This is a genomic window from Streptomyces sp. NPDC093544, assembly GCF_040683495.1.
Taxonomy (GTDB): domain Bacteria; phylum Actinomycetota; class Actinomycetes; order Streptomycetales; family Streptomycetaceae; genus Streptomyces.
Window position 1 is genome coordinate 95787 of the sequence record NZ_JBFBEA010000010.1, and the last position, 57398, is coordinate 153184.

The window sequence follows — 57398 nt, forward strand, 5'->3', positions numbered from 1 at the left end:
GAGATCCCGTACTCCGTCTCGATGCCCATTACTCGCCGTACGGTCATGCGGCCCTCCTTGCCCGGCAGTGCCCTCGGTCGGGGGCGCTGCTCAAGTACCGCTCGTTCTCCGGCGCGTGTGCGGTGCCCGTCCCCGCACTGCGCGACTCGGCGGTACGAAAGAGCCTAGAACGCCTTTGCACTGGTGGGGAGATCATTTGCGTCATTGCCTCGCTCCAGCCGTGACCCAAAAAACAGTCGGCTGCGGGTACCCACGGAGGGCACCCGCAGCCGCCCTGTCTTTTACAGGTACTGACCGGTGTTGGCCACCGTGTCGATGGAGCGTCCGGTGTCCGCGCCCTGCTTTCCGGTGACCAGCGTACGGATGTACACGATCCGTTCGCCCTTCTTGCCGGAGATTCGGGCCCAGTCGTCCGGGTTGGTGGTGTTCGGCAGGTCTTCGTTCTCCTTGAACTCGTCCACGCATGCCTGGAGGAGGTGGGAGACCCGAATACCCTTCTGGTTCTGATCGAGGAAGGCCTTGATGGCCGCCTTCTTGGCACGGCCGACGATGTTCTCGATCATGGCGCCGGAGTTGAAGTCCTTGAAGTACAGGACTTCCTTGTCACCGTTGGCGTAGGTGACCTCGAGGAAGCGGTTCTCCTCGGACTCGTCGTACATGTGCTCCACGGCGGTCTGGATCATGTTGTTCACCGTGGCCGCCCGGTCACCGCCGTGCTCACCGAGGTCGTCGGAGTGCAGCGGAAGGCGCTCTGTCAGGTATTTCGCGAAGATGTCCTTCGCGGCCTCGGCGTCCGGGCGCTCGATCTTGATCTTCACATCGAGTCGGCCGGGGCGGAGGATGGCGGGGTCGATCATGTCCTCGCGGTTCGAGGCGCCGATCACGACCACGTTCTCCAGGCCCTCCACGCCGTCGATCTCGGCGAGCAGCTGGGGGACGATGGTGTTCTCCACGTCCGAGCTGACGCCTGATCCACGGGTGCGGAAGAGGGACTCCATCTCGTCGAAGAAGACGATGACGGGGGTTCCCTCGCTGGCCTTCTCACGTGCACGCTGGAAGACGAGGCGGATCTGCCGCTCGGTCTCACCGACGTACTTGTTCAGGAGCTCGGGGCCCTTGATGTTGAGGAAGAAGCTCTTGCCCGTGGCTTGTCCGGTCACCTCGGCGACCTTCTTGGCCAGCGAATTGGCTACAGCCTTGGCGATGAGCGTCTTGCCGCATCCGGGGGGCCCGTACAGCAGGACGCCCTTGGGCGGCCGCAGTTCGTGCTCCTTGAAGAGGTCGGGGTGGAGGTACGGGAGCTCGACCGCGTCGCGGATCGCCTCGATCTGGTTGCCCAGGCCGCCGATCTGCTCGTAGCCGATGTCCGGGACCTCTTCGAGGACGAGTTCCTCGACCTCACTCTTCGGAACGACTTCATAGACATAGCCGGAACGGGGTTCGAGAAGCAGGGCGTCGCCAGAGCGGATGACGATGTCCAGGAGCGGCTCGGCGAGCCGTACCACCCGTTCCTCGTCGGTGTGCCCTTGCACGAGGGCGCGTTCACCGTCCTCAAGGATCTCCTTGAGGGTGACGATCTCGCCGACGCTCTCGTACTCCATGGCCTCCACCACGTTGAGAGCTTCGTTGAGCATCACTTCCTGGCCGCGCCTGAGCTCTTCGAGCTCCACGCTGGGGCTGACGTTCACCCGGAGCTTGCGGCCCCCGGTGAAGATGTCCGCCGTGCCGTCCTCGTTGGCCACGAGGAAGACACCGAAGCCTGCCGGCGGCTGTGCGAGCCGGTCGACCTCTTCCTTGAGGGCCACGATCTGGTCGCGGGCCTCACGGAGCGTGTTGGCGAGCCGCTCATTCTGCGCGGACACGCCGGCCAGGTTCGTCTGCAACTCGACGATCCGCTCTTCGAGAATCCTCGTGTGTCGCGGAGAGTCGGCGAGCTTGCGTCGCAGGACGGCGATCTCCTGCTCAAGGTAGGCAACCTGCCCGGCGGGGTCATCGGACCCTCTTCCCGGGCGGATGCCGCGGTTCATGTCGTCGTCGTGGGCTGCCACGGTCCTCACCTCCTCCAAGGGGAGCTGGACGCTTCCAGACCCTACCTGGGTGGGTGTCGATTGAAACCCCTAGATCATAAAGACTGTCGGGGTGTGTCCGATCTTCACCCTTGCGCTCTCCCTCACGCCAGTGGAATACCCACCCAACATGATTGGGAAGCGGACGGAGGTAGGGTCGAAGTGTTCAACACCCGTCAGAGCTGGCCCGACTTGCTGAGATATCGGGTGGTTCGGCGCAGGAAACGGCAGGAGAAAAGACCGTGCAGCAGGAGGCCGGAACCAGCGGCGAGGCGCTTGAGGTCTGGATCGACCAGGATCTCTGTACCGGAGACGGGATCTGCGCCCAGTACGCGCCCGAGGTCTTTGAGCTGGACATCGACGGCCTGGCGTACGTGAAGAGCTCCGGCGACGAGCTGCTACAGGCCCCGGGCGCCACAACGCCCGTACCACTTCCGCTTCTGCGCGATGTGACGGACTCCGCGAAGGAGTGCCCGGGCGACTGTATCCACGTACGTCGGGTTTCGGACAAGGTCGAGGTTTACGGACCTGACGCGGAGTGACGCGCGGAGCACCCCGCGTCACCGCTGTCTGCTTGCTCACACCCTCCGCGGCGCGGAGGGTGTTTCCGTATGCCCGGAGCCGTGCAGGACGTTCACACGCTCTGGGCTCCGGAGGGCGTCGAACGGACGAACGCACCGTTCTTCCACTGCCACTTGGCGAGATCCTTCACGTCCGGGCAGCAACTCGGCACGTCGGACGAGGAGTACCCGAGAAGGGTGGCGGTGACGGCGCCGTCACTCAGCGCGAAGTCGGTGACGCTCAGGCGGTCCTTGGGGTCGACCAGGGTGGCCACGACGCGGGGCTTGGACTCGTCCACGGCCTGAGTGAGGACGTAGACACCGTTGGGCGGGGTGCCCGAGCCCGCGTCGCAGCGGACCACGGCCACGGTCTCGGGGCGTCCGTCGCCGTCGAGGTCTCCGGAGGCCTTCTTCTGGACGAGGACTTTGATGGGCCCGCACTCGATCGGGAAGTCGACGCCGGCCGGATCGGGGGCCGCGGCGGCGGCTTGGGCCGGCTTCGCGTCGGAGCTGGGCTGGGCCGCTGTGGCCGGGTCGGGCTGCAGTACGGAGGAGAGCGCGACGACTCCGGCGATGGCGGTGGCCGTGGCGACCCACTGGATGGGGCTGGTGTGCGTGTGTGCCAGTTCCGGGACGGCGGATTGCTGCACTAGGAGTGTCTCCCGTGAGGGCTGTGCCGGTGGGGGTGTCCCGCATGGTGCCACACGTCACACTGCGGCGGAACGGCGGGTCCGGAGTTCTGACGTACTTCTGGCGGCGTGTCAACAGGAAAGCGCTGTGGCCGAGTTCCCGGGCTCTCCCGGGAACTCGGCCACAGTTGTGGTGCGTTGGTTACGTCAGCGACCCATGCCGCCGTCGGCGTTCGGACCGGTGTAGTCGTCGCCGTAGGCGCCCTTGGAGGGGCGGCGACGGCGCATGGGCGGTTCGACGCCGTCCGCGAGGCGGCGGGCGGTGAGCAGGAAGCCGGTGTGGCCGATCATCCGGTGGTCCGGGCGGACGGCCAGGCCCTCGACGTGCCAGTTGCGGACCATCGACTCCCAGGCGGTCGGCTCGTTGAAGGAGCCGATCTCGCGGATGGACTCGACGGTCCGCGCGAGCTGGGTGGTGGTGGCGACATAGCAGCAAAGGATGCCGCCGGGGACGAGCGCCTTGGAGACGGCCTCCAGGCACTCCCAGGGGGCCAGCATGTCGAGGATGACGCGGTCGACGTCGGTGTCCGACAGGTTGTCCTGGAGGTCGCCGATGGTCAGCTGCCATGCGGGGTGCTTGTCGCCGAAGTAGCGCTCCACGTTCTGCTGGGCGATCTCGGCGAAGTCCTCGCGGCGCTCGTAGGAGTGCAGCATTCCCTGGTCGCCGATGGCGCGCAGCAGGAAGGCACTGAGGGAGCCGGAGCCGACGCCCGCCTCCACGACGCGGGCGCCGGGGAAGATGTCGGCGAAGGCCAGGATCTGACCCGCGTCCTTGGGGTAGACCACGGCGGCGCCGCGGGGCATGGACAGGACGTAGTCGGGGAGCAGGGGGCGCAGCGCGAGATAGGCGACGTTCCCCGTGGTGCGGACAACGCTGCCCTCGGGAGCACCGATCAGCTCGTCGTGCGGGAAGGAACCTTTGTGGGTGTGAAAGTTCTTTCCGGCTTCGAGCGTGAACGTGTAGTGGCGGCCCTTGGGGTCGGTCAGCTGAACCTGGTCCCCGACCTTGAAGGGCCCGCGCCTGCGGGCGGCACCGGTCGGTTCGGACATGTGACCAGCCTACCGGTCCCGCAAGGGGCACCCGACCACCGCGCGGGCCACCGCTAGGCGGGCCGGGCCATGGCTTTCACGAAGGCGCGCTCCACGTCGGCGGCGGACAGGACGCCGTAGATCTCACCGGAGTCCTCGACGACCAGGTACTCGGTGGCGGGGTTCGCGCGCAGGGCGTCGAGGAGGTCCTCGCCGGCCAGCTCGGCGGAGACGCGCATGCCGTCGGTGAGGTCCTGGGCGAGGCCGCTGACCGCGACCCAGGGGCGGCGGTGCTCGGGTACGCCGACGATGGCGGCCTCGCGGACCAGGGAGAGCGGCTGACCGTCGGCGTCGACCACGACCAGGGCGCGGGCGCCCGCGTCGTTGGCGCGGCGCAGTGCTTCCGAGAGCGGGGTGCTGGTCTCGACCGGGACGGCGCGCCGGGTGAGCGCGCGGGCGCGCAGGTCCGGGAGGTGTTCGCGCAGGCGGGCCATCCGAAGGCTGTTGCCGGCGCCGGTCCAGATGATCGCGGCGAGAATGGCGGCGAGCAGGGCGTCAGTGACGGTGTCCATGCCGCCGATGTCGTCGGGGGCCTCGCCGAGCGCTCCGGTCTGGGTGAGCAGGGGCAGCCCGATGAGGACGGCGACGGCGAGGGCGCGGCCCACCCAGGCGGCGGCGATCGTGCCGCTCATCGGCCTGCCGGTGATCTTCCAGACGACCGCGCGGAGCATGCGGCCGCCGTCGAGTGGCAGCCCGGGCAGCAGGTTGAAGGCGGCCACGATGAGGTTGGAGATCATCAGGCCGCCCAGCAGGACGCCCGGCACGGTGCCCGGCTCGACGGCCCGCATGGCGAGGTAGAAGAGGCCCGAGAGGACCAGGGAGAGCAGCGGCCCGACGAAGGCCAGTACGAACTCCCGGCCCGGGGTCTCGGACTCCTTCTCGATCTCCGAGACCCCGCCGAAGAACTGCAGCTGGATCCGGCGTACCGGCAGCCCGAAGCGCAGGGCGGCGACCGTGTGGGCCAGCTCGTGGACCAGCACGGAGGCGTAGAAGGCGACCGCGAAGAAGAGGGAGACGAGGTAGCGCAGGCCGCCCAGTTCGGGCAGCACGCGGTCGAGCTGGCCGCCGAACACCCAGGTGATCAGGGCGGCGACGAGGAACCAGCTGGGGGCGACGTACACGGGTACGCCGAAGGGGCGGCCCATGAGCAGTCCGCCGCCGGGGCCCTTCTCGCGGCGCGGCGGGCGTCCCTTGCCGGTGCCGGACGTGGCGCGCGTCCTGGCGGCGTCCTCTGTACCGGGTTCACCCGGGGCACCTGTGTGCGGACGGGCGTGGTCAGTGGGGCCTTGGTGGGCTTGGGGCTCGTCGGAGGGACTGGGGGTGGCCGGGGGTTCGTCCGAGGTGTCGGTGCCGGGCTCGGTCCCCGCCACGGGCCGGGGGGACTCGGTGCTGCCGCCGGACTCGGTGCTGTCGCCGGGCTCCGTGGGTGTGGGCTCGGTGGGTGCGGGCTCCGTGGGTGTGGGCTCCGTGGGTGTGGGCTCGGTACGTGTGGGCTCGGTGGGGCGCTCGGGCCCCTCCCCTTCAGGGCGCGTGGCGTCCGCGGCCGGGCCCTCGGAGGCCTGCGGCCCCTCGTGGCGCTCGGTCGCTTCGTCGGTACCGGAGCGCGGCTTTCCGCTCCCGCCGCTCTCGTCCACGATGTCCCCTCGTTCGAAGCGTCCTCCGCTCCCGATCATGCGGAGCAGGGTCTGTGGTCGATGGTATGCGGCCGTCGCGGCGCGTTCCGCCCCGGCACCCCCTCTGTTTTCCGCGCCGTTCAGCGAGCCCGCGGCCGTATCACTGTCAGTGGCGAGCCGTAAGGTCTGTCGTCATGGAAACCAGCACCGAAGGCGCGGCTGAGACCGGCAACGCGGACGCGCCCGCCGAAGCCGTGGCGACGGTGGCGGCCCTGCCGCCCGCGTCCCTGTCGCCGTCGCGCGCGAGCGACTTCATGCAGTGTCCGCTGCTCTACCGGTTCCGGGTGATCGACAAGCTCCCCGAGAAGCCGAGCGAGGCGGCCACCCGCGGCACGCTGGTGCACGCGGTGCTCGAGCGGCTCTTCGACGCGCCGGCGACAGAGCGTACGGCGCCGCGCGCTAAGTCCTTGATCCCCGGCCAGTGGGACCGGCTGCGCGAGACCCGGCCGGAGGTCGTGGAGCTGTTCGCCGACGACCCCGAGGGCGAGCGGCTGGCGCGCTGGCTCACCGAGGCCGAGCAGCTGGTGGAGCGCTGGTTCACGCTGGAGGACCCGACTCGGCTCGAACCCGCCGAGCGGGAGCTGTTCGTCGAGGCCCAGCTCGACTCCGGGCTCAAGCTGCGCGGCATCATCGACCGCGTGGACGTGGCGCCGACGGGCGAGGTCCGGATCGTCGACTACAAGACAGGCAAGGCCCCGAGGCCCGAGTACGCCGAGGGTGCCCTGTTCCAGATGAAGTTCTACGCCCTGGTGGTGTGGCGGCTGAAGCAGGTGGTCCCGCGCCGACTCCAGCTCGTCTATCTCGGCAGCGGCGACGTACTGACGTATGACCCGGTGATCGAGGACCTGGAGCGCGTCGAACGCAAGCTGCACGCGCTGTGGGAGGCGATCCGGGAGGCCACCGAGTCGGGTGACTGGCGGCCCCGGCCCACCAAGCTCTGCGGCTGGTGCGATCACCAAGCGGTATGTCCGGAATTCGGCGGTACTCCCCCGCCGTATCCGCTGCCGGTCAGGGCGCCGGAGTCCGGTGCCGTCCAGCAGGGCAGAATGGGGCCGGACTAGCGAAGGAGACTCACGTGGCCATCCGCGTCCTACTGGTCGACGACCAGCCGCTGCTGCGCACCGGCTTCCGGATGATCCTGGAAGCGGAGCAGGACCTGGCGATCGTCGGCGAGGCCGGTGACGGTCTCCAGGCACTCGACCAAGTCCGTGCCCTGCAGCCCGATGTGGTTCTGATGGACATCCGTATGCCCCGGATGGACGGTGTCGAGGCGACCCGGCAGATCACCGGCCCCGGCCGGGACGGTCCGGCGAAGGTGCTGGTGCTGACGACCTTCGACCTCGACGAGTACGTGGTGGAGGCGCTGCGCGCGGGCGCCAGCGGCTTTCTGCTCAAGGACGCGCCGGCCAACGAGCTGGTCCAGGCGATCCGGGTGGTCGCCTCGGGCGAGGCGATGCTCGCGCCGAGTATCACCCGCCGCCTGCTCGACAAGTACGCGAGCCATCTGCCGTCCGGCGACGACCCGGTGCCGGACACCCTGCACACGCTGACCGACCGTGAGGTCGAGGTGCTGAAGCTGGTGGCGCGCGGGCTGTCCAACGCCGAGATCGCGGCCGACCTGTTCGTCAGCGAGACCACGGTCAAGACGCATGTGGGGCACGTGCTGACCAAGTTGGGGCTGCGCGACCGGGTGCAGGCCGCGGTGTACGCGTACGAGAGCGGGCTGGTGCGACCCGGCGCGCAGTAGACCGTACCCACAGCGCAGAGGGCGGCCCCTTCCTCCGGGAGGTAGGGGCCGCCCTCTGTGTACGCCGAGCCGGGGTCAGTCCTTGCTGATCTCCCAGAAGCGGAAGACGGTCGAGGCGTCGAGGCAGTACTCCAGGCCGTAGACGTTGTCGCGGATGACCGCGTACTGCTTGGCCTGCCAGAGCGGGATGATGGGCAGTTCGTCGGCCACGATGTCCTGGAGTTTGCCGTAGTCGGCTTCGGTCGAGCCGCGGTTGCTCTCGGCGGCGGTCTCCGGGATGAGCTGTCCGGTGATCGTGCTGTTGGTGTAGTTGTTGCTCAGCACGTTGCCCTTGCCGAAGAAGGGGGCCGTGAAGTTGTCCGGGTCCGGGTAGTCGGGCACCCAGCCCTTCACGTACACGCCGTACTTGCCCTTGGCGATGTCCTTCTCGTACTGGTCGAAGGCGACGGACTTGACGGTCGCGTCGAAGAGGCCGCTGGCGTTGAGCTGCTTGGCGATCGCCCTGAACTCCTGGTCGGTGGAGGGTCCGTAGCGCGACGGCGTCGACCAGAGGGTCAGCTTCACCTTGTCGGTGATGCCGTCGGCGCGCAGCTCGGCCTCGGCCTTGGACCGGGAGGGGTCGGCGCCGTAGGTGTCGAAGAAGGCCGTGTTGTGGCCTGCGATGCCGGCCGGGATGATCGAGTAGAGCGGCGTCGCCGTGTCCTGGTAGACCTCGTCGACCAGGGCCTGGCGGTCGAGGAGATAGGCGATGGCCTTGCGCACCGAGAGCTTGCCCGCCACCGGGTCGTTCATGTTGAAGACCAGGTGCTGCACCTCGGCGCTGGTGCCCTCGACGACGTTGACGCCCTTGCCGGTGGAGGTGTCGTTCTCGATGTCCGCGATGTCGTCGGCGGCGAGGCCTCGGTAGGCGATGTCGATCTCGTTGTTCTCCAACGCGTTCTTCAGCGCGGTCTGGTCCCCGTGGAAGAACTTCAGCGTCACACCGGAGTTCTTCACCTTGGCGGTGCCCCGGTAGCTCTTGTTGACGGAGAAGACGGCCTCGTCCTTGCGATACGAGTCCAGCTTGTACGGGCCCGAGCCGACGGCTTCGTTGTCCGTGCGCAGTCCGTTGTCGGCGTACTGCTGGTGGTCCACGATCGAGCCGGCGCCGGAGGCGATCTTGCTGGGGAAGGTGGCGTCGGCGTACTTGAGCTTGAAGACGACGGTCGTGGCGTCCGGTGTCTCCACCTTGCCGAGCATGGGGAACATGATCGCGGGACCGGCGTCGTCGTTGATCTTCAGCATGCGGTCGAAGGAGAACTTGACGTCCGTCGAGGTGAGCGCGTCACCGTTGCTGAACTTCAGCCCGCTCCGCAACGTACACGAGTAAACCGTCGTGGTCGCGTCCGTGAACGAGCACTCCTTGGCGGCCTCGGGTTCCGGCTCCGTACCGCCCTTGGGGAAGCTCAGCAACGATTGGAAGACGTTGTTGAACAGCAGCCAGGATCCTGGGTCGTAGCCGGACGCCGGGTCGGTGGCCAGGACGTCGTCGGACATCCCCATCACGATGGAGGAGCCATTGCCCGCCGAGCCGCCGGACTGCGAGCCGCAGCCGGTGAGCAGGCCGACGGCCAGCCCCGTCGTGACGGACAGGACTGGCCACTGGTTTCGCAAATTCACGTGCTGTGCCTTGTCGTTGATTCTCGGGAGCGGCCGGATCTCGCCGGTGCCGGGCCCGACGTCGGGCCCGGCGAGGCAAGTCCGTCAGCCGCTCACTCCGCGGCCGAGCTCCCACAGCTGCAGGGTCGAGGAGGAGTTGAGTGCCCATTCAGCGCCGGTGATGTCGTCCCGCGCGGCGATGTACTGCTTGCCCTGCCACAGCGGCAGCACCGGCACGTCGGTGGCCACGATGTCCTGGATCTCGGTGATGCTCTTCGAGGCGGTCAGCCGGTCGGCCTCTTGGCGGGACTCCGGGATCAGGGTGTCGATGATCGTGCTGTTCGAGTAGGGCGACTTGAGGAAGTTGTCCTTGTCGAGGAACGGCGCCAGGAAGCTGTCGGCGTCCGGGAAGTCGGGGAACCAACCCATGCCGAAGACCTCGTACTTGCCCGCACGCTCAGCGGGGACGAACGTGTCCCAGGCCGCGCCCTTGATGTCGACGTCGAACAGGCCGCTGGCGTTGAGCTGCTGCTTCAGCTGCTCGAACTCGTCCGCGGTGACCGAGCCGTAGTGGTCGGTCGTGTAGTTCAGGGTGAGCTTCACCGGCGTGACGATGTCGGCCTGCTCCAGAATCGTCTTGGCCTTGCTCACGCTCGGCTCGCCGTACTTGTTGAAGAACGAGTTGGAGTGGCCGGTGATGGTGGCCGGGACCAGCGAGTAGAGCGGGTCGGCCGAGGTGCCGTAGACCTTGGAGACGAGCTCGCCACGGTTGATGACCTGGGCCATCGCCTGGCGGACGGCCGCGGACTTCACCGACGGGTCGTTGGTGTTGAAGGCCAGGTAGCGGATCTCCAGGCCGGGCATCTCGATCAGGTCGATGTCGCTGCCCGTGGCGCTGCCGAGCTTCTTGATCTGCTCAGGCGTCATCGAGCGGGTCATCAGGTCGATGTCGCCCTTGTTGAGCGAGGTGCCCATCGTGTCGGCGTCCGCGAAGGAGCGCATCTCGACCTGGCTGTTCTTGGTCGTCAGAACACCCTTGTAGTTGGGGTTCTTGGTGAAGACGGCGTTGACGAGCTCGTCGTTCTTCACCTCGGCCTTGAATGTGTACGGGCCGGAGCCGTCGATGCTGAACCCGTTGCGCAGCTTGCCCTCGTCGTAGTCGTCGGGGTTGACGATGCCGGCGACCGGGGTCGAGAGCTTGAACGGGAAGGTGGCGTCCGCGGTCTTGAGGTGGAAGATCACCTCGCGGTCGCCCTGGGTCTCGACGGTGTCGATGGTGGACAGCAGGGCGAAGACACCACTGTCGGCCTGGATCGAGTTGGCACGGTCGATCGAGTACTTGACGTCCTTCGCGGTGACGGGGTCGCCGTTCGCGAACTTCAGGTCCTTGCGCAGGGTGCAGGCGTAGCGCTCGTTGCCCGTGTCGGTGAAACCGCACTCCTCGGCGGCCTCCGGCTGGGGTTCGCCGTCACCGCGCGGGATGATCATCAGCGTCTGCACGGTCTGGCGGAGAATGTTCCAGCTGCCGACGTCGTACGCGTACGCCGGGTCGAGGGGAGCCGGGGCATCTTTCGATGCGATGAACCGGTCGGTGGTGCCGACAACGATCGGGTCGCCACTGTCGCTCCCGCCGTCGGACCCCCCGCACGCGGCGAGCACCGGGGCGAGCAGGCCGATCACGGCCGGCAGCACCAAAGTCTTGCGGTTCATGCTCGAGTTTCTCCAGAGCTGTAGATTCCGCGAGCCCGGCATGCAGGGGTGGTGCTGCGGGTCACGGGGATACGGCGATGTTCTCGCGACGACATTAGTCCGCACCGCCAGCGCGGCTCCCAGGGACTGGAGTTGAGTTCCCATCACGCTGTGATACCGGGCGTGGACACACCGATAACCCGACAGTGGAAGGATTCGTGCAGCGATTCACCAATCGGGACACAAGGGCACGTCACCCACCCCCGAAAGGGCGTCGATGGCATATGCCAGACTCGATGTCGACCCCCAGTTGAGTGGTGAACGTCACACAGGCAACTCGGCCGGAGAGTACCGGAATTCGGCCATCCGGCCCGTGTTCAATTCCCTCGGGAGGATTCGTCGCAGATCCACCGAGGGGTGCGCGGGCCACATCGCGCATTCAGTTCCGCACGCTGGGTGAACGCCTAGCGCATTTCCGTCATCAGGCCGCGCAGAAAAGGCAGGTCGACCTCTTCCAGGGAAGCCACGACGGTGCGTCGGGCGGCCGGTGCGATGGGGGCGAGCGAGGGCACGGCGACCACCCGGCAGCCGGCTGCCTCGGCGGCGGCGACACCCGTCGCGGTGTCCTCGATGACAGCGCACCGAGCCGGTGTCGCCCCGAGTCCCGCGGCCGCCAGCAGATACGGATCGGGGAACGGCTTGGTCCGCTCCACCTCGTCGCCCGCCACGGTGAGCGCGAAGTACTGGGGGCCGAGCGAGGCCAGGATGCGGTCGATGATGCGCCGGTGCGAGGCGGAGACCAGTGCGGTGGGGATCTCGTGCGCCGCCAGTTCGGCGAGCAGTCGCGCCGCCCCCGGCATCAGCGGCAACGAGCGGCCGATCCTGGCCTCGAACCCGTCGTTCAGCAGGACCGTCAGCTCGGCGAGGGTGATGTCCGCCCCGGTGGCCTCGATGAGGAAACCGGCGCTGCGGGTCATCGGGCCACCGACCACCACATGGCGCCAGGAATCCTCGAGCACATGGCCGAGGGACGCGAAGACCTCTGCCTCGACGTCCCACCAGAAGCCCTCGGTGTCCACCAGGGTGCCGTCCATGTCGAGGAGCACGGCTTCCAGGGCAGAGCCTTCGGCCGTACGGGTACCGAGCGCGGGGACCGTACTGGTCATCCTGGCGCACCTCCTTGAGGGACAACCAGGCCGGTCGCCCTTTTTAGCCAAAGGGGCAACCGGCCTGCAGTGGACCGACCAGTGTACGGCTTGTCCGATCAGCGCGCGTTAAAGTACTTCGCCTCCGGGTGGTGGATCATGATCGCGTCCGTGGACTGCTCCGGGTGGAGCTGGAACTCCTCGGAGAGCACGACGCCGATGCGCTCCGGCTCAAGCAGCTGAGCGATCTTGGCGCGGTCCTCCAGATTGGGGCAGGCACCGTAGCCGAGGGAGAAGCGGGCGCCCCGGTACTTCAGGGCGAACATGTCCTCCATCGCGTCCGGGTCCTCGCCGGAGAAACCGAGTTCGGAGCGCACCCGCGCGTGCCAGTACTCGGCGAGGGCTTCGGCCAACTGGACGGACAGGCCGTGCAGTTCGAGGTAGTCGCGGTAGGAGTTGGACTCGAAGAGCTTGGCGGTCTCCTCGCCGATCCGCGAGCCCATGGTGACGACCTGGAGGCCGACGATGTCGGTCTCGCCGGACTCCTCGGGGCGGAAGAAGTCGGCCAGGCACAGCCGACGGCCGCGGCGCTGGCGCGGGAAGGTGAAGCGGGTGCGCTCGTTGCCCTGCTCGTCCAGGATGATCAGGTCGTCGTCCTTGGAGACGCACGGGAAGTAGCCGTAGACGACAGCCGCTTCCAGCAGGTTGTCGGTCTGCAGCTTGTCCAGCAGGCCGCGCAGCCGGGGCCGGCCCTCGGTCTCGACCAGTTCCTCGTACGTCGGCCCGTCGCCCGCGCGTGCCTGCTTCAGGCCCCACTGGCCCTTGAACAGCGCGCCCTCGTCGAGCCAGGAGGCGTACTCCTTGAGCTGGACGCCCTTGATGACCCGGGTGCCCGCGAAGGGCGGGGTGGGCACGGGGTTGTCGATGGCGACGTCGGAGCGTACGTGCCCTTCCTCGGGGTGCTCCTCGACCTCGGTGGCGACGGCCGCGGGCCGCACCCGGCGCTGCTTCAGCTCGGGCAGCACCGCTCCGGGTACGCCGCGCTTGACCCCGATCAGCGCGTCCATCAGGCGCAGGCCCTCGAAGGCGTCGCGGGCGTAGCGGACCTCTCCCTGGTAGATCTCGTACAGGTCCTGCTCGACGTACGCCCTGGTCAGCGCCGCACCGCCGAGGATCACCGGGTAGTCGGCGGACATCCCACGCTGGTTGAGCTCCTGAAGGTTCTCCTTCATGATCACCGTGGACTTGACCAGCAGGCCGGACATGCCGATGACGTCGGCCCGGTGCTCCTGGGCGGCGTCCAGGATCGCCGAGACCGGCTGCTTGATGCCCAGGTTGACGACGTTGTAGCCGTTGTTGGACAGGATGATGTCGACGAGGTTCTTGCCGATGTCGTGGACGTCGCCGCGGACCGTGGCCAGCACGATGGTGCCCTTGCCCTCCGCGTCCGACTTCTCCATGTACGGCTCCAGGTAGGCCACCGCGGTCTTCATGACCTCGGCGGACTGGAGCACGAACGGAAGCTGCATCTGGCCGGAGCCGAACAGCTCGCCGACGGTCTTCATGCCGTCCAGGAGCGTCTCGTTGACGATGTCGAGGGCGGGGCGGGTCTCCAGGGCGTCGGCCAGATCCTGTTCGAGGCCGTTCTTCTCGCCGTCGATGATGCGTCGCTTGAGCCGCTCGTCGAGCGGCAGCGCGGCCAGTTCCTCGGCCCTGCCCGCCTTCAGCGACTTGGTGGTGGCGCCCTCGAACAGTGCCATCAGCTTCTGCAGCGGGTCGTAGCCCTCGGCGCGGCGGTCGTAGATCAGGTCCATGGCTGTCTGGACCTGCTCCTCGTCGAAGCGCGCGATCGGCAGGATCTTCGACGCGTGCACGATCGCCGAGTCCAGGCCCGCCTTGACGCACTCGTCGAGGAAGACCGAGTTGAGCAGGACGCGGGCGGCCGGGTTGAGGCCGAAGGAGATGTTGGAGAGGCCGAGGGTGGTCTGTACGTCCGGGTGGCGGCGCTTGAGTTCGCGGATGGCCTCGATGGTGGCGATGCCGTCCTTGCGGGACTCCTCCTGGCCGGTGCAGATGGTGAAGGTCAGGGTGTCGATGAGGATGTCCGACTCCAGGACGCCCCAGTTCGTCGTCAGGTCCTGGATCAGCCGCTGGGCGATGGCGACCTTGTGCTCGACGGTGCGGGCCTGGCCCTCCTCGTCGATGGTCAGCGCGATCAGCGCGGCACCGTGTTCGCGGGCCAGCTGGGTGACCTTCGCGAAGCGCGACTCGGGGCCGTCGCCGTCCTCGTAGTTGACCGAGTTGATGACCGCCCGGCCGCCCAGCTTCTCCAGGCCCGCGCGGAGCACGTCGACCTCGGTGGAGTCCAGCACGATCGGCAGCGTGGAGGCGGTGGCGAAGCGGCCGGCCAGCTCCTTCATGTCGGCGACACCGTCACGCCCGACATAGTCGACGCAGAGGTCGAGCATGTGCGCGCCCTCACGGATCTGGTCGCGGACCATCTCCACGCAGTCGTCCCAGCGGGCTTCCAGCATGGCCTCACGGAACTTCTTCGACCCGTTGGCGTTCGTCCGCTCGCCGATCGCCATGTAGGCGGTGTCCTGACGGAACGGCACCGTCTGGTAGAGGGAGGCGGCACCGGGCTCGGGGCGCGGGTCGCGGGTCCCCGGCGTCATGTCGCGCACTCGCTCGACGACCTGACGCAGGTGCTCGGGCGTCGATCCGCAGCAGCCGCCGACCAGTTGGAGGCCGTAGTCGCGTACGAAGGTCTCCTGCGCGTCGGCCATCTCGGGCGCGGTCAGCGGGAAGTAGGCGCCGTCCTTGGTCAGCACGGGCAGACCGGCATTCGGCATACACATCAGCGGCGTATGCGAGTGGCGGGCCAGATAGCGCAGGTGCTCGCTCATCTCGGCCGGGCCCGTCGAGCAGTTCAGCCCGATCAGGTCGATGCCCAGCGGTTCCAGCGCGGTGAGCGCCGCGCCGATCTCCGAGCCGAGCAGCATGACGCCCGTGGTCTCGAAGGCGAGTGAGCAGATCAGCGGCACTTCCAGGCCGAGGGCCTGCATCGCGCGCCGCGCGCCGACCAGGCTGGACTTGGTCTGGAGCAGGTCCTGCGTGGTCTCCACGATGAGTGCGTCCGCGCCGCCGGCGAGCAGTCCCTCGGCGTTCTGCTGATAGCCGTCGCGCAGTACGTCGTACGAGATGTGGCCGAGCGACGGCAGCTTGGTGCCCGGACCGATCGAGCCGAGGACCCAGCGCTGGCGGCCATCCTTGGCGCCGAACTCGTCGGCGACCTCGCGGGCGATCCGGGCGCCCGACTCGGACAGTTCGAAGATCCTGTCGGCGATCTCGTACTCGGTCGCCGCCGAGTGGTTGGCGCCGAAGGTGTTGGTCTCGACGCAGTCGACGCCCACGGAGAAGTACTCCTCGTGGACGGAACGGACGATGTCGGGGCGGGTGACGTTCAGGATTTCGTTGCAGCCCTCGAGCTGCTGGAAGTCCTCCAGCGTCGGGTCCTGCGCCTGGAGCATCGTGCCCATCGCCCCGTCGGCCACCACGACGCGGGTGGCGAGGGCCTGGCGGAGCGCTTCGGCACGCGTCCGGCTCTCAGCAAGTTCGGACGAAGGGGACGGGTTCGGCAACGAGGCCATGAAGATGCTCCCTGGAGTGCGACGGCTGTCGGCTATGCGCTTCTCATGGAACACGCACCCGGTCAGGTTAGCCCGGAGCGCGGCCATAGGGTCGGGTCGTCCACGGGACGGACGGACGCGGCGCATGCGACGACGGTGCCCAGACGGACGGAATTTGTGGCGACCATCCATTAGCGGGAGGTCGGCAACGACCGGTAGTGTTCGACATTGCCGAACGGTGGTAGCGAATCGTCCGCCGTCGGTCGAAGGGGACGGAGGCAGTACGGCGATGGCACGGAACATCCAGTCGCTCGAGCGGGCGGCGGCGATGCTGCGGCTCCTCGCGGGCGGCGAGCGGCAGCTCGGCCTGTCGGACATCGCCTCCTCGCTCGGTCTGGCCAAGGGTACGGCCCACGGCATCCTGCGCACACTTCAGCAGGAAGGCTTCGTCGAGCAGGACGGCGCCTCCGGGCGCTACCAGCTGGGCGCCGAGCTGCTGCGGCTCGGCACCACCTATCTCGACGTGCACGAGCTGCGGGCGCGCGCCCTGGTCTGGACGGACGATCTGGCCCGCTCCAGCGGCGAGAGCGTCTATCTGGGCGTGCTGCACCAGCAGGGGGTGCTGATCGTCCACCACGTGTTCCGGCCGGACGACAGCCGCCAGGTACTGGAGGTCGGGGCCATGCAGCCGCTGCACTCCACAGCGCTGGGCAAGGTCCTCTCCGCATACGATCCGGTGGCGCACAGCGAGGTCCTGGAGGCCGAGCGCAAGGCGTTCACGGCGCGCACCGTGAGCGAGCTGGACCAGTTCGAGGGCGTGCTGGACGTGACCCGCGCGCGCGGGTACGCGGACGACGTCGAGGAGACCTGGACAGGTGTCGCCTCGGTCGCCGCCCCCATCCACAACCGGCGGCGGATGCCGGTCGGCGCGGTGGGCATAACGGGGGCCGTGGAGCGGGTCTGCAAGGACGGGGGGCTGCGCCCCGAGCTGATCGCTGCGGTTCGGGACTGCGCCCGCGCCGTGTCGCGTGACCTGGGCGCCGGGCGGTTCTGAAACCCACAGGATTCTTACGTCCGTACAGGAGAAGGCCGGGATGCCAAGGGCGTCCCGGCCTTCGTCGTTCGCTCGCAAGATCAACAGCTCACAGCAATCAGTAACGATCGCGTTTCCGACAACAGAGCTCTTGACGTGCCGGTAACACGAGAGCAAGACTCCCGTCCATCGGTCGGCATTGTCGAACACTTGACGGCAATACGCGCTAGAGTGTGACAACGCCATGGGCCGGATCGCTCTCTTTCCCTGAGAGCACGAACCACCGGAGGGACCCGGGGTTCGGCTTCCCCTGGACGAAGGACAAAGGAGTCGCGGGTGTCCAGCTCCGACATCTTCATCGGCGAGACCATCGGTACCGCCGTACTTATCCTGCTGGGCGGTGGCGTGTGCGCCGCCGTCACACTGAAGGCCTCCAAGGCACGCGGCGCCGGATGGCTCGCCATCGCCTTCGGGTGGGGCTTCGCGGTAATGACCGCGGTCTACATCTCGGCGCCCCTTTCCGGCGCTCACCTCAACCCGGCCGTGACCCTCGCGCTCGCGATCGAGAACGGCGGATGGGACAACGTCCCCATCTACTGGGCCGGTCAGATGCTGGGCGCCATGATCGGCGCCACACTGGTCTGGATCGCGTACTACGGCCAGTTCCACGCGCACCTCACCGACCCTGAGATCGTCGGCGATCCGGGCGAGAAGGCCAGGACCAAGGCCGTCGAGGCGGAGGAGAAGGGCGCGGGCCCCGTGCTCGGCATCTTCTCCACCGGACCGGAGATCCGGAAGGTGTGGCAGAACCTCGCCACCGAGATCATCGGCACCTTCGTGCTGATCCTGGCGATCCTCACGCAGGGCCTGAACGGCAACGGCGACGGCCTCGGCACCCTGGGCGCCCTGATCACCGCGCTCGTCGTGGTGGCCATCGGCCTCTCCCTCGGTGGCCCGACCGGCTACGCGATCAACCCGGCCCGTGACCTCGGCCCGCGCATCGTGCACGCCCTGCTCCCGCTGCCCAACAAGGGCGGTTCCGACTGGAGCTACGCCTGGATCCCGGTCGTCGGTCCACTGATCGGCGGCGCGATCGCTGCGGGCATCTACAACGTCGCCTTTGCTTAGAGCACCGCTTGTGAGCACCGCTTGAGAGCCGCACGCTTCACTGCACCGCTTCACACAGCAGCGCCGCACAGCACAGCGCCGTAGATCGTAGATACAGCCCCTTCACACGGAACCTTCAGGAGCACACCGTGACCGACGCACAGACCACAGGCACTTCCTCGCACGGCACAGGGCCGTTCATCGCCGCGATCGACCAGGGCACCACGTCCAGCCGTTGCATCGTCTTCGACCGGGACGGCCGCATCGTCTCCGTCGACCAGAAGGAGCACGAGCAGATCTTCCCGAAGCCGGGCTGGGTCGAGCACGACGCCACCGAGATCTGGACCAACGTCCAGGAGGTCGTCGCCTCGGCCATCGAGAAGGCCGGCATCACCCGCGACGACATCAAGGCCATCGGCATCACCAACCAGCGCGAGACCACGCTGCTGTGGGACAAGAACACCGGTGAGCCCGTCTACAACGCGCTCGTCTGGCAGGACACCCGCACCGACGCGCTCTGTAAGGAGCTCGGCCGGAACGTCGGCGCGGACCGCTTCCGCCGCGAGACGGGCCTGCCGCTCGCCTCGTACTTCGCGGGGCCCAAGGCCCGCTGGCTGCTCGACAACGTCGAGGGCCTGCGCGAGCGCGCCGAGGCCGGCGACATCCTCTTCGGCACCATGGACAGCTGGGTCATCTGGAACCTGACGGGCGGTGTCAACGGCGGCAGGCACGTCACCGACGTCACCAACGCCTCCCGCACCCTGCTGATGAACCTGCACACCATGAAGTGGGACCCGAAGATCGCCGAATCCATCGGCGTTCCGCTGAACATGCTGCCCGAGATCCGCTCCTCCGCCGAGGTGTACGGCGAGATCACCGGCGGCAGGCTCGGCGAGCTGCTCGGCGGCATCCCCGTCGCCTCCGCGCTCGGCGACCAGCAGGCGGCCCTGTTCGGCCAGACCTGCTTCTCCGAGGGCGAGGCCAAGTCCACGTACGGCACCGGCACCTTCATGCTGATGAACACCGGTGAAAAGATCATCAATTCCTACAGCGGACTGCTGACCACCGTGGGCTACCAGATCGGCGACCAGAAGCCGGTCTACGCGCTTGAGGGCTCGATCGCCGTCACCGGTTCGCTGGTGCAGTGGATGCGCGACCAGATGGGCCTGATCAAGTCCGCCGCCGAGATCGAGACGCTCGCGTTGTCGGTCGAGGACAACGGAGGCGCCTACTTCGTGCCGGCCTTCTCCGGTCTGTTCGCGCCGTACTGGCGTCCGGACGCCCGCGGCGTGATCACCGGCCTGACCCGCTACGTCACCAAGGCGCACATCGCGCGCGCCGTCCTGGAGGCCACCGCCTGGCAGACCCGTGACGTCAGCGACGCCATGACGAAGGACTCCGGCGTCGAGCTCACGGCCCTCAAGGTCGACGGCGGCATGACCTCCAACAACCTGCTGATGCAGACCCTGGCCGATGTACTGGACGCCCCCGTGGTGCGCCCGATGGTCGCCGAGACCACCTGCCTCGGCGCCGCCTACGCCGCCGGTCTCGCCGTCGGCTTCTGGACCAACACCGAGGACCTGCGCGCCAATTGGCGCCGGGCCGCGGAATGGACCCCCAACATGGCCGCGGAGACGCGCGACCGTGAGTACAAGAGCTGGCTCAAGGCCGTCGAGCGGTCCATGGGCTGGCTCGACGACGACTCTGTCGAGGAGTAAAAACCCGCATGACTACCCAGTCCACCCTGCAGTCCGTACCTGCCCTCGGTGCGCGCCCGGCCGCCGGCTCGGCTGTCTCCGATTTCAAAGCGGTGAGTCGCGCCGAGACCCGGGAGCAGCTTTCCAAGGCGTCGTACGACCTTCTCGTCATCGGCGGCGGCATCCTGGGCATCTCCACCGCCTGGCATGCCGCGCAGTCCGGGCTGCGGGTGGCCCTGGTGGACTCCGGCGACTTCGCCGGCGCCACCTCTTCCGCCTCCTCCAAGCTTCTCCACGGCGGTCTGCGCTACCTGCAGACCGGCGCGGTGAAGCTGGTGGCGGAGAACCACTTCGAGCGCCGTGCGGTCTCCCGTCAGGTGGCCCCCCACCTGGCGAACCCGCTGACCTTCTACCTCCCCGTGTACAAGGGCGGCCCGCACGGCGCCGCGAAGCTCGGTGCCGGTGTGTTCGCCTACTCGGCGCTGTCCGCCTTCGGCGACGGCGTCGGGCACCTGCTGAGCCCCTCGAAGGCCGCGCAGGACGTGCCCGAGCTGCGCACCGACAACCTCAAGGCCGTGGCCGTGTACGGCGACGACCAGATGAACGACTCCCGGATGGCCCTGATGACGGTCCGCGGAGCCGTCGAGTCGGGCGCCGTCGTCCTCAACCACGCCGAGGTCACCGGGCTGCGCTTCACCAAGGGCCGGGTGACCGGTGCGGAGCTCAGGGACCGTCTCTCCGGTGACGAGTTCGGTGTGTCGGCGCGCCTGGTGCTGAACGCCACCGGCCCGTGGGTCGACCACCTGCGCAAGATGGAGGACCCCGACTCGGCTCCCTCCATCCGCCTTTCGAAGGGCGCGCACCTGGTACTGAAGCGCACCGCCCCCTGGAAGGCAGCGCTCGCCACCCCCATCGACAAGTACCGCATCACCTTCGCCCTCCCCTGGGAGGACATGCTGCTGCTCGGCACCACGGACGAGGAGTACGAGGGTGACCCGGCGGATGTCGCGGTCAACGAGAAGGACATATCCCAGATCCTGGACGAGGCCGCGTTCTCCATCCGCGACCAGCAGCTCTCCCGTGACCTGATCACGTACTCCTTCGCCGGGCTGCGTGTCCTGCCCGGCGGGCCCGGCGACACGTCGAAGGCCAAGCGGGAGACGGTCGTCACCGAGGGCCGCGGCGGGATGCTGTCCGTCGCGGGCGGCAAGTGGACCACCTTCCGGCACATCGGCCGTACGGTCATGAAGAAGCTGGAGTCGCTGCCCGGGCACCCGCTGGGCGACGACTTCGAACCGATCTCCTCGCTGCCGAGGAAGATGCCGCTGCCGGGTGTCGCCAATCCCCGCGCGGTCGCGCACCGCCTGCTCGCCGACGGATCGTCGGCGGGGCCGCGTATGGCGGCCGACACCGCGAACCACCTGGCCACCCACTACGGTTCGCTGGCCTTCGAGATCGCGCGCCTCGCCGACGACAACGCGGAGCTCGCCGAGCGTGTCCACCCCGATGCCCCGGAGATCTGGGCGCAGGTCGTCTACGCCCGCGACAACGAGTGGGCCGAGACGGCGGACGACGTGCTGCGCCGTCGTACGACGCTGACGATTCGCGGGCTTGCCACGGACGAGGTGCGGGGGAAGGTGCAGGGTCTGCTCGACGAGTAGACCCTGTGGTGGCGTGAGGGGCTGGGCTTGGGGTTTTCCGCCCCCTCCGCCCCTACCCGTCCCTTGTTTCTGGGGGCTCCGCCCCAGACCCCGCTCCTCAAACGCCGGAGGGGCTGATTTTCAGCTACGGGGGTACGGGGCGGGACCGCCGGCCGACCTGGAGGCCCTCGCCTGAGCTGACGTCGAATTCCGTGCCCTGTTCAGCCCGCTGACCCTCATAATGAGGCTGAGACATCGGATGTCTGAGCGGATGCCTTGGCGACATCCCGAACAGCATGCTGAACGACAGGGAGGCCCGCCATGGCAGTCACCGACGAGGCGATCGAGAAGATCAAGGAAATGATCGTCTCCGGCTCGCTGCGCCCCGGCGACCGGCTTCCCAAGGAGAGCGAACTCGCCGCCGAACTCGGGCTGTCCCGCAACTCCCTGCGCGAGGCGGTGCGCGCCCTGTCGCTCATCCGCATCCTGGATGTCCGGCAGGGCGACGGCACTTATGTCACCAGCCTGGACCCCCAACTCCTGCTGGAAGCGGTGAGCTTCGTCGTCGACTTCCACCGCGACGACACGGTGCTCGAATTCCTCGCGGTCCGCCGCATCCTGGAGCCGGCCGCCACGGGGATGGCGGCCTCCCGCATCAGCGAACAGCAACTGGCAGCGCTGACCGCCCAGTTGGACATGCTCGGCGACGCACCCTCGGTGGAGGAACTCGTCGCCGGTGACCTGGAGTTCCACCGCGGCATCGTGCAGAGCTCCGGGAACTCGGTGCTCTGTTCGCTCCTCGACGGCCTCTCCGGGCCCACGACCAGAGCCCGCATCTGGCGGGGGCTCACCCAGGAGGACGCGGTCAGCCGCACCCTGCACGAGCACCGGGCGATCCTCACGGCCCTGCGCGACCGCGACGCGGAGGCGGCCCGCTCGTGGGCGACGGTGCATATCGCGAGCGTGGAACAGTGGCTGCGCTCGACCCTGTGACGCTCGACCCTGTGAACTGCCCTTGTGGGCCTGCCAGATGGTGCTGCAACTCGATGTGCCGGAACTGGTAGACGGCACCGCCTCCGCCCGATGACCGACAGCAACAGCCGTACGAGCAGCAGGGTCTTCCCCGAACCGGGATCACCGAGCACCAACAGCCGCCGCGTGGGCACCCGTTCCGCGAAGACCGTACCGATCTCCCCGTCGCTTCCGGCGAGTTGCCCCGGCCCCGCGCCGGGCGCCGCGCCGGCCAGGGCGCAGACGGCGTCCCAGTCCTCGACCAGCTCGGCGTCGGCCGCGCGCCAGGCTACGGGCAGCGCGCAGGGATCGTCGAGCCGCCGCACCCGTGCCTCGGCCTCCCACTGAAGTCGTACGGCGGTGGAGGTGGAGAGCTGGTCCGCGACAGCGCCAGGACCGGCTGCGGCGGCGGCCTCCGAGCGGTCGGCGCGGAACGTGGCCCAGGCCAGACAGGCGCCGGCCGCGGTCGGCAGCAGAGCGGCGAGGACGGCGGCCGGGTCATCCAGCCGCCGGGCGGCCAGGAGCGCTCCCGCGGCTCCGGCGGCGAGCAGGCCCAGATAGACGAGCCCGACGCGGCGGACACGCCGACCTGCAGGAATACGGTTCACAATTCGGCATCCTGGCCGTGCGATCGCCCCGCCGTCACGGAGAGTCACTCGCTGGATGGTTCCGGCTACTGAGGGGAACCATGCGGCGGCAACTGACGTCAGTCCTCCTTCTCCCCGTGTTTCCGGTGCCTCGGTGGGGCAGTGATCCGTTCACTCCCCCGTGCAAGGGGGCTGCGGAGGCCCCCTTCGCACGCCGTAAGGTTGAGGCGTACGTGAGGGCACGTCGGAAGGAGGCACTGGGTGATCGAGCTCGAGGGGGTTCCCGAGCTGATCGACCCGGTCATGGTGGCCGCGTTCGAAGGCTGGAACGACGCCGGCGACGCCGCCTCCACCGCGGTCGCACATCTGGACAAGGAATGGAAGGGCGAGGTGTTCGCGGCGCTGGACGCCGAGGACTACTACGACTTCCAGGTGAACCGCCCCACCGTGTGGCTGGACGGCGGTGTCCGCAAGATCACATGGCCGACGACAAGGTTGTCGGTGGTCCGGGTAGGCGGCGAGAAGCCGCGTGACCTGGTGCTGGTCAGGGGTATCGAGCCGTCGATGCGATGGCGCTCGTTCTGCAACGAGCTGCTCGGCTTCGCGCACGAGCTCGGCGTGGAGCTGGTGGTGATCCTTGGCGCGCTGCTCGGCGACACCCCGCACACACGTCCGGTGCCGGTCAGCGGGGTCACCTCCGATGCGGACCTGGCCCGCACCATGGACCTGGAGGAGACCAAATACGAGGGCCCCACGGGCATTGTCGGCATCCTCCAGGAGGCGTGCACGCACGCGGGCGTACCGGCTGTGTCGCTGTGGGCGGCCGTACCGCACTACGTGTCGCAGCCGCCGAACCCGAAGGCGACGCTGGCCCTCCTCAACCGCCTGGAGGACCTGATCGACCTGCGCATTCCGCTGGGCGAGCTGCCCGAGGACGCGCGGGCCTGGCAGTTGGGCGTCGACCAGCTGGCCGCCGAGGACAGCGAGGTCGCCGAGTACGTGCAGTCGCTGGAGGAGGCCCGGGACACCGCCGATCTGCCGGAAGCCTCCGGCGAGGCGATCGCCCGTGAGTTCGAGCGCTATCTGCGCAGACGGGACGGCGGTCCGGCCGCGCAGGCCGGGGGCCACGCGACCGAGAGCGGCGACGCCGCCTCGTATCTCCGGGACGGCCCCGGTGGCCGCCCCCGGCCGCCGAAGCCGCAGCTGCCCGGGACGGAGGCCGGAACCGGGTCGGACGAGACCGGCACGGACGGCGAGGGTCCTGACGACACGTCCAAGGATCCCTCGGAGGACTGAGGCACGAGGACTGAAGCGCGAGGACTGAACGACTGTGGGGCGGTGCGCTGGACGCGCACCGCCCCACAGTCGTCGCAGGCGCGCCCTGGCCCGGGGGCATGAGGCGGAGCGGTCAACAGACCCTGTCGTCCCATCACATGACATCCGCCTCCTCAGCATTTGGCCTGATTCCGGCGTGACATCTGTTTAAGGACGGATTGCACAGGGTTCCCAATTCAACTTGTTTTCAAACCAAGTTGACGCGGACAGGGGTGGACGACTCGGCGTGCGAGGAGCAGGGTGTGCCGCGAAGGCGCGGCCCGGGGACGGGACATGGCACCGCGTTCTACCGCGACAGAGCACCCCTGTGGACCGAGCCAAGAGCACCCGCATGGACCGAAGGGAGCGGTACGCGATGACCGACCAGGTACAGCCGGCGCAGGGCCCGGGAATGTCCGGGCCGGGGCCCGACGGAGCGGGATTCACCTACCGAGGAGCCGAGCAGGAGCTGATCGTCGTCGCGCGTGGCGAGGCCAGGCTTCGTGCCCGGGCCGAGGGCGTCCGCTCGGCGGCGGGCGCCGATGTGTCGGCCCTCAACATGTTCCTCAGCGACGAACAGCTCTCCCTGGAGCCGCTGTTCGGGAGCGAGGAACGTCTGCGGCAGTCCGCGGCGGCGGACACCGGGAGCGGCCCCGACCTCGCGCTCTTCTACCGCGTGCGCGGCATCGAGAGTCGCGCCCAGGAACTGCGCTCACGGATCGCGGCACTGCCGGAGATCGACACGGCGTACGTGAAGCCCGGCGCCGTACCGGCGTCCGTGGGATCGGTGGGGCGGGCGGCGGCGAGCGCCGAGGACAGTCAGCGGGTGAAGGAAGGGGCGCCCGTCACCCCGGACTTCACCAGCCGCCAGGGTTATCTGCGCCCGGCGCCCGAGGGGATCGACGCGTACTGGGCCTGGCAGCGGCCGGGCGGTACGGGCCAGGGCGTGACGGTGATCGATGTGGAGGGGGCCTGGCAACTCGGCCACCAGGACCTGACCGCGAAGCTCGCGGGCGTCGTCGTCGGCACCCCGCTGACCGACCTCGCCTGGCGCAACCACGGCACGGCCGTCATCGGCGTGATCGGCGGTGACCGCAACGAGCACGGGATCACCGGCATCGTGCCGGACACGGTGACCGCGGCCGCGGCCTTCCAGGGCATCGGCACGGCGCCCGCGATCCACGCGGCGGCCGATCGTCTCGGCCCCGGCGACATCATCCTGATCGAACTGCACGCTCCAGGACCGCGGTTCGACTTCGAGGAGCGCGACGACCAGCAGGGCTACATACCGATCGAGTGGTGGCCGGACAACTTCGCGGCCGTCCGGTACGCGACCGCCAAGGGCGTGGTCGTGGTGGCGGCCGCGGGCAACGGCGCCGAGTCGCTCGACGACGGGGTGTACGAGCGCCGCCCCGCCGAGTTCCCGGAGTGGTGGCGCAACCCGTTCAACCCCTCCAACCAGTCATCCGGCGCGATCCTGGTCGGCGCGGGCGCACCGCCGCCCGGCACCCACGGCCGCGACCACGGCCCGGACCGCTCGCGGCTCGCGTTCTCCAACTACGGGGCACGCGTGGACGCGCAGGGCTGGGGACGCGAGGTCACGACCACCGGCGGCACCTGGGACAGGCCCGGTGACCTGCAGGGCGGGGCCGAGGAGATCGGCTGGTACACGGACACCTTCTCCGGGACCTCATCCGCCTCTCCGGTGGTGGTCGGCGCCCTGGCCGCGCTGCAAGGAATGCTCAGGGCGGCCGCACAGGACCCGATCTCCCCGGATCGTGCCCGCGACTTGCTACGGGCCACGGGCTCCCCGCAGCAGGACGCGCCCGGCCGGCCCGCCTCCCAGCGGATCGGCAACCGGCCGGACATCAAGGCGGCGGTCACCTATCTGCTGCCGGACGCGGTCGGCTCGGGCCAGGCCGAGCGGTACTGGGACGAGCTGTTGCCGTATCCGCGTGAACTCCCGCCCAGGCTCCGGCTGTTCGTGGCCGGCGACTGGCGCAACCTGAACAACCCGTCCTCCGAGATCCGCCAGGCGGTGCACTCCGCCTTCGCCGGGGGACGGCCCGACGTACGTGTCTGGTTCTCGGACGACGAGATCGTCGGCCTGGTCGTCACGGGCTGACGGAACCCCATCAATGCTCAACCCATGAGGGAAGGTGGCACCCGCATGAGCACCACCCCGCAGATGAGCCAGCTCGGACAGCAGCAAGGACAACAGCCGGGACAGCAAGGGCAACAGGGTCAGCAGAACCAGGGCCGGCAGGGCCCGAGCACGGCGCCCCCGCAGGCGTACGGGCAGCAGCAGGGTTCCGGCCAGCAGCAGCCGTTCGGACAGCAGCTGCAGCAGCCGTACGGCCAACAGGGTGGCGGTCAGCAGCCTTTCGGCCAGCAGGGCATCGGTCAACAAGGCGACATTGGTCAACAGGGCGGCCTTGGCCAGCAGGGCATCGGCCAGCAACAGCAGCAGATCCCTCAGCAACCTCCACAGCACCAGCAGCAGCATCAGATCCCGCAGCACCTACAGCAGCAGTTGCAACAGCTAGGGCAGCAGCCGCCGTTCCAGCAGCTGCTTCACCAGCTCGGCGGGCAGCAGTTCGGCGAGCAGCAGCAAGCTCAGCCGCTGGTCGTGCGCAGTGCCGTCGAGACCCAGGCGCTGGTGAGCGGCGTGGCCGAGCACTTCTGGGACGTCGTGACCCCGCTGCCGGGCCAGCCGTCGATTCTGTACCTGTACATCAACCAGGCGTGGCGCCCCTTGGTGAACCCCAACCAGGTGACGCATGACGAGGTCCAGGAAGCCTTCGCCTTCGGGCAGCAGGTCATCGGGATCTACGAGTCGAACAGCAACGCAATCCAGGCCGTCATCGTGAACAAGTAGCGGCGGGCGGGCTCGCAGCACAGCGGGCGCCGGGCGGGTGAAATCCCGCCCGGCGCCCATCTGTTGCTAGAGAGCCACTCCGAGGAGGGCGTCCACGGCGCGCGACACGACGCCGGGGGCGCCCTCGTCCGTACCGCCCTGCTCGCGCTGGAGCGCGGCCCAGCGGTCGACAGCGGCGAGCGCCGTCGGTGCGTCCAGGTCGTTGGCAAGGGCTTCGCGGATCTCCTCGACGAGCGCGTCGGAGGACGGCCCGTCCGGGCGCGACACCGCGGCCCGCCAGCTCTCCAGCCGTGCGAGGGCCTCGTCGAGAACCGAGTCCGTCCACTCCCAGTCGGCCCGGTAGTGGTGTGCGAGCAGCGCGAGCCGAATGGCGGCCGGGTCGACCCCGGCGCGGCGGAGCGTGGACACGAAGACGAGGTTGCCCTTGGACTTCGACATCTTCTCGCCGTGCAGCGCGACCATGCCGGCGTGGACGTACGCCTTGGCCATGGGGAACTCACCGGTCAGCACCTGGGCGTGCGAGGCGCCCATCTCGTGGTGCGGGAAGACGAGGTCGGAGCCGCCGCCCTGGACATCGAAGCCCATCCCCAGGTGATCGAGGGCGATGGCGACGCACTCGATGTGCCACCCGGGACGGCCCTGTCCGAGTGAGCCCCCGTCCCAGCTGGGCTCGCCCTCACGCGCGGCCATCCAGAGCATCGGGTCGAGCGGGTCCTTCTTGCCCGGACGGTCCGGGTCGCCACCGCGCTCGGCGGACAGCAGGCGCATGGCGGCGGCGTCCAGGTGGGACACCTTGCCGAAGTTCGGATCCGACTCGACGGAGAAGTAGACATCCCCTTCGAGCTCGTACGCCGCTCCCGCGTCCCGGAGCCGCTCGACGAGCGGAACGATCCCCGGTATCGCCTCGACGGCGCCGATGTAGTGCTTCGGGGGCAGCATCCGCAGGGCGGTCATGTCCTCGCGGAAGAGGGCGGTCTCCTTCTCGGCGAGCGCCACCCAGTCGATGCCGTCCCGCTCCGCGCGCTGCAGCAGCGGGTCGTCCACATCGGTCACGTTCTGGACGTAGTGAACCTGCCGCTTGGTGTCGAGCCACACACGCTGAACGAGGTCGAACGCGTTGTAGGTCGCCGCGTGTCCCAGATGGGTCGCGTCGTACGGCGTGATGCCGCACACATAGATACGGGCGACGGGACCGGGGTCAAGACGGACGAGCCCACCGGTCGCGGTGTCGTGGATCCGGAGGTCGCGGCCCTCACCAGGCAGGGCGGGGACATCGGAAGCGGGCCAGGCATACATGCAATGAGCGTAACCGGCCGGAAGTTACGTATACGAACCGGACCAGCTCTGATGGCCGGGAAGGCGGTCTTGCGCGCAGCACAGCGCTGTGCGTCTGCGGTGTTTCCGGTACTGCTGCGGCTACGTAGGCGACGTCACACCGGCGGCCAGGGAATCGCGGGCCACTCCCCGCTCGGCTCGGGATGCTTCCCGGACACCAGCATCGCCTCGACACGCGCGCGGGTGGCGTCGAGCTCGGCGGCGGTGACGAGTTCGGCCAGCCGGGTGGCGAGCGGCGCGCCGGGCGCCAGTCCGTCCCGCAAAGCGGAGAGCACCGAGACCGCCTCCGGGGTCAGCGGTTCCCCCGCCCACCCCCACAGCAACGTCCGCAGCTTGTTCTCGGCATTGAAGGTGACCCCGTGGTCGATGCCGTACAGCCGCCCCTCACCGCCGGGCAGCAGATGCCCGCCCTTGCGGTCCGCGTTGTTGATCACGGCGTCGAGGACGGCCAGCCTCCGCAGCCGCGGGTCGTCGGCGTGCACGAGCAGCGCCGTCTTCCCTTCGGCGACCTCGGCGAATCCGATCGCCTTCCAGCCCTCGGACGGCTCCTCGCCGTCCACCAGGGCCAGCAGCTCCGCTTCGGGCGCCGCCTCGATCCAGAGCTGGCACATGCCCTCGCCGTGGGGCCCGTCCCGCAGCACGGTAGGCGGCACGAGCCCCCACCCCGTCGCCTCGGACACCTCGTACGCGGCGACCTCGCGCTGCGCGAGGTTCCCGTCAGGGAAGTCCCACAGGGGCCGCTCACCGGCGACCGGCTTGTAGACGCAGAACGCGTCCCGGCCCTCGTACGAGACGGAGCAGTACAGCACCGCGTTCGAGGCCTCGCGGATGCGTCCGCGTACCTTCAGCTCGCCCTTGGCGAGCAGCTCGGCCGTGGTCACGCTCCGCGGCGGTATCCGTTCTGGCGCGGACATACGTGTCCTTCCGGGTCGAGCGGGAGGCTGCACAGCGGGCAGGGCGGCCGGCCGGCGTTGACGACGTCGAGGGCGCGTTTGGCGAAGGCACGGGCCTGCGCGCCGGTGAGCCGGACCCGGAGCATCGGCGGACCGTTCTCCTCGTCCTGGAGCAGCCGCTCCTCGGCCTCGGCGAGGTCCTCGTCGGATTCGGCGTCGAGCTCCACGAGGGCCTGCGCCTCGACGATCATGCGCTGCTCGTCACCGTCCCAGGCCAGCGCCATGGTGCCGACCCGGAACTCCTCCTCGACGGGGGCGTCGAGCGGGGCGGTGTCGGACACCTCGGTGGGGGCCACCGCCGGAACGGGCGCGCTGCCCCCGGTACGCCGTACGACCTCGTCGAGGAGCTCGTCCATGCGCTCGGCCAGCGCGGCCACCTGGGTCTTCTCCAGAGCCACGCTGGTCACCCGGGGGCCCGAGGTGGCCTGCAGGAAGAAGGTACGGCGCCCGGGCAACCCGACCGTACCGGCGACGAAACGGTCCGGGGGGTCGTAGAGGAACACCTGACGGGACACGTCCTGTCTCCATTGATTCGGCATGAGGGCCGGCTGACGGCGTCGGCCCGCATCGGCTGCTGACAAGTCTGCTGAGAACTACGGATGCAACTACGGATCACAACTACTGCGCTGCTTCGACCGCTTCACCCTACTGCGGCCGACGATCACGCTGCGCCCGCACCGCCCCCGACCGGAGCGTCACTGCTCGGGGGCTCCTCGCGCGGCGCCAGGGACGCGAAATCACCGGTGTCCCCGAGGCGCACGAGAAACGGCCGCATTCGTGTGTAGCGGATCGCGGTGATGGAACACGGTTCAACAGAGATCCGCTGAAAGAGGTCGAGATGAAGTCCGAGTGCTTCCGCCACAAGGGATTTGATGATGTCGCCGTGCGAGCACATGAGGTACACGGCGTCACCGCCGTGATCGCGCTCCACGCGCGCGTTCCACTCGCGCACCGCCTCGGCGGCCCTCGTCTGCATGGCCCGCATCGACTCGCCGCCCGGGAAAGCCACGGACGACGGATGCGTCTGGACGACCTCCATCAGCGGCTCGTCCATCAGCTCGGCGAGCTTGCGGCCGGTCCAGTCGCCGTAGTGGGCCTCCCCTATGCGCTCCTCGGTGTGCGCCCGCAGCTCCGGCCGGGCGTCGAGGAGCGGCTGGACGGTCTCCTGGCAGCGTTGCAGGGGGCTCGTGACGATCTCGGAGATCGGCAGCGCGGCGAGCCGCGCGGGGAGGGCTGCGGCCTGCTGGGCGCCGCGCTCGTCCAGGGCGACGCCGGGCGTCCAGCCGGCGAGCAGTCCGGAGGTGTTGGCGGTGGAACGTCCGTGCCGGACAAGGATCAGGGTGGGCATGCGGCCCAGCGTAAACGGGCGCCCCGGGTACCAGGTCCTGACCACGGGAGGAGGTGGCCGGAGTGCGCCCCGACCCCTTCGACGGAAGAATACGCTCCGTGATCGTCGACAGCGCCATCTACCGCGACGGGCACCGCACGGAGGGACCCGACGACCTCTCCGACGCCCTGGCCGAGGCCCGTGCGTCGGGCAACGCGTTCCTCTGGATCGGGCTGCACGACCCGACGGAGCGGGAGTTCGACCTCGTCACCGAGGAGTTCGGGCTGCACCCGCTGGCGGTCGAGGACGCCCTCAAAGCACACCAGCGGCCCAAGCTGGAGGTGTACGACGACTCGCTGTTCATGGTCCTCAAGCCGGTCGTGTACGAGCCGGACAGCGACACCGTTACCACCGGCGAGGTCATGGTCTTCATCGGTGACTGCTTCGTGGTGACCGTCCGGCACGGCGAGGGCTCGCCTCTCGCGGCGGTACGGCACCACCTGGAGGGCGACCCCGAGAGGCTCCGTCTCGGGCCCACAACGGTCCTCTACTCGATCGCCGACGCCACCGTCGATCACTATCTGGAGGTGGCGACCGAGCTGGGGACCGACCTGGAGGAGCTGGAGGCGGAGGTCTTCTCGCCGAATGTCGGCGGCTCGCGGACGACCGCCTCTCGGATCTACACCTTCAAGCGGCAGATCCTGGAGTTCCGCAGGGCCACGGTCCCCCTGTCGGTCCCACTGACCCGGCTCGCGGGCACGGGCCCCTACGGCACCGTGCCCTTCGTGCACGAGAAGGCACAGCCCTTCTTCCGCGACGTCAACGACCACCTGATGCGCGTGAACGAGTCCGTGGAGAACCTGGACCGACTGGTCTCGGACGTCCTCGCCGCTCATCTGGCCCAGATGAGCGTGCGCCAGAACGACGACATGCGGAAGATCTCCGCGTTCGCGGCCATGGCCGCGGTCCCCACGATGATCGCGGGCATCTACGGCATGAACTTCGTCCACATGCCGGAACTGAACTGGGTGTGGTCGTATCCGGCGGTGATCCTGCTGATGGTGGTGCTGGAGATCCTCCTGTACCGGCTCTTCAAGCGCAGGGGATGGCTGTGATCGGGCCCTTCGAGGGCGACACCCCCTAGGCGAACTCGGGTGCCGCCGCCGCGGGCCCGCCCAGCGCGTCGCGCCGCTCGGGCATGCGGAGAGAGACCATCCGGCGCCAGCCCAGGGCCCGCTCGTAGGCGTAGACGGCGTGGATGGCCGCGACGAGCGTCGCGGACCTGGCCCTGGACCAGCCGAGAATGCACCCCATGTGGGCCATCACGGCGAGGCTGACGTCCCGGTAGACGCGGACCTCGGCGTGCGCGCACTCGCGCAGCGTCCGCTGGATGGCACGGCCGTGCCCGGCGTTCGCGAAGCGCAGCAGTTCCTCATGGCAGTAGGCGAGGTGGTTGTCCTCGTCGTTCGAGATCATCTTCACGGCGCGGCCGATATCGGGGTGGTCGGCGAAGTGCTTGCGCAGCAGCTCCATCTCCTCGGAGGCGCGCTGTTCGGTGACCCTGCTGTGGGCGAGATACGTGACGATGTCCTGCACGCTCAGCGGCTCGTCGCTCTTGAGCTTGTCGTGCGCGAGACCGATCCCGTGCCGCTCGAGGAGCATGGTGTAGTCGGTGTCGGACGGGACCTCGACGGGTGTCAGGCCGCGCTTCTTCATGAGGGCGTTGAAGATCCGCCCGTGCTTGTCCTCGTCGGCGCCGTGCCGGGTGATCTTGGGGGCGAGCTCCCGTTCGCTCTGCGGAACGAGCGCGGCGATCCGCGCGTTCTCCCAGCCCCCTTGCGACTCCCCGCTGGCAGCGATGGAGCAGAAGAGCTGGAACGACTCGTCGTTGCCGAGGATCTCCTGGAACAGACTCTTGGCCGAAAGCATCACTGCCACCTCCATACAGGGTTCCCGCAGAAACCGAGTCAAATGGGTTGGCAGGAGCGCGGCAACCGATATGTCGGACAACTCCGCCAAACGAAGGACGGAGAGGGACACTCAGGGGCGTAACCCGAGGGGGCCCTGGCGCGTTGTTCCCGGTGACGGCCGTGGCGGGGAGACCCCCGAGCCCCCACCACGGCCGCAGAAACCAATTCGCAGGCGATTCGCCGCGTTACGCCAGACCGGCGCGCTCCAGGGCCTCGGTACCGGCCCTGAGCGAGGCGAGCCGGTCCTTCAGCGAGAAGCCCGCGGGGGCCAGCGTGAGCGTGGTGACCCCGGCCGCGGCGTACGCCTTCATCCGGTCGGCGATGCGGTCGACGGAGCCGAGCAGCGTGGTCTGGTCGATCAGCGAGTGCGGAATGGCGGCGGCCGCGCCCGCCTTGTCGCCGGACAGGTACTTGTCCTGGATCTCGGCGGCCTCCTTCTCGTACCCCATGCGCTGGGCGAGCTGGTTGTAGAAGTTCTGCTTGCGGCTGCCCATACCGCCGACGTACAGCGCCGTGTACGGCCGGAACATGTCCGCCAGCGCCGTCACGTCCTTGTCGTCGCCGAGCGCGAGCGGCAGCGTCGGGCAGACGTCGAAGCCCTCCATCGTCTTGCCGGCCTTCTCGCGGCCGGCGCGCAGGTGCGTGATCGCGGTGTCCCCCAGATGGTCGGCCGAGGGGAAGATCAGCAGCGCGCCGTCGGCGATCTCGCCGGTCTGCTCCAGGTTCTTGGGGCCGATCGCGGCGATGTAGAGCGGGATGTGCTCGCGCTCCGGGTGCACGGTCAGCTTGAGCGGCTTGCCCGGGCCGCCCGGCAGGGGCAGCGTCCAGTGCGTGCCCTCGTACGAGAGACGCTCGCGCGTCATGGCCTTCCGGACGATCTCGACGTACTCGCGGGTGCGGGCCAGCGGCTTGTCGAACTTGACGCCGTACCAGCCCTCGGAGACCTGCGGTCCGGAGACGCCGAGGCCGAGGCGGAAGCGGCCGCCCGACAGCGAGTCCAGGGTGGCGGCCGTCATCGCGGTCATCGTGGGCTGGCGGGCCGGGATCTGGAAGATGGCCGAGCCGACGTCGATGCGCTCGGTCTTGGCGGCGACCCAGCTGAGCACGGTGGCCGCGTCCGAGCCGTAGGCCTCGGCGGCCCAGCAGACCGCGTATCCGAGCCGGTCGGCCTCCTGGGCGACGGCGAGATTGTCCGCGTCCATTCCGCCGCCCCAGTAGCCGAGGTTGATCCCGAGCTGCATGGCCGATTCCCCTTACCGATCAGTAACGTCCCTTGTGTCCGAGACACTAGCGCGCTGGTGGGCGCCGTGGCAGGGACGGGATCAGCCTCGGGTGATTCTGGTTGTCCACAGGCCCCCCACTCGGGGAGTCATGGCCAGTAATCTCGGCGTCCATGGAGCAGAGGCATCTCGGCCGTACAGGCCTGCGTGTGTCCCGGATCGGACTCGGCACCCTGACATGGGGCCGGGACACCGACGAGCATGACGCCGCGCACCTGTTGAAGGCGTTCTGGGAAGCGGGCGGGACCCTCGTCGACACCGCGGACGTGTACGGGGACGGGGAGGCCGAGTATCTGCTCGGACAGCTCATAGAGGGGCTCGTGCCGCGCCGGGACCTGGTCATCTCGACGAAGGCGGGGAGCGTACCCGACCCGGACCGCCGCTTCGACGGCTCGCGCGGGCATCTGCTGTCGGCCCTCGACGCCTCACTCACCCGCCTCGGCACCGACTATGTGGACCTGTGGCACGTCCACGCCTTCGACCCGGGGACACCGTTGGACGAGACTCTCCAGGCGCTCGACCTGGCCGTCAGCAGCGGCCGCGCGAGATACGCGGGGGTGTCCAACTTCTGCGGCTGGCAGCTCGCCAAGGCGGCGACCTGGCAGCTCGCGGCGCCCGGGGTACGGACCCGGCTGGCCAGTACGCAGATGGAGTACTCCCTGCTCCAGCGCGGCGTCGAGCGGGAGGTGCTGCCGGCCGCCCTCGACCTGGGCGTCGGCCTGCTCCCCTCCTCACCGCTCGGGCGGGGCGTGCTCACGGGCAAGTACCGCAAGGGGACTCCTGCCGACTCCCGGGGCGGCTCCGAGCACCTGGCGCCCTTCGTCGCGCCGTACCTGGACGAGGCGGCGAGCAGCATCGTGGACGCCGTGACGACGGCGGCGGACGGCCTCGCGGTGACACCGCTCCAGGTGGCCCTCGCCTGGGTCCGGGACCGGCCGGGCGTCGCCGCCCCGATCATCGGCGCGCGCAACGCGCAGCAGCTCACGGCCGCGTTGTCAGTGGAGACCCTTAGTCTTCCTGACGAGATCTGCCGGGCGCTCGACGACGTGTCAGCACCGGTGCACCACTATCCCGATCACGACTGGAGCACGCTGTGAGCACGGAGCCCGAGACCACGGAGGACGCGGAACCGGGGGCGCCTGGTGCGGACGCCCCCGAGGGCGGGGCCACGGACGCCGACACGGACAACGGTTCGACCGCGACCGCGGAAGGCACCGCGGAGGGCACGGAAGGCACCGCCAAGCAGCTGTCCGAGGCAGCGGCCGAGTTGGCGGCCCAGCGTCTGGAGCGCGAGCGGATCGCGCGACGGAAGGCCGAGAAGCAGGGGCCCGTCGAGGCCGGCGGCAAACTCAGCGGGACGGCCGCCGAGCTACTGGCCGCGGTACGGGCCGTGGAGAGCGGCGAGAAGCCCGTGGCCAGGGCGTTCCGTGAGCCCGTGCCGACGCCTCGCAGCGCCGCGCCGGAGCCCGTGCGACAGCCCCAGCCCGTTCCGACCCCGGCCGGTGCGCCCTCGGCCGTCGCACCGGAGGCCGTCGAGACCGTACGCGCGGTTCTCACCGAGGGCGGCGCGCCCGACACGCTCGCACCGCAGGTCGTCGCCGCTCTGGGCGAGGGTGCGGACGAGCAACTGCGCGAGGATCCCTGGCAGTTGCTGCGGGTCCCCGGGGTGCGGCCCGAGCAGGCCGACGGGTTCGCCCGGGCGCTGCTCGGCGCGGAGTGCGGCCCGGACGACGAGCGGCGCGGCCGGGCGGTCACCGTCTGGCTCCTCGAGCAGGCGGCCCTCGCCGGACACACCGCCCTCGACGCCGCGGCGCTCACCGCCGCGCTCACCCAGCGCTCGGTGCCGGACCCGGACGCGGCCGTGCAGAGCACCCTGGCCGAGGGCGAGGCCCTGGTCTTCCAGGACGCGCTCGACACCGCCGCCCCCGCGCCGAAAGAGGAGGACGAGGAGCCCGAGGAGCGCCCGGTCCGCGTCCTCGTCGGCCTGGAGCGGTACGCGCTGGCCGAGGAGAGCCTCGCCGACGGCCTCGCCCGCGTGGTCAACTCGCTGCCGAAGGAGGACGCGACCGACTGGGCGTCCGTCACCGGTTCGGCGTCCGGTTCCACCGCTGAGCTGATCGGCGCGGTCGCCGGTCACGGCATCGTCCTGCACACCGGCGGCGAGGCGTCCCGCGCGGAACCGGCGGCGCTGGTCACCGCTGCGCGGCAGTTGGGCCTGCGGGCGTACGCCGCCACACACACGCCGGACGGCCGTCGCCGTTTCGCCGCGCTGCTCGCGGAGGCGGAACCACAGGGCGGCGCGCGCCGTGAGGCGGACGAGAGTGCCTCCGCGGGCGACGACCAGGCAGTTGTCACCGTCGCCGGTCTGCTCGCCGGCGCGGAGGGTCCCGGCCGGGACACGGAGGGCACGTTCAACCTCGACCTGCTCGTCGTCCTGGACGCGCCGCAGCTCGACATCGAGACGGCGGCGATGCTGGCCGAGTCGCTGCCGGACGGGGCACGGCTGGTGCTGAGCGGGGACCCGGGGATGCTGTGGTCGGCGGGCCCCGGGCGGGTCTTCGCGGACCTTCTCGCCGCCCGCGTCTGCCCGCAGGTCGCCTCGCGCACACCGGACCCCGGGCCCATCGGCGAGCTGGTTTCCGGCATCGGGATCGGTGAGCTGAACCAGGTCGAGGCGCCCGGCAAGGAGGTCGTGATCGTCCCGGTGCGTGACGCCGGTGAGGCGGTGCACCGCACGGTGCAGCTGGTCGCTGACTCGGTGCCCCGCGCGATCGGCATCCCGGCCGAGCAGACACAGGTGATCACTCCGGGGCACGGTGGAGCGGCCGGTACACGCGCGCTGAACATCGCGCTCAAGGAGCGGCTCAACCCCGGCCCCGGCCGCTTCGGCGGCTTCGACCCGGGCGACCGGATCGCGTACTCCCCCGAGCCTGGCCGTACGGTGCCTGGGCACGTGGTGAAGGCCGACGCCGACGGGCTGCACCTGGAGTGCGCGGGCGCCCCCGTCGTCGTACCCAAGGAGCGGGTGGAGCAGTCCGTGCGGCTCGGCTGGGCCCTCACGGCGCACCAGGCTGTGGGCCTGCGCCTGCCCGCCGCGGTCGTGGTGCTCCCCGGTGACGCCGCACAGTCCCTGACCAGGCCCTGGATCTACACGGCCTTCGGCCGCGCCGAGCGCCACCTGTCCGTGGTCCACGGAGTCGACCAGGCGCTGGCGCGCGCGGTGGCGGAGGTCCCGCAGAAGCCGCGCACGACCCGCCTGTCCGCCCTGCTCACGGCGCAGGTGCCGGTGCCGGTGACGACAGCGGGCTGAGCCCCGTACGCACAGAGGTGGCGGTCACCGGGCCCCGGTGACCGCCACCCCGTACAACAGGCTCAGCTGTCCACTACAACAAGCTCAGCTATCCGCTACAACAGGCTCAGCGATCCGCGTCCAGCGGCTCCAGATCGCCGTCGGCGCCGAGGTCGTCCTCAAGGTCCTCGTCGTCCGAGTCGTCGTCGAAGACGGCACTGACGTCGAAACGGCAGACGACGCGCTGCGGGTCGATCGAGTCGAACGGAGCCTCAAGCCATTCGCCGGGCTCGGCGGCCTCGTCCGCGGCTGTCACCCAGAGCGTGGAGTCGCCCTCCTCCAGGCCGAACTCCTTGTGCCGCGAGGCGATCTCGTCCGGTTCGAACTCGCCGAACAGGACGCCGAGCGCCCCGTGCACCGTGCCGGCCGCCGCGTCGAAGGCCGCGCTGACACTGGCCCCGTCCTCCTCCACGGCCTCCACCCGCTGGGCCTGCGCCAGCAGGCGCTGTGGCTCCACCACCGCGTAGTCCCGGCGGATCAGCACGCTCAGCGCGTTCGGCTCCTCCGGGCCCGTGTACGGCGGCAGCGTGTCTTCCGAACCGGGGATCTCGAAGGGCGTGACCTCGTCATAGCGCTCGTAGAGGAGCTCGTCGTACTCCTCGGCCGCGGAGGCCAGCTCGTTGAACGCCTCGTATACGGCCGGGTCGTCATCGCCCGTCCTGCGCTCGACCGCGGCCAGGTGACGGTCGAGCGCGGTCTTGATCGCCTCGGCGGCGGCGCGTACCTCGGCAGCGGTGGGCTGCACAGCATCAGACATAGTGCAGACGCTATCCGTACAGGGCCTCTGCCCGCACAATAGATGCGATGCCGGAATACGAATTTGTCGACGTGTACGTACCGCGCGGGGTTTCCCGCAAGGACGCCACACGCCTGCTGACAGACCACGCGGAGTACGGACACTGGGAGTTGGACCGTCTGAGCCTGCTGCGCGACGGCAGCCGCAAGGTGCGGTTGCGTCGGCGGATCATCCGCCAGGTGCGCGCGACATGGTGAGCGAAAGAGGCTGAAACGGAGCGGGCCCCACCGACGCGGAGCCCGCTCCGTTCCGCTCACCATGGAGATGTTTATGGCGCTGTGTTCATACTTGTGCCGGTTACGCCGCCGAGCGCGCCCTGCGGTACAGCACGGCGCCGCCGAGCAGTGCGCCGACGCCCGCCGGGACGATCACGCCCAGCGGCAGGTCACCGCCGGTGTGGGCAAGCTGCTCGACACCCTGGGGCTGGGTGACGGACCGGGCATCCAGGTGGTCCGCGTGCGCCGCGGAGCCGCCCAGATTCTGGTCGTCCCAGCCGGCCGGCTTGGCCGGAGTGCCCGGGTGGCCCGGGGTGCCCGGCTGACCCGGAGTGCCGGGCTCGCCCGGGTGCCCCGGCTGCCACGGCTTGCCCGGGGTGTGCGTCTCGGGCCCGCCGCCGGGCGGGGTGGTGGAGTGCCCGCCACTTGTCCCGTTCCCGCACTCGTTGCCCGTCACGGCGTTGCCGATGCCGACCACGTTCACGCTGTTGCCGCAGATGTTGACCGGCACGTCGATCGGCACCTGTACATGGTTCCCCGAGCCGACCCCCGGTGAGTCACTCGCGTGCCCGCCGGCCCCCGAGCCACCGCCGGAGTGGGAGCCGTCGTCCCCGTAACCGCCCCCGGACGAACCGCGGCCACCGCCCTGGTTGGCGCACTTGTTGCCCATCGCCGGGTTGAGCAGCCCGACGACGCTCACGGTGTTGCCGCAGACGTTGACCGGCGCGTGCACCGGCGCCTGCACCGTGTTGCCCGACAGCACACCTGGCGAGTCCGAACTAGCGCCGTTCGCACCCGAGTCGGCATGTGCGTGGCCGCCGGTGACGGCGAGTACGCCACTCGCCGCCGCCACGGTCATCAGGCCCTTGCGGGTGACCTGTCGCATTGTTATATCCCTGCCTTCGCCCTTGGCTTGGACCATCCGGAACGCGCACGCACCCGTCCGACGCGTGCGCGGAAAGCCGGTCGGCCCCGGAGCGCATGGCGCGCGCTCCGGGGCCGACGGGCTCAGACCCTCATGGAGTCAGTTCCTCATGAGCACAGTCCCCAGCGGGGACAGGTCCTCACGGGATGAGGCACAACGTCACTTGTTGATGCAGGTGTTGCCGAAGGCGGGGTTCAGCAGCCCGATCACCGAGATCGTGTTGCCGCAGACGTTCACCGGGATGTGAACGGGCACCTGGATGACGTTGCCGGAGACGACGCCCGGGGAGCCCACAGCGGCACCCTGGGCACCCGAGTCGGCGACGGCCAGGCCCGCACCGGCGAGAACCAGACCACCGGTGGCAGCCGCAGCGGCGACGATCTTCTTGATCATTATTCCTCCTTGTTGGCAAATGCGATCCCAGCTTCGGATCGCATCACCTGTAACGAGGAGGAAGTAATGGGGCTACGAGCTTATCGTCTCATTCACTCTTCTCAGTCAATTCCGCACAGGCTGGCGAATAGTGAAGTTTCGTTTCAGTGGGCCAATTCACCGCATCGCCGGGCCAGTTCAGGACGCGTCGATGAAGCGGTCCAGAACGCGCACGCCGAACTTCAGCGCATCGACCGGCACTCGCTCGTCGACACCGTGGAACATGCCCGCGAAGTCCAGCTCCGGCGGCAGCTTCAGCGGCGCGAAGCCGAAGCAGCGAACGCCTAGATCGGCGAAGGACTTGGCGTCGGTGCCGGCGGACAGCATGTACGGGACGGCACGCGCGATCGGGTCCTCGGCGGACAGCGCGATCTGCATGGCGTCGACGAGGGCGCCGTCGAAGGTGGTCTCCAGCGCCTTGTCGGCGTGCACGTCCTCGCGCTTCACCTTCGGGCCGAGAATCCGGTCGAGGTCGGCGAGGAATTCGTCCTCGTAGCCCGGCAGATAACGCCCGTCGACGTGCGCGGTCGCCTGCCCCGGAATCACGTTGACCTTGTAACCCGCGCCCAGCTGGGTCGGATTGGCGGTGTTCTGCAGGGAGGCACCGATGAGCTTCGCGATGCCGCCGAGTTTGGCGAGCGTCGCGTCCATGTTCTCCGGGTCGAGCTCGGTGCCGAGCGCGTCGCCGAGTTCGTCGAGGAAGTGCCTCAGCGTCTTGGTCACCCGGACCGGGAACTTGTGCCGCCCCAGCCGCCCGACGGCCTCGGACAGCTCGGTGATGGCGTTGTCCCGGTGGATCATCGACCCGTGTCCGGCGGTGCCGTCCACGGTCAGCTTCATCCAGTGCATGCCCTTCTGGGCGGTCTCGATGAGATACAGCCGCAGGTTCTCGTTGACCGTGAAGGAGAACCCGCCGACCTCACCGATCGCCTCCGTGACGCCCTCGAAGAGGTCCGGGTGCTTGTCGACCAGGTGCCGCGCACCCCACGTACCGCCCGCCTCCTCGTCCGCGAGGAAGGCCAGGACGATGTCACGGGGCGGCTTGCGCCCGCTGCGCAGCCGGTCCCGTACGACCGCCAACGTCATGGCGTCCATGTCCTTCATGTCGACCGCGCCCCGGCCCCACACACAGCCGTCCGCGATCTCGCCGGAGAAGGGGTGGTGGGTCCAGTCCTGGGCATTGGCCGGTACGACATCGGTGTGGCCGTGGATGAGCAGCGCGGGGCGCGACGGGTCCTCGCCCTCGATCCGGGCGACGGTGGAGGCGCGCCCCTGGTGCGACTCGAAGATCTGCGGTTCGAGCCCCACCTCGGCGAGCTTTTCGGCGACGTACTCCGCGGCCTTGCGCTCACCCGGCCCGGAGTGGTCCCCGTAGTTACTGGTGTCGATCCGGATCAGCTCGCGACAGAGGTCCACGACCTCGTCCTCGCCAGAGACGCCCCTGGCCGTGTTCGACTCGCTCACGCTGCTTCCTCCCACTGTCACTGCTGGTGGTCCCCCTCCATCCTCTCTCCGACCCCCGCCGCGACCAAGGCCGGACCCGGCCCGTCACACGCCGTTCACGTGGGAACGGGGCGTGATCGGACGCCCTCGGAAGCCTGGTAATGTTTTCTCTGTCGCCGCAGGGGCAACCCCGTGCGACAGACACCTTGTCCGGGTGGCGGAATGGCAGACGCGCTAGCTTGAGGTGCTAGTGCCCTTTATCGGGCGTGGGGGTTCAAGTCCCCCCTCGGACACAAGATCTTCTACGCGAATGGTGCCGACCAGTCCTGGTCGGCACCATTCGCGTTTCGTCGTCGTACGTCAACTCCGCGCGGGCATCAGCTGGAAAGTGCCGGAGCCGGGACCTCGCGTACGTGTGGGTAGGTGGCTGCCCGGTGCTGGAAGGAAAGGATCTTCGAGTTCTGGACGACTCCGTCGCGGATCTCGATGGCCTTCTTGACCGTGGTGTCGGCCTCCCACGCCGCGGGGCCGCTCATGACCTTGCGCAGGTAGGGCAGGAGCGCCTCGCTGATTTCCCAGGTGGCCGAGTTCCACAGGTGGGACGGACTGTGGTCCACCCCGTAGTAGTGGCAGCCCTGTCCCACCGTGGGCATGGGCTCGCCGAAGGTGGTCGGCCGGGCCCATTCGAAGCCCATGCCGTCGTCGCAGGCGACGTCGATGAAGAAGGTGCCCGGCCGGAACAGCGCGAGTTCCTCGTCGGTGACGAACATCAGCGGGGCGTCGGTGTCCTGCAGGACACAGTTGACGATGATGTCGAACCCGGCCAGGTACTCCGCCAGCGGCGCGGAACCGGCCGCGGTGATGGCCCGCAGCTTCGACGGATCGTCGTCCTGCTCCTCGAAGTGCCCCATCACGACCGACGGCATCGGCGAGGCCACCGCCGCCGCGGCGCGTTGCGTGAGCACCGTGACGTCGGAGACGCCCATGGCGCCCAGGCCCGTGACCGCTCCGCGCGCCGTGGCGCCGAAGCTGATGACCACCGCGCGCAGGCGGCGCCCGTAGCTGCCGGTCAACCCGCCGAGCTGCAGAGCGTGCAGCACCGAGCAGTAGCCCGCGAGCTCGTTGTTCTTGTGGAACACATGGACGCTGAAGGCGCCGGTGGAGGTCCAGTGGTTCATGGCCTCCCAGGCGATGAGGGTCAGCCGCTGGTCGATGGCGAGCTGGGTCATCTTGTCGTCCTGCACACAGTGCGGCCATCCCCACAGCACTTGGCCCTGGCGCAGCTCGGCGACATCGTCGTGCGTCGGTTTGGGCAGCACCACGACATCGCACTCGGCGATGAGCTGCTCGCGGGAGCGCAGGCCGGCGACGAGCGGTCGCAGAGCGTCGTCACCGACGCCGAACCGCTCGCCGTAGCCCTGTTCAAGGAAAATGTTCTCGCGTACGTCCGGGGCGATGCGGCCGAGGTGGCCGGGGTGCAAGGGCAGTCGGAGCTCGTTCTCCTTGCGGGATGAGGCAAGTACGCCCAGACTCAGCAGGCTCGTGGGACTCGTGCGGCTCATACGCTTCCTCGTCATTGAGTTGTTGTCGTTCGGACCACCTTGTGAACCAGGAAGTCCGCTAACTCGGGGCGCGGGACGGGATGCGCAACTCAGCGCGACAGTACGAGCGAGCAGTCATGGGGCGGCCCATTTCCGCCGGGGCGTGACGTCCTCCGGCCTTGCCGTTCCCCGAGGGCGACGCCGTGACGGATGACGGCGTGCGGGATGCGCTCGGTACCCCAACCGTACTCCCCTGCGGGGCCCCTCGAACCCCGTTGACGTGCGAAGGACGGCGGAGTGGACGCCACCAACTCCGAGCGAAACCAGGCCCATTCCCTTGCCGTAGGACGTGTTACGGCAAGATGTGGGGCAGATCTCGTCAGGATGACATACCCCCACGTCAGGGCACCGTCAGGCCCCCGGATTCAGTGGTTCCAGGGGCCTTCCGACGCCTCCTCACATGGCTGACGTGCAGGTACGCGACTAGCGTCGTACTAAAATTCCACGCTTGTTTGGAGCTGGACCGGAATATCCCCAGGCGTACCTGCGGGCCCACCAGCGCCCCGGACGCTCCCGGGAACACCACGTGAGGACCCGATGGCAGCCCTAGAGCAAGGCCCTGCGCTCGCTCTGTCCGACGAGGAGGTGCGCGCGGAGTTCGGTGACCAGGCGCGTTTCTCCGCCTCCTCCGCCGCCTCTCCGCGCACCCTTGTGGACATCCTCGACGCCTCTGTCCGGGCATACCCCGACGAGCCCGCGCTGGACGACGGCGTGCGCTCCCTCACCTACCGCGCGCTGGCCGTCGAGGTGGAAACCCTCCGGAGCGGGCTCGCGGACGCCGGTGTCGGACGGGGCGACAGGGTCGGCGTCCGGGTCCCCTCCGGCACCAATGATCTCTACGTCGCCATTCTCGCCGTACTGGCCGCCGGCGCTGCCTATGTGCCGGTGGACGCCGAGGACCCGGACGAGCGGGCCGAGCTGGTCTTCGGGGAGGCGGAGGTGCGTGCGGTCGTCGGGGCCGGGCACGAGCTGACCGTCACCGGTGCGCCGGACGCCGTCGCCGCTCCCCTGGCAACCCCGGACCCCTCCGCCGCTCCCCTCGGAACCCCGGGCGCCTCCGCCACACGCCCCGGCACCGAGCACGACGCCTGGATCATCTTCACCTCCGGCTCCACCGGCAAGCCCAAGGGCGTGGCCGTCAGTCACCGCAGTGCCGCCGCCTTCGTCGATGCCGAGGCGGACCTCTTTCTCACGGAGGACCCGATCGGGCCCGGCGACCGGGTTATGGCGGGCCTCTCCGTCGCCTTCGACGCCTCCTGCGAGGAGATGTGGCTGGCCTGGCGGTACGGGGCCTGCCTGGTGCCCGTGCCGCGTTCCCAGGTGCGCAGCGGCTCCGACCTGGGGCCCTGGCTGGTCGAGCAGGAGATCACCGTCGTCTCGACGGTGCCGACGCTGGCCTCGCTCTGGGAGCCGGAGGCGCTCAACGAGGTCCGGCTGCTGATCTTCGGTGGCGAGGCCTGCCCGCCCGAACTGGTCCAGCGGCTCGTGACCGAGGGGCGCGAGGTGTGGAACACCTACGGACCCACCGAGGCGACCGTCGTGGCCTGCGCCTCTCTCATGACCGGCAAGGAGCCGATCCGGATCGGGCTGCCGCTGAACGGCTGGGAGCTGGCCGTCGTCGACGAGGCCGGGGAGCCGGTGTCGATGGGCGACAGCGGACAGCTGGTCATCGGCGGGGTGGGGCTCGCTCGCTATCTCGACCCCGAGAAGGACGCCGAGAAGTACGCGCCGCTGGAGTCGCTGGGCTGGAAGCGGGCGTATCGCAGTGGTGACCTCGTCAAGGCGGAGCCCGAAGGGCTGATCTTCCTCGGCCGGGCCGACGAGCAGATCAAGCTCGGCGGACGCCGCATCGAGCTCGGCGAGGTGGATTCCGCACTCCAGGCCCTGCACGGCGTCGCGGGCGCCGCAGCCGCCGTACGGACCGCGCGCAGCGGCAACCAGCTGCTCGTCGGCTATGTGGTCACCCAGGACGGCTGGGACCAGGCCGCGGCCGTCGAGAAACTGCGCGCCGAGCTGCCCGCCGCCCTGGTCCCGCTGCTCGCACCGGTGGACGACCTGCCGACCCGGACGTCCGGCAAGGTCGACCGCAACGCACTGCCCTGGCCGCTGGAGAACCTGCAGACCAGCGGCGCGAAGGAGCAGCTGTACGGCACCGAGGCCTGGCTCGCCGAGCAGTGGAGCGAGGTCCTCGGCATCCCCGTCGCCACCGCGTCCGACGACTTCTTCGCGATCGGCGGCGGCAGCCTCGCCGCCGCCCAGCTCACCACCAGGCTGCGCACCCGCTACGCCAGCGCCGCCGTCCTCGACATCTACCAGCAGCCCACCCTGCGCAAGCTGGCCCGGCACCTGGAGGAGTCCGCGCAGGGCGACGGCGCCGAGCGGGTCATCGCGCCCGTGCCGCTGCGGACCAAGGCGACCCAACTCCTCCTGCTGATCCCGCTGTTCACCCTCATGGGCCTGCGCTGGACGGTGGCGCTGGCCGCGCTCGGCAACGTATTGCACTGGTTCGGGCCGTATCCGTGGGCGCCGACGGCGTCGTGGTGGCTCGTCGGCGTCGGGGCCCTCGTCCTCTTCAGTCCGCCGGGACGGCTCGCGATCGCCGCGGGCGGTGCGCGGCTGCTGCTGCGCGGCGTGAAGGCGGGGCGCCATCCGCGCGGTGGCAGTGTGCATCTGCGGCTGTGGACGGCCGAGCGGCTGGCCGAGTTCAGTGGCGCGACCTCGCTGACCGGGTCCTGGCTGGAGCGGTACGCGCGTGCCCTGGGCGCCAAGATCGGCCCCGACGTGGATCTGCACTCGCTGCCGCCGGTGACCGGCATGCTCAAGCTGGGCCGGGGTGCAGCCGTCGAGTCCGAGGTGGATCTGTCGGGGCATTGGCTGGACGGTGACCGGCTGGAGATCGGCCCGGTGAAGGTGGGCGCGCACGCGGTGGTCGGCACGCGCAGCCTGCTCTTCCCCGGTGCGCGGGTGGGCAAGCGGGCCGAGGTGGCCCCCGGTTCCGCCGTGGCGGGACACGTTCCCACCGGGCAGCGCTGGGCCGGAGCGCCCGCCGTCAAGCTCGGCAAGGCGAAGCGGGCCTGGCCCAAGGAGCGCCCGGCGCGTGGCACGTACTGGCGCGTGATGTACGGCGCGACCGGCTTCGCGCTGACCGCGCTGCCGCTGGTCGCGGGCCTTGCCGCGCTTCTCGTGGCCGATGTGTTCGTGAGCGCGGACGCTGGGCTCGGCGAGGCGCTGCGCGGCGCCGCGGTGGCGTTGGTGCCTGCGACGCTCGCCTTCGGGCTCGCCTACGCACTGCTGCTCCTGATCGGCGTGCGGCTGCTCAGTCTGGGGCTGCGCGCGGGCACGTATCCGACGCACAGCCGGATCGGCTGGCAGGCCTGGACGGTCACGCAGTTGATGGACCGCTCGCGGGAGACGCTGTTCCCGCTGTACGCCGGGCTGATCACGCCGGTGTGGCTGCGGCTGCTCGGGATGAAGATCGGGCGGGGCGCGGAGGTGTCCACCGTGCTCGCGCTGCCGAGTCTCACCACCGTCGGTGAGGGCGCGTTCCTCGCCGACGACACGCTCACCGCGCCGTACGAGCTCGGCGGTGGCTGGGTGCACATCGGGCGGGCCGAGATCGGGCGCCGGGCGTTCCTCGGCAATTCCGGGATGACCGCGCCGGGCCGCAGCGTGCCGGACGGCGGTCTGGTCGGGGTGTTGTCGGCGACGCCGAAGAAGGCGAAGAAGGGCAGTTCCTATCTGGGGCTGCCGCCGATGAAGCTGCCGCGTGCCACGCAGGGCGGCGATCAGAGCCGCACGTACGATCCGCCCGCGCACCTGCTGTGGGCCCGCGGTCTTGTGGAGCTGTGCCGGATCGTGCCGGTGTTCTGCTCGGCGGCTCTTGCCGTGCTGACCGTGGCCGCGCTGAGTGCGCTGGGGGTCTGGGCCTGGGCGCTCGCCGGGGTGGTACTGCTCGGCGTGGGTGTGCTCGCGTGCGTGCTTTCCATCGTGGCGAAGTGGGTGCTGGTGGGCCGGCACCGGGCGGGCGAGCACCCGCTGTGGAGCAGCTTCGTGTGGCGCAATGAGCTGGCGGACACCTTCGTCGAGGTGGTGGCCGTGCCGTGGCTGGCCGGTTCCGTGTCGGGTACGCCGCTGATGACGGCGTGGCTGCGCGGGCTCGGTGCCCGGATCGGCAAGGGCGCCTGGGTGGAGAGCTACTGGCTGCCCGAGACGGACCTGGTGACGCTCGGCGATGCTTCCACCGTGAATCGGGGCTGTGTCCTGCAGACTCACCTCTTCCACGACCGGATCTTGCGGACGGATACTGTTGTCCTCCGTGAGGGCGCCACCCTGGGCCCGGGCGGAATCGTCCTGCCCGGCAGCACTGTCGGGGCCCGTTCCACGCTGGGTCCCGCGTCGCTGGTGATGGCGGCGGAGTCCGTACCCGACGACACCCGCTGGCTTGGCAACCCGATCGAGTCATGGCGTTCATAGAAGAGATGGCCGGATCGGATACGAAGGGCGGTGTACCGGCATGTCGTACGAGCACAGGGCAGGGAGCAGACGCAGCAGTGAGCGTTCAGCAGACAGTGGGATCGGACCCGTACTTCCCGGCCAACGGTGATCCCCGCTACCGGGTGCACCGGTACGAACTCGCGCTGGACTACCGCCCCGGCCCGAACCGGCTCTCCGGCACCGCGCGGCTCAACGCCATAGCGGGCCGCTCCCCGCTCACCGAGTTCCAGCTGAATCTGGCCGACTTCCGGATCGGCCGGGTCCGTGTCGACGGCAAGGCGACGCACTACACGCACCGCGGCGGCAGACTGCGCGTCCGCCCCCCGAAGCCGATCCGGGCCGGCGCCGCCTTCACTGTCGAGGTGCACTGGGCCGGCAATCCCAAGCCGGTGAACAGCCCCTGGGGCGGGCTCGGTTGGGAGGAGCTGGAGGACGGGGCCCTGGTGGCGAGCCAGCCGATCGGCTCGCCCTCCTGGTACCCGTGCAACGACCGCCCGGCCGACAAGGCCTCGTACCAGATCTCGGTCACCACGCCGTCCTCGTACTCCGTGGTGGCCGGCGGCCGGCTGCTGACCCGTACGACGAAGGCTTCGACGACCACCTGGGTCTACGAGCAGTCGGCGCCGACGTCCAGCTATCTCGTCGGGCTGTCGATCGGGAAGTACCAGACGGTGCTGCTCGGCGACCCCGGCCTCGGCGGAGTGCCGCAGACCGGTCATCTGCCCGCGGACCTGCTCTCCGAGTTCTCCCGGGACTTCGCGCGGCAGCCCGCGATGATGGAGCTGTTCGAGACCCTCTTCGGGCCCTATCCGTTCGGCGAGTACGCGGTGGTGGTGACGGAGGAGGAGCTCGATGTCCCCGTCGAGGCACAGGGGTTGTCGCTGTTCGGCGCCAACCACGTGGACGGGGCCAGGGGTTCGGAGCGGCTGATCGCGCACGAGCTGGCGCACCAGTGGTTCGGCAACAGTGTGTCCATCGCGGACTGGCGGCACATCTGGCTGAACGAGGGGTTCGCGAAGTACGCGGAGTGGCTGTGGTCGGAGCGTTCCGGCGGGCGCGGAGCGCATCAACTCGCCGCCGCCGCCCACCGGAAGCTGTCCTCGCTGCCGCAGGATCTGTGCCTGTCCGACCCGGGGCGCAAGCTGATGTTCGACGACCGGCTCTACCAACGCGGCGGGCTCGTCCTGCACGCGCTGCGCTGTGCGATGGGCGACGACGCCTTCTTCCGGATGCTGCGCGGCTGGGCCACCCAGCACCGGGGCGGCGCCGTCACGACGGCGGCCTTCACCGCGCATGTCGCCCGCTACGCGCCCGAACCCCTGGACGACGTGTGCACGGCGTGGCTCTACGAGACGGCGCTCCCCCCGCTCCCCTCGCCTGCGGAGAACCGCGTTCCGGCGCGGCCCACGTATCCGCCGACCAACGCCGACTCGGCGTAGACGCAGAGAGTTCGCAGTCATGACAGCCACGACCAGTCGCTCCTGCCCGTGCGAGCTGCCCCAGACGTACGAGGAGTGCTGCGGGCGCTATCACTCCGGCGCCGCGGCCGCGCCGACCGCCGAGGCACTGATGCGGTCGCGGTACGCCGCCTTCGTACGGCGGGACGAGAAGTACTTGCTGCGGACCTGGCACCCGCGCACGCGGCCCGCGTCCGCCGACTTCGATCCCGGGATGCGGTGGACCGGTCTCGAGATCCTGGAGACGGGTGACGGGTCCGCGTTCCACTCGGTGGGGACCGTGACCTTCCAGGCCTCCTACCAGGGCGGCTCGCTGCATGAGCGCAGCCGCTTCGAGCGGGTCGACGGGGCGTGGGTGTACGTGGACGGCGACTTCATCGTCTAGCCGTTACGGCGCGAGTATGTCCAGCTCCTGGAGCGCCCCGACCGTGATCTCGCGGGTGAGCGCCTCGGCGCGGACGGCGTCGCCCTCGCGGACGGCCTCCGCGACCTGGACGTGCAGGGTGACGGCCGCGGGGTCGGGGTCCTCGAACATGACCTCGTGGTGGGTTCGGCCCGCCAGGACCTCGGCGACGACATCGCCGAGCCGGGCGAACATCTCGTTGCCCGAGGCGTTGAGGATCACCCGGTGGAAGGCGACGTCGTGAACGAGATAGCCCTCCAGGCGGTGGCCGCGTGAGTTGGCGACCATGCCCAGGGTGCACTCGGTGAGCTCGGCGCACTGTGCGGCTGTCGCGTACTTGGCGGCGAGGCCGGCGGCGATCGGTTCGACGGCGGAGCGCAGGACGGTGAGCGAACGCAGCTGGTGGGGGCGGTCGGCGCCGGCCAGTCGCCAGCGGATGACCTGAGGGTCGTACACGTTCCACTCGACCTTGGGGAGGACCGTCACGCCGACGCGGCGGCGGGACTCGACCAGGTGCATGGACTCCAGGACGCGCACCGCCTCGCGCATCACGGAACGTGAGACCTCGAAGCGCTGCGCGAGTTCGTCCGTGCGCAGAACGCTCCCGGGCGGGTACTCGCCCGCGGTGATCGCCGGCCCGAGGGTCCCCAGTACGTGTTCGTGCAGGCCCCGGCCCCGTGTGCTCATGGAGCCAGCGTACGAGCCCGACGCCCGGATCAAAAAGTCAGACTTATACGTCACAGACTCTTGAATTTGTCGTACCTAATGGGTTTCAGTGTCGTCGACATCAGATGTCGCCATCAGATGTCTCAGGTGTCGACGAAGACGATCAGGACAGCGAGAGCATGATGCAGCTGACGCAGACTCCCCATGTCGTCGTGATCATGGGCGTGGCGGGCACCGGGAAGACCACCATCGGTCCCCTGCTCGCCGCTCGCCTCGGCGTTCCGTACGCCGAGGGCGACGACTTCCACCCCCCGGCCAACATCGCCAAGATGTCGGCCGGGACCCCGCTGACCGACGATGACCGTTGGCCGTGGCTCGACGCCATCGGGCGCTGGGCGGACGGGCGGGCGGGACTCGGCGGGGTGGTCAGCAGCTCGGCGCTGAAGCGCGCCTACCGGGACCGGCTGCGGGCGTCCGCGCCCGGTGTCGTGTTCGTGCACCTCACCGGTGACCGCGCACTCATCGAGGACCGGATGTCGCACCGCCAGGGCCACTTCATGCCGACGGCGCTGCTCGACTCCCAGTTCGCCACCCTTCAGCCGCTGGAGTCGGACGAGGCAGGCGTCGCCGTGGAGGTCTCCGGTGACCCCGGGGAGATCGCGGAGCGGGCCGTGGCCGCGCTCAGTGACCTGCCTCAGCCCTCCCACTAACCACTAACCACTAACCCCATTTTTTTGCCTGTCTTCCTCACGTAAGGGAACCACCGTGACCAGACTCAGCGTCGAGTCGCTGGCAGCGGACACCGTCGAGCCGATCACCTCGGCGGGCCATGCTCAGCTGGGCATCGCCGTACTGGCGGGCATCGCCGTCATCGTCCTGCTCATCACCCAGTTCAAGCTGCACGCCTTCCTGGCCCTGACCATCGGCTCGCTCGCGCTCGGCGCGTTCGCCGGGGCGCCGCTCGACAAGGCCATCGTCAGCTTCACCACCGGACTCGGCACCACCGTCGCCGGTGTGGGCGTCCTGATCGCCCTTGGTGCGATCCTCGGCAAGCTGCTCGCCGACTCCGGGGGCGCCGACCAGATCGTCGACACGATCCTCGCCAGGGCGGGCGGGCGCGCGATGCCGTGGGCGATGGTCCTGATCGCCTCGGTGATCGGCCTGCCGCTGTTCTTCGAGGTCGGCATCGTGCTGCTCATCCCGGTCGTGCTGATGGTCGCCAAGCGCGGCAACTACTCCCTGATGCGCATCGGTATCCCGGCCCTCGCGGGCCTGTCCGTGATGCACGGCCTGATCCCGCCGCACCCCGGCCCGCTGGTCGCGATCGACGCGGTGGGGGCCAACCTCGGCCTCACGCTGGCTCTCGGCATCCTGGTCGCGATCCCCACGGTGATCATCGCGGGTCCGGTCTTCTCGAAGTACGCCGCCCGGTGGGTGGACGTCCCGGCGCCCGACAGGATGATCCCCGCCCGCGCCTCCGAGGACCTGGAGAAGCGCCCCGGCTTCGGCGCCACCATCGCCACCATGCTGCTCCCGGTGGTGCTGATGCTGGCCAAGGCGCTGGTGGACATCGTCGTGGACGACCCCACGCACATGGTGCAGCGGGTCTTCGACGTCATCGGCTCGCCGCTGATCGCGCTGCTCGCGGCCGTGATCGTCGGCATGTTCACCCTTGGCCGCGCGGCCGGCTTCACCAAGGACCGGCTGTCGACGACCGTCGAGAAGTCGCTCGCCCCGATCGCGGGCATCCTGCTGATCGTCGGCGCGGGCGGCGGCTTCAAGCAGACGCTGATCGACTCCGGCGTCGGCCAGATGATCCTGGACATCTCCAAGGACTGGTCGATCCCCGCGCTGCTGCTGGCCTGGCTGATCGCGGTGGCGATCCGGCTCGCGACCGGTTCGGCGACCGTCGCCACCATCTCGGCGGCCGGTCTCGTCGCGCCCCTCGCGGCCGACATGTCGACCGCGCACGTCTCCCTCCTGGTGCTGGCGATCGGCGCGGGCTCGCTCTTCTTCAGCCATGTCAACGACGCCGGATTCTGGCTGGTCAAGGAGTACTTCGGGCTGAACGTCGGCCAGACCCTCAAGACGTGGTCGGTCATGGAGACGATCATCTCGGTGGTCGCGGGCGGGCTGGTCCTACTGCTGTCGCTTGTCATTTAGCGGGTCGTATGGCAGTTCGCGTAGCGGGTCGTACAACAGTTCGCACAGCAGGTCGTATAGCGGGCCATTTGGCTCGTCACTCAGGAGTACGGGTATGAGTCATCCTCTGTTCGACATCAGCGGCCGTACGGCGCTGGTCACCGGGTCCAGCCGCGGCATCGGGTTCGCGCTGGCCCGGGGGCTGGCGGAGGCGGGCTGCACGGTGGTGCTCAACGGGCGCGACTCCGAACGCCTCGGCAAGGCCACGTCGGAGCTGCCCGGTTCGGTCCACACGGCGGCGTTCGACGTCACCGACGGTCCTTCGGTCGCCGCCGGGATAGCGGATGTCGAGGAGCGGGTGGGTCCGCTCGACATCCTCGTCAACAACGCCGGAATGCAACTGCGGGCCCCGCTCCTGGAGTTCACGGACTCCGACTGGCACCGGATCCTCAACACCAACCTGACGAGCGCGTTCCTCGTCGGGCGTGAGGCCGCGCGCGGGATGACCGAACGCGGGCACGGGAAGATCATCAACATCTGTTCCCTCCAGAGCGAGGTCGCCCGTCCGGGCATCGCCCCGTACGCGGCCACCAAGGGCGCGCTGAAGATGCTCACCAAGGGCATGTGCGCGGACTGGGGTCCCCGCGGAGTACAGGTGAACGGGCTCGGGCCCGGCTATATCGAGACCGAGCTGACCCAACCCCTCGTGGACGACGAGGAGTTCAGCGCGTGGGTGCGGCGACGCACGCCGGCCGGACGCTGGGGTCGTACGGACGACCTGGTCGGCGGGGTACTGTTCCTCGCCTCTCCCGCGGCGGACTTCGTCAGCGGACAGGTGCTGTACGTCGACGGCGGTATGACGAGTGTGCTGTGACATGGGCCGACGCATGCCCTGTGACCTGGCATGACGAGTGTGCTGTGAAGGGAGCCCGACCATGCTCGGTTGCGTGATCCACGGCGAGAACGATCTGCGGGTCGACGAGTTGCCCGCCCCCTCCCCCGGCCCCGGGCAGGCGCTTGTCGCCGTACGGTACGGCGGGGTGTGCGGGTCCGACCTGCACTACTGGCGGCACGGCGGAGTCGGTGACTTCCGACTGCGGGAGCCGATGGTGCTGGGGCACGAGATCGTGGGGGCGGTGGTGTCGTACGGCGACGGATCCTCAGGCCCCGTACCGGGCACGGCTGTTGCCGTGCACCCGGCCACTCCGTGCGGGGTGTGTCCCGAGTGTGCAGACGGGCGCCGGAACGTGTGCCGGGACACCCGGTACCTGGGGAGCGCGGCGCGGATGCCGCACGTCCAGGGCGGGTTCGCGGCCCAAGTGACCGTGCCTGCCGAGCAGTTGCGCGCCCTGCCCGCCGGGCTCCCGCTGCGCCGGGCGGCGCTCGCCGAGCCGTTGTCCGTCGCGCTGCACGCGGTGCGGCGGGCCGGCTCCGTGGCCGGGCGGCACGTCCTGGTGACGGGGGCCGGGCCCATCGGCTGCCTCGTCGTGGCCGCCGCGAAGGCCGCCGGTGCCGTGCGGGTGACGGTCACCGATCTCCTCCCCGAGGCGCTGTCGTACGCCGTCTCGGCCGGCGCGGACTCGGCTCTGCGGGCCGACTCGTCCGGCGACCCAGGGTGGCCCTCGGAGGTCGACGTCGCGATCGAGGCGTCCGGTGTCGCCGCGGGTCTCGACACCTGCCTCCGCCTCGTGCGACGCGGCGGGGTCGTCGTCCAGCTCGGCATGCTGCCGCCCGGGCAGAGTCCGTTCGCGGGGAACCTGGTGGTCAGCCGGGAGATCGAGCTGCGCGGGGCGTTTCGTTTCGACGGCGAGTTCGACGCGGCGTTGGCTCTGCTTGGCGGTGAGGGGCGCTTCGATGCGTTGATCAGTGCGGTGGTTCCTCTGGGAGACGCCCAGTCGGCGTTCGCCCTGGCGGCGGACCGGAGCCGGTCGTGCAAGGTGCTGCTGGACTTCGGGGCGTAGCCGTTTTTCGCCCCCTCCGCCCCTTCCCGTCCCTTGTTCCTGGGGGCTCCGCGCCCAGACCCCCGTATCGCGCTGAACGCGCTCGTCCTCAAACGCCGGACGGGCTGAAACGGGGCGGAGCCCCCAAGTGACGGAAATGGGTAGCACCCGTCGCGCTACGGCCGCCAAAGGCGGTGCTCCCGTTCCGCCCATTCGCGGCTGACGGAGCCGGTTCGGAGGCCCCGGCGGGACTCCGGGTCGCCGAGGGCCATGCCGATGTGGCCCGCGAGGACGATGCCGATCGTCAGGGCGAGCCAGTCGTGGACGAAGGTCGCGCTGGTGCGCCACATCAGCGGGGTGAGGTGGGTGAACCACATCAGCAGCCCCGTGCCGAGCATGACCAGGCTCGCGCCGGCGATCCAGGCGGCATAGGTCTTCTGACCGGCGTTGAACTTGGCGGCGGGCCGGGACGAAGGGCGGTCGTCGCGGCGTAGAACCGCACGGAGCCACGTACGGTCGTGCGGCCCCCAGCGGTTGAGCCGGCCAAGGTCCGCACGGAAGGCGCGCGAGGCCAGCCCCGCCAGGACCGGCACCGGAAGCAGCAGGCCCGCCCACTCGTGGATACGGACCACCAGCTCGCGCCGGCCGACCAGCTCGGCCAACTGGGGCACGTACAGGCACGCCGCGGTCACCACGCACACGCCCATCAGCAGGGCCGTCACCCGGTGCACCCAGCGCTCCGCGCGGCTGAAGCGCCGTACGCGGGAGGCGAGGGCCGGGGTGTCGTCAACTCGTAGGTTCATCGTCGCGTCCGTTCGAGCGGCCGACCCAGGCGTCCACGTCGTAGCCACGGTCCTCCCAGTACCCGGGACGGACGTCCTCGGTGACTGTGATGCCGGAGAGCCACTTGGCGGACTTGTAGAAGTACATGGGGGCGACGTAGAGGCGGACCGGGCCGCCGTGGCTGTGGCCGAGGGCCTTGTCCTGCATGCGGTGGGCGACCAGGACGTCGGAGCGCCGGGCCTGTTCCAGGGTGAGGCTCTCCGTGTACGTGCCGTCGAAGCAGGTGAAGCGGATCGCGCCGGCCGTGGAGCGCACTCCTGCGGCATCCAGGAGGGCGGACAGGCGGACCCCCTCGAAGGGCGTGCCCGGCACCCGCCAGCCGGTGACGCACTGGACGTCGTGCACGAGCCGGGTCTGGGGCAGGGCCTTCAGGTCGGCGAGGGTGTACGAGGTGGGGTGGTCGACCAGGCCGTCGACGGTGAGGCGGTAGTCCGTGGCGTCCTTGTGCGGGACGGACGACGCCACCGAGTAGTAGCGGAAGCCGCCGCCGTTGGGGAGCAGACCCGTCAGGCCGGTGGGGTCCTTGCCGGAGACGCCGGCAAGGACGGATTCGACGCCGCGCTGGAGCGTGGGTGCGGCGAGCACACCCAGCGCGCCGAGTCCGAGCGTGCCGAGGAACACCCGCCGGCCGACCGGCGCGCCCCGCTCTTCGGGGTGTTCCGGTTCCCGCGGCCGCGGTCGTTCCGGTTCCCGCGGCTGCGGTCCTTCCGGCTCCCGCGCTTCGGGATGTTCAGAGTTCACCTATTGATTCGAGCACCCGCGACCCCCAAAGGGCCAGGGGCAACGGGTGCTCGTCAGAAATCGGTAATCACTTATTACGCACCGTTGCGCAAGCGCGGTGTTCACGGGCACGGGCCGCGGGTCAGCGCACCGCCTTGGCCGCCGCCCGGCCCGCCGTACGCCCGGAGAACAGGCAGCCGCCGAGGAACGTGCCTTCGAGGGAGCGGTAGCCATGGACTCCGCCGCCACCGAACCCGGCGGCCTCGCCCGCCGCGTACACGCCCTCCAGCGGGTCCCCTCCCTCGGTCAGCACACGCGAGGAGAGGTCGGTCTCCAGGCCGCCGAGGGTCTTGCGGGTGAGGATGTTGAGGCGGACGGCGATCAGCGGGCCGGCCTTGGGGTCGAGGATGCGATGCGGGGTCGCCGTACGGATCAGCTTGTCGCCGAGATAGTTGCGGGCGCCGCGGATCGACATCACCTGGAGGTCCTTGGTGAACGGGTTCGCGATCTCCCGGTCGCGCGCGACGATCTCGTGGCGCAGCGCCGCCTCGTCGATGAGGGGCTCCTTGGTGAGCGCGTTCATACCGCGTACGAGCGCGCCCAGGTCCTTCTCGACGACGAAGTCCACGCCGTTGTCCATGAACACCTTCACCGGACCGGGCACATCGGCGCGCGCCCTTTGGAAGACACCCTTGACGGACTTGCCGGTCAGGTCGGGGTTCTGTTCCGAGCCCGAGAGCGCGAACTCCTTGCCGATGATCTTCTGGTCGAGCACGAACCAGGTGTAGTCGTACCCGGTCTTCATGATGTGTTCGAGGGTGCCGAGGGTGTCGAAGCCGGGGAAGAGCGGCACCGGCAGCCGTTTGCCGCGGGCGTCGAGCCAGAGCGAGGACGGGCCGGGCAGGATGCGGATGCCGTGGTTCTCCCAGATCGGGTTCCAGTTCTGGATGCCCTCGGTGTAGTGCCACATGCGGTCGCGGTTGATGAGGCGGGCGCCCGTCTCCTCGGCGATGGCGAGCATCTTGCCGTCGACGTGCGCGGGTACCCCGGCGACCATCCGCTCCGGCGGGTTGCCCAGCCGCTCCGGCCAGTTGGCGCGTACGAGGTCATGATCACCGCCGATGCCGCCGGAGGTGACGATCACCGCCTGGGCCTTGAGCTCGAAGGCGCCGCTGACGGTACGGCTGCTCGCCTGGCCGCGCTCGATGCCGGACGGCTCCAGGATCTCGCCGGTGACGGTGTCGACGGCGCCCGCGCTGCGGGACAGACCGGTGACGCGGTGACGGAACTTCAGCTGTACGAGGCCACGGGCGACGCCGGCCCGCACGCGCCGATCGAAGGGCGCGACCAGGCCGGGTCCTGTCCCCCAGGTGATGTGGAAGCGGGGCACCGAGTTCCCGTGCCCGTTGGCGTCATAGCCACCGCGCTCGGCCCAGCCGACCACCGGGAAGAAGCGGACGCCCTGCCGGTGCAGCCAGGAACGCTTCTCGCCGGCCGCGAAGTCGACGTACGCCTCGGCCCACTTACGTGGCCAGTGGTCCTCGGCACGGTCGAAACCGGCCGTTCCCATCCAGTCCTGGAGGGCCAGCGCGTGGCTGTCCTTGATCCGCAGGCGGCGCTGCTCGGGCGAGTTCACGAAGAAGAGCCCGCCGAAGGACCAGTGCGCCTGGCCACCTATCGACTGCTCGGGCTCCTGGTCGAGGAGGATCACCTTGCGGCCTGCGTCGACGAGCTCCGCGGTCGCGGCGAGCCCCGCGAGGCCTGCTCCGATCACGATCACATCTGCGTCGTAGGCCATGGGCCCGTCCTCTCGGCATCCGACGGGTCGGATCGGCGCAGTCATGCGGAACGTCATCAGGCAGGCCATGAGGTACGTCATGAATACGTCATGGGCCGACTCATGAGGGGTTCGTCA

At 69.5% G+C, this 57398-nt stretch carries 47 protein-coding genes and 1 tRNA gene (1 of these 48 only partly in view); 24 read left to right on the top strand and 24 right to left on the bottom strand.

Annotated features, from left to right (window positions below; genetic code table 11):
* Together dop and arc are read right to left on the bottom strand one after the other, a co-directional pair.
* Window positions 1-47 carry the 5' portion of a depupylase/deamidase Dop gene (gene dop, locus AB0N66_RS16960; protein ID WP_365434736.1) on the bottom strand. The gene continues 1465 nt to the left of window position 1, outside the view, so the window shows 47 of its 1512 coding nt (coding positions 1-47); the start codon lies at window positions 45-47; its stop codon lies off the left edge, out of view.
* A 234-nt stretch (window positions 48-281) separates the two neighbouring features.
* On the bottom strand, window positions 282-2048 hold the full coding sequence (gene arc / locus AB0N66_RS16965; RefSeq protein WP_365434739.1) for a proteasome ATPase: 1767 nt from the start codon (window positions 2046-2048) through the stop codon (window positions 282-284).
* Between the two features lie 260 nt (window positions 2049-2308).
* Between arc and AB0N66_RS16970 the strand changes: the two genes are divergently transcribed.
* Window positions 2309-2608 carry a ferredoxin gene (locus tag AB0N66_RS16970; protein WP_365434742.1) on the top strand — a complete coding sequence of 100 codons (300 nt, stop codon included), beginning with the start codon at window positions 2309-2311 and terminating at the stop codon, window positions 2606-2608.
* A gap of 92 nt (window positions 2609-2700) precedes the next feature.
* On the opposite strand, the gene AB0N66_RS16975 is transcribed toward AB0N66_RS16970, so the two are convergent.
* The 3 genes from AB0N66_RS16975 to AB0N66_RS16985 form a co-directional block, all read right to left on the bottom strand.
* Window positions 2701-3276 (bottom strand): hypothetical protein, encoded by a 576-nt coding sequence (locus AB0N66_RS16975; protein ID WP_365434745.1) that lies wholly within the window; start codon window positions 3274-3276, stop codon window positions 2701-2703.
* Window positions 3277-3462: 186 nt separating this feature from the next.
* A complete protein-coding gene (locus AB0N66_RS16980; protein WP_365434748.1) occupies window positions 3463-4365 on the bottom strand; it encodes a tRNA (adenine-N1)-methyltransferase in 903 nt (300 codons plus the stop codon).
* A gap of 53 nt (window positions 4366-4418) precedes the next feature.
* On the bottom strand, window positions 4419-6038 hold the full coding sequence (locus tag AB0N66_RS16985; RefSeq protein ID WP_365435269.1) for a site-2 protease family protein: 1620 nt from the start codon (window positions 6036-6038) through the stop codon (window positions 4419-4421).
* A gap of 173 nt (window positions 6039-6211) precedes the next feature.
* On the opposite strand from AB0N66_RS16985, the gene AB0N66_RS16990 reads away from it, so the two are divergent.
* Both AB0N66_RS16990 and AB0N66_RS16995 read left to right on the top strand, forming a co-directional pair.
* Window positions 6212-7138 (top strand): RecB family exonuclease, encoded by a 927-nt coding sequence (locus tag AB0N66_RS16990; protein ID WP_365434751.1) that lies wholly within the window; start codon window positions 6212-6214, stop codon window positions 7136-7138.
* Window positions 7139-7152: 14 nt separating this feature from the next.
* Window positions 7153-7824, top strand: coding sequence for a response regulator transcription factor (locus AB0N66_RS16995; RefSeq protein WP_365434754.1), 672 nt, complete (start codon window positions 7153-7155; stop codon window positions 7822-7824).
* A gap of 75 nt (window positions 7825-7899) precedes the next feature.
* Here AB0N66_RS16995 and AB0N66_RS17000 read toward each other — a convergent pair whose 3' ends face one another.
* From AB0N66_RS17000 to metH, 4 genes are all read right to left on the bottom strand, one after another.
* Window positions 7900-9483: an ABC transporter substrate-binding protein gene (locus tag AB0N66_RS17000; protein WP_365434757.1), complete on the bottom strand. Its 1584-nt coding sequence runs from the start codon at window positions 9481-9483 to the stop codon at window positions 7900-7902.
* 84 nt (window positions 9484-9567) lie between these two features.
* Window positions 9568-11172, bottom strand: coding sequence for an ABC transporter substrate-binding protein (locus AB0N66_RS17005; RefSeq protein WP_365434760.1), 1605 nt, complete (start codon window positions 11170-11172; stop codon window positions 9568-9570).
* Window positions 11173-11615: 443 nt separating this feature from the next.
* Window positions 11616-12317 carry an HAD family phosphatase gene (locus tag AB0N66_RS17010; protein ID WP_365434763.1) on the bottom strand — a complete coding sequence of 234 codons (702 nt, stop codon included), beginning with the start codon at window positions 12315-12317 and terminating at the stop codon, window positions 11616-11618.
* A 98-nt stretch (window positions 12318-12415) separates the two neighbouring features.
* Window positions 12416-15946 carry a methionine synthase gene (gene metH, locus AB0N66_RS17015; RefSeq protein WP_365434764.1) on the bottom strand — a complete coding sequence of 1177 codons (3531 nt, stop codon included), beginning with the start codon at window positions 15944-15946 and terminating at the stop codon, window positions 12416-12418.
* A gap of 268 nt (window positions 15947-16214) precedes the next feature.
* Between metH and AB0N66_RS17020 the strand changes: the two genes are divergently transcribed.
* The 9 genes from AB0N66_RS17020 to AB0N66_RS17060 all read left to right on the top strand — a co-directional run bounded on the left by AB0N66_RS17020 (window position 16215) and on the right by AB0N66_RS17060 (window position 27192).
* A complete protein-coding gene (locus tag AB0N66_RS17020; RefSeq protein WP_365434766.1) occupies window positions 16215-16979 on the top strand; it encodes an IclR family transcriptional regulator in 765 nt (254 codons plus the stop codon).
* A 315-nt stretch (window positions 16980-17294) separates the two neighbouring features.
* Window positions 17295-18086 carry an MIP/aquaporin family protein gene (locus AB0N66_RS17025; protein ID WP_365434769.1) on the top strand — a complete coding sequence of 264 codons (792 nt, stop codon included), beginning with the start codon at window positions 17295-17297 and terminating at the stop codon, window positions 18084-18086.
* A 128-nt stretch (window positions 18087-18214) separates the two neighbouring features.
* Window positions 18215-19783: a glycerol kinase GlpK gene (gene glpK, locus AB0N66_RS17030; RefSeq protein ID WP_365434772.1), complete on the top strand. Its 1569-nt coding sequence runs from the start codon at window positions 18215-18217 to the stop codon at window positions 19781-19783.
* Window positions 19784-19791: 8 nt separating this feature from the next.
* Window positions 19792-21423, top strand: coding sequence for a glycerol-3-phosphate dehydrogenase/oxidase (locus tag AB0N66_RS17035; protein ID WP_365434775.1), 1632 nt, complete (start codon window positions 19792-19794; stop codon window positions 21421-21423).
* Between the two features lie 300 nt (window positions 21424-21723).
* Window positions 21724-22395 (top strand): FadR/GntR family transcriptional regulator, encoded by a 672-nt coding sequence (locus AB0N66_RS17040; protein ID WP_365434778.1) that lies wholly within the window; start codon window positions 21724-21726, stop codon window positions 22393-22395.
* Between the two features lie 90 nt (window positions 22396-22485).
* Entirely contained in the window at window positions 22486-22761 is a 276-nt protein-coding gene (locus tag AB0N66_RS17045) for a hypothetical protein (protein WP_365434781.1), read from the top strand.
* A gap of 500 nt (window positions 22762-23261) precedes the next feature.
* Window positions 23262-24296: a PAC2 family protein gene (locus tag AB0N66_RS17050; RefSeq protein ID WP_365434784.1), complete on the top strand. Its 1035-nt coding sequence runs from the start codon at window positions 23262-23264 to the stop codon at window positions 24294-24296.
* A 394-nt stretch (window positions 24297-24690) separates the two neighbouring features.
* Entirely contained in the window at window positions 24691-26439 is a 1749-nt protein-coding gene (locus AB0N66_RS17055; protein WP_365434787.1) for a S8 family serine peptidase, read from the top strand.
* Window positions 26440-26484: 45 nt separating this feature from the next.
* On the top strand, window positions 26485-27192 hold the full coding sequence (locus AB0N66_RS17060; RefSeq protein ID WP_365434790.1) for a hypothetical protein: 708 nt from the start codon (window positions 26485-26487) through the stop codon (window positions 27190-27192).
* A 66-nt stretch (window positions 27193-27258) separates the two neighbouring features.
* Here the strand turns inward: AB0N66_RS17060 and mshC are convergent, their stop codons facing one another.
* The 4 genes from mshC to AB0N66_RS17080 all read right to left on the bottom strand — a co-directional run bounded on the left by mshC (window position 27259) and on the right by AB0N66_RS17080 (window position 30828).
* Window positions 27259-28488: a cysteine--1-D-myo-inosityl 2-amino-2-deoxy-alpha-D-glucopyranoside ligase gene (mshC, locus tag AB0N66_RS17065; RefSeq protein WP_365434793.1), complete on the bottom strand. Its 1230-nt coding sequence runs from the start codon at window positions 28486-28488 to the stop codon at window positions 27259-27261.
* 134 nt (window positions 28489-28622) lie between these two features.
* Complete coding sequence (locus tag AB0N66_RS17070; protein ID WP_365434796.1) at window positions 28623-29441, bottom strand: SCO1664 family protein; 819 nt, start codon at window positions 29439-29441, stop codon at window positions 28623-28625.
* Window positions 29405-29995, bottom strand: a complete 591-nt coding sequence (locus AB0N66_RS17075) for a DUF3090 domain-containing protein (protein WP_365434799.1) — start codon at window positions 29993-29995, stop codon at window positions 29405-29407. Before AB0N66_RS17075 ends, AB0N66_RS17070 begins: the two co-directional genes overlap by 37 nt.
* A gap of 146 nt (window positions 29996-30141) precedes the next feature.
* Entirely contained in the window at window positions 30142-30828 is a 687-nt protein-coding gene (locus AB0N66_RS17080; RefSeq protein ID WP_365434802.1) for a histidine phosphatase family protein, read from the bottom strand.
* Window positions 30829-30926: 98 nt separating this feature from the next.
* Here AB0N66_RS17080 and corA point away from each other — a divergent pair, with 98 nt between their 5' ends.
* The gene (gene corA, locus AB0N66_RS17085) at window positions 30927-31922 is read left to right on the top strand and encodes a magnesium/cobalt transporter CorA (protein WP_365434805.1); all 996 of its coding nucleotides are present in this window, start codon (window positions 30927-30929) and stop codon (window positions 31920-31922) included.
* Between the two features lie 25 nt (window positions 31923-31947).
* Here corA and AB0N66_RS17090 read toward each other — a convergent pair whose 3' ends face one another.
* A complete protein-coding gene (locus AB0N66_RS17090) occupies window positions 31948-32736 on the bottom strand; it encodes a ferritin-like domain-containing protein (RefSeq protein ID WP_365434808.1) in 789 nt (262 codons plus the stop codon).
* A gap of 226 nt (window positions 32737-32962) precedes the next feature.
* Window positions 32963-34018, bottom strand: coding sequence for an LLM class F420-dependent oxidoreductase (locus AB0N66_RS17095; protein ID WP_365434811.1), 1056 nt, complete (start codon window positions 34016-34018; stop codon window positions 32963-32965).
* 152 nt (window positions 34019-34170) lie between these two features.
* On the opposite strand from AB0N66_RS17095, the gene AB0N66_RS17100 reads away from it, so the two are divergent.
* A complete protein-coding gene (locus AB0N66_RS17100) occupies window positions 34171-35154 on the top strand; it encodes an aldo/keto reductase (protein WP_365434814.1) in 984 nt (327 codons plus the stop codon).
* Window positions 35151-37367: a helix-hairpin-helix domain-containing protein gene (locus AB0N66_RS17105; protein ID WP_365434817.1), complete on the top strand. Its 2217-nt coding sequence runs from the start codon at window positions 35151-35153 to the stop codon at window positions 37365-37367. Before AB0N66_RS17100 ends, AB0N66_RS17105 begins: the two co-directional genes overlap by 4 nt.
* A gap of 106 nt (window positions 37368-37473) precedes the next feature.
* On the opposite strand, the gene AB0N66_RS17110 is transcribed toward AB0N66_RS17105, so the two are convergent.
* Window positions 37474-38163 (bottom strand): hypothetical protein, encoded by a 690-nt coding sequence (locus AB0N66_RS17110; RefSeq protein ID WP_365434819.1) that lies wholly within the window; start codon window positions 38161-38163, stop codon window positions 37474-37476.
* A 47-nt stretch (window positions 38164-38210) separates the two neighbouring features.
* Here AB0N66_RS17110 and AB0N66_RS17115 point away from each other — a divergent pair, with 47 nt between their 5' ends.
* On the top strand, window positions 38211-38399 hold the full coding sequence (locus AB0N66_RS17115; protein ID WP_030053310.1) for a DUF5703 family protein: 189 nt from the start codon (window positions 38211-38213) through the stop codon (window positions 38397-38399).
* A 100-nt stretch (window positions 38400-38499) separates the two neighbouring features.
* On the opposite strand, the gene AB0N66_RS17120 is transcribed toward AB0N66_RS17115, so the two are convergent.
* The 3 genes from AB0N66_RS17120 to AB0N66_RS17130 all read right to left on the bottom strand — a co-directional run bounded on the left by AB0N66_RS17120 (window position 38500) and on the right by AB0N66_RS17130 (window position 41238).
* Entirely contained in the window at window positions 38500-39303 is an 804-nt protein-coding gene (locus tag AB0N66_RS17120; protein WP_365434822.1) for a chaplin family protein, read from the bottom strand.
* A gap of 198 nt (window positions 39304-39501) precedes the next feature.
* Complete coding sequence (gene chpH / locus AB0N66_RS17125; protein WP_365434825.1) at window positions 39502-39735, bottom strand: chaplin ChpH; 234 nt, start codon at window positions 39733-39735, stop codon at window positions 39502-39504.
* Between the two features lie 177 nt (window positions 39736-39912).
* Window positions 39913-41238 carry a M20/M25/M40 family metallo-hydrolase gene (locus tag AB0N66_RS17130; RefSeq protein ID WP_365434828.1) on the bottom strand — a complete coding sequence of 442 codons (1326 nt, stop codon included), beginning with the start codon at window positions 41236-41238 and terminating at the stop codon, window positions 39913-39915.
* A gap of 187 nt (window positions 41239-41425) precedes the next feature.
* On the opposite strand from AB0N66_RS17130, the gene AB0N66_RS17135 reads away from it, so the two are divergent.
* Window positions 41426-41510, top strand: a tRNA-Leu gene (locus AB0N66_RS17135).
* A gap of 84 nt (window positions 41511-41594) precedes the next feature.
* On the opposite strand, the gene AB0N66_RS17140 is transcribed toward AB0N66_RS17135, so the two are convergent.
* Window positions 41595-42779 carry a N(5)-(carboxyethyl)ornithine synthase gene (locus tag AB0N66_RS17140; protein ID WP_365434831.1) on the bottom strand — a complete coding sequence of 395 codons (1185 nt, stop codon included), beginning with the start codon at window positions 42777-42779 and terminating at the stop codon, window positions 41595-41597.
* 576 nt (window positions 42780-43355) lie between these two features.
* Here AB0N66_RS17140 and AB0N66_RS17145 point away from each other — a divergent pair.
* The 3 genes from AB0N66_RS17145 to AB0N66_RS17155 all read left to right on the top strand — a co-directional run bounded on the left by AB0N66_RS17145 (window position 43356) and on the right by AB0N66_RS17155 (window position 49154).
* Entirely contained in the window at window positions 43356-47291 is a 3936-nt protein-coding gene (locus tag AB0N66_RS17145) for a Pls/PosA family non-ribosomal peptide synthetase (protein WP_365434834.1), read from the top strand.
* A 77-nt stretch (window positions 47292-47368) separates the two neighbouring features.
* Window positions 47369-48751 (top strand): M1 family metallopeptidase, encoded by a 1383-nt coding sequence (locus AB0N66_RS17150; RefSeq protein WP_365434837.1) that lies wholly within the window; start codon window positions 47369-47371, stop codon window positions 48749-48751.
* Window positions 48752-48770: 19 nt separating this feature from the next.
* Window positions 48771-49154 carry a YchJ family metal-binding protein gene (locus tag AB0N66_RS17155; protein WP_365434840.1) on the top strand — a complete coding sequence of 128 codons (384 nt, stop codon included), beginning with the start codon at window positions 48771-48773 and terminating at the stop codon, window positions 49152-49154.
* 3 nt (window positions 49155-49157) lie between these two features.
* Here AB0N66_RS17155 and AB0N66_RS17160 read toward each other — a convergent pair whose 3' ends face one another.
* Window positions 49158-49859: a FadR/GntR family transcriptional regulator gene (locus tag AB0N66_RS17160; RefSeq protein ID WP_365434843.1), complete on the bottom strand. Its 702-nt coding sequence runs from the start codon at window positions 49857-49859 to the stop codon at window positions 49158-49160.
* Window positions 49860-50020: 161 nt separating this feature from the next.
* On the opposite strand from AB0N66_RS17160, the gene AB0N66_RS17165 reads away from it, so the two are divergent.
* The 4 genes from AB0N66_RS17165 (at window position 50021) to AB0N66_RS17180 (ending at window position 53941) form a co-directional block, all read left to right on the top strand.
* Complete coding sequence (locus tag AB0N66_RS17165) at window positions 50021-50548, top strand: gluconokinase (RefSeq protein WP_365435272.1); 528 nt, start codon at window positions 50021-50023, stop codon at window positions 50546-50548.
* Between the two features lie 55 nt (window positions 50549-50603).
* Window positions 50604-52001 carry a gluconate:H+ symporter gene (locus AB0N66_RS17170; RefSeq protein ID WP_365434846.1) on the top strand — a complete coding sequence of 466 codons (1398 nt, stop codon included), beginning with the start codon at window positions 50604-50606 and terminating at the stop codon, window positions 51999-52001.
* Window positions 52002-52095: 94 nt separating this feature from the next.
* On the top strand, window positions 52096-52854 hold the full coding sequence (locus tag AB0N66_RS17175; RefSeq protein ID WP_365434849.1) for an SDR family oxidoreductase: 759 nt from the start codon (window positions 52096-52098) through the stop codon (window positions 52852-52854).
* A 61-nt stretch (window positions 52855-52915) separates the two neighbouring features.
* Window positions 52916-53941 (top strand): L-idonate 5-dehydrogenase, encoded by a 1026-nt coding sequence (locus AB0N66_RS17180; RefSeq protein WP_365434852.1) that lies wholly within the window; start codon window positions 52916-52918, stop codon window positions 53939-53941.
* A gap of 155 nt (window positions 53942-54096) precedes the next feature.
* Here AB0N66_RS17180 and AB0N66_RS17185 read toward each other — a convergent pair whose 3' ends face one another.
* The 3 genes from AB0N66_RS17185 to AB0N66_RS17195 form a co-directional block, all read right to left on the bottom strand.
* The gene (locus AB0N66_RS17185; protein ID WP_365434855.1) at window positions 54097-54723 is read right to left on the bottom strand and encodes a cytochrome b/b6 domain-containing protein; all 627 of its coding nucleotides are present in this window, start codon (window positions 54721-54723) and stop codon (window positions 54097-54099) included.
* Complete coding sequence (locus AB0N66_RS17190; RefSeq protein WP_365434859.1) at window positions 54707-55504, bottom strand: molybdopterin-dependent oxidoreductase; 798 nt, start codon at window positions 55502-55504, stop codon at window positions 54707-54709. The genes AB0N66_RS17185 and AB0N66_RS17190 overlap by 17 nt, the downstream gene beginning before the upstream one ends.
* 121 nt (window positions 55505-55625) lie before the next feature.
* Complete coding sequence (locus tag AB0N66_RS17195; RefSeq protein WP_365434862.1) at window positions 55626-57281, bottom strand: FAD-binding dehydrogenase; 1656 nt, start codon at window positions 57279-57281, stop codon at window positions 55626-55628.
* Window positions 57282-57398 lie beyond the last annotated feature (117 nt).

Bases quoted from the DNA above. Each gene is read 5' to 3' on its own strand.
- AB0N66_RS16980 (WP_365434748.1), bottom strand. From the start codon at position 4,365: ATGTCCGAACCGACCGGTGCCGCCCGCAGGCGCGGGCCCTTCAAGGTC.
- AB0N66_RS16990 (WP_365434751.1), top strand. From the start codon at position 6,212: ATGGAAACCAGCACCGAAGGCGCGGCTGAGACCGGCAACGCGGACGCG.
- AB0N66_RS17005 (WP_365434760.1), bottom strand. From the start codon at position 11,172: ATGAACCGCAAGACTTTGGTGCTGCCGGCCGTGATCGGCCTGCTCGCC.
- AB0N66_RS17010 (WP_365434763.1), bottom strand. From the start codon at position 12,317: ATGACCAGTACGGTCCCCGCGCTCGGTACCCGTACGGCCGAAGGCTCT.
- metH (WP_365434764.1), bottom strand. From the start codon at position 15,946: ATGGCCTCGTTGCCGAACCCGTCCCCTTCGTCCGAACTTGCTGAGAGC.
- AB0N66_RS17020 (WP_365434766.1), top strand. From the start codon at position 16,215: ATGGCACGGAACATCCAGTCGCTCGAGCGGGCGGCGGCGATGCTGCGG.
- AB0N66_RS17035 (WP_365434775.1), top strand. From the start codon at position 19,792: ATGACTACCCAGTCCACCCTGCAGTCCGTACCTGCCCTCGGTGCGCGC.
- AB0N66_RS17040 (WP_365434778.1), top strand. From the start codon at position 21,724: ATGGCAGTCACCGACGAGGCGATCGAGAAGATCAAGGAAATGATCGTC.
- AB0N66_RS17045 (WP_365434781.1), top strand. From the start codon at position 22,486: ATGACCGACAGCAACAGCCGTACGAGCAGCAGGGTCTTCCCCGAACCG.
- AB0N66_RS17055 (WP_365434787.1), top strand. From the start codon at position 24,691: ATGACCGACCAGGTACAGCCGGCGCAGGGCCCGGGAATGTCCGGGCCG.
- AB0N66_RS17060 (WP_365434790.1), top strand. From the start codon at position 26,485: ATGAGCACCACCCCGCAGATGAGCCAGCTCGGACAGCAGCAAGGACAA.
- mshC (WP_365434793.1), bottom strand. From the start codon at position 28,488: ATGTATGCCTGGCCCGCTTCCGATGTCCCCGCCCTGCCTGGTGAGGGC.
- AB0N66_RS17070 (WP_365434796.1), bottom strand. From the start codon at position 29,441: ATGTCCGCGCCAGAACGGATACCGCCGCGGAGCGTGACCACGGCCGAG.
- AB0N66_RS17080 (WP_365434802.1), bottom strand. From the start codon at position 30,828: ATGCCCACCCTGATCCTTGTCCGGCACGGACGTTCCACCGCCAACACC.
- AB0N66_RS17090 (WP_365434808.1), bottom strand. From the start codon at position 32,736: ATGCTTTCGGCCAAGAGTCTGTTCCAGGAGATCCTCGGCAACGACGAG.
- AB0N66_RS17095 (WP_365434811.1), bottom strand. From the start codon at position 34,018: ATGCAGCTCGGGATCAACCTCGGCTACTGGGGCGGCGGAATGGACGCG.
- AB0N66_RS17100 (WP_365434814.1), top strand. From the start codon at position 34,171: ATGGAGCAGAGGCATCTCGGCCGTACAGGCCTGCGTGTGTCCCGGATC.
- AB0N66_RS17110 (WP_365434819.1), bottom strand. From the start codon at position 38,163: ATGTCTGATGCTGTGCAGCCCACCGCTGCCGAGGTACGCGCCGCCGCC.
- AB0N66_RS17115 (WP_030053310.1), top strand. From the start codon at position 38,211: ATGCCGGAATACGAATTTGTCGACGTGTACGTACCGCGCGGGGTTTCC.
- AB0N66_RS17120 (WP_365434822.1), bottom strand. From the start codon at position 39,303: ATGCGACAGGTCACCCGCAAGGGCCTGATGACCGTGGCGGCGGCGAGT.
- chpH (WP_365434825.1), bottom strand. From the start codon at position 39,735: ATGATCAAGAAGATCGTCGCCGCTGCGGCTGCCACCGGTGGTCTGGTT.
- AB0N66_RS17140 (WP_365434831.1), bottom strand. From the start codon at position 42,779: ATGAGCCGCACGAGTCCCACGAGCCTGCTGAGTCTGGGCGTACTTGCC.
- AB0N66_RS17145 (WP_365434834.1), top strand. From the start codon at position 43,356: ATGGCAGCCCTAGAGCAAGGCCCTGCGCTCGCTCTGTCCGACGAGGAG.
- AB0N66_RS17155 (WP_365434840.1), top strand. From the start codon at position 48,771: ATGACAGCCACGACCAGTCGCTCCTGCCCGTGCGAGCTGCCCCAGACG.
- AB0N66_RS17160 (WP_365434843.1), bottom strand. From the start codon at position 49,859: ATGAGCACACGGGGCCGGGGCCTGCACGAACACGTACTGGGGACCCTC.
- AB0N66_RS17165 (WP_365435272.1), top strand. From the start codon at position 50,021: ATGCAGCTGACGCAGACTCCCCATGTCGTCGTGATCATGGGCGTGGCG.
- AB0N66_RS17175 (WP_365434849.1), top strand. From the start codon at position 52,096: ATGAGTCATCCTCTGTTCGACATCAGCGGCCGTACGGCGCTGGTCACC.
- AB0N66_RS17180 (WP_365434852.1), top strand. From the start codon at position 52,916: ATGCTCGGTTGCGTGATCCACGGCGAGAACGATCTGCGGGTCGACGAG.
- AB0N66_RS17185 (WP_365434855.1), bottom strand. From the start codon at position 54,723: ATGAACCTACGAGTTGACGACACCCCGGCCCTCGCCTCCCGCGTACGG.
- AB0N66_RS17195 (WP_365434862.1), bottom strand. From the start codon at position 57,281: ATGGCCTACGACGCAGATGTGATCGTGATCGGAGCAGGCCTCGCGGGG.